Here is a 55,353-nt window from a genome sequence, read left to right as displayed (position 1 = left end):
TGAATTCCTGACACCTCTGAAGCGGCACGGAGATCGACGATGGCTATCAGTGTTTTTGACTTGTTCAAGATTGGAGTCGGCCCCTCCAGTTCCCATACCGTCGGCCCAATGCGTGCGGGGGCTCTGTTTGTCGAGGCCCTGCGCGAACGGAAAATGCTGACACAAGTGAAGCGTATCGAAGTGCGGTTGTATGGTTCGCTATCGGCCACGGGTATCGGCCATGGCACCGATAAAGCGGTGATCATGGGGTTGATGGGGGAATGGCCGGATAAGGTCGACCCGCTGCTGATCGAGCCACGCTTGCTGGAACTGCGCGAGACGCAATACCTGCTATTGGCCGGCGAGCTCCGTGTGCCTTTTATCTGGCAGAGGGACATGCGATTGCTGGAAGAAAACCTGGAATACCATCCCAACGCCATGACGTTGAGCGCATTTGCCGATGACCAACCCCTGTTGTGCGAAACCTACTACTCCATCGGCGGTGGCTTTGTCGTTGATCAACGGCAAGCCGCTACTGGCGAGCTTGACCAGGACAAGAGCGAGCTGCCCTATGATTTCAGCACGGCTGCGCAATTGTTGAACCAGTGTAATGTCCATGGGCTACGGATATCCCAACTGATGCTGGCGAACGAACGGGTGTGGCGCAGCGAAGAAGACATCCGCGAGGGACTGGGCCAGATCTGGCAGGCCATGCGTACTTGCGTGGATGCCGGACTCACGCATGAAGGCGTCTTGCCCGGTGGGTTGAATGTGAAGCGCCGCGCGGCGCGTCTGCACCGCAGCCTGCTGGAAATCGGCAAGCCGAATGTCATCGGTTCGACGTTGAACGCCATGGAGTGGGTGAATCTGTTCGCCTTGGCAGTCAATGAAGAAAACGCGGCCGGCGGGCGCATGGTGACCGCCCCCACGAACGGCGCGGCAGGGATTATTCCGGCGGTATTGCAGTACTACATGAAGTTCTGCCCCGAGGCCAGGGACAGCGATGTCGTGGACTACTTACTCGCCGCTGCCGCGGTGGGCATACTGTGCAAACGCAATGCCTCGATTTCCGGGGCTGAAGTGGGTTGCCAGGGCGAAGTCGGTTCGGCTTGCGCGATGGCCGCTGCCGGCCTGGCAGAAATTCTCGGCGCCAGTCCCGAGCAGGTGGAAAACGCTGCGGAAATTGGTCTGGAACACAACCTTGGGCTGACCTGTGACCCTGTCGGTGGCCTGGTGCAGGTACCCTGCATCGAGCGCAACGCCATCGCAGCGGTGAAAGCGATCAATGCCGCACAGATGGCGTTGCGCGGTGACGGTACGCATTTCATTTCGCTGGACCGGGTCATCCGCACCATGCGCGATACCGGTGCCGACATGCATGACAAATACAAAGAGACCTCCCGTGGCGGATTGGCGGTCAGCGCCATCGAGTGTTGAGTGACCTTGATCGACGGGAGAGCAGGACATGCTGCAATTGACTGAATCCGAACGGCCACGACCGCCGATGCTGCGTATTGGCTTCTGGTTGACGGAAGCCTTTGATATGTACACCTTGGCCAATGCACTGGAGCCACTGCGCCTGGCCAACCAGTTGGCAGGGTACGATGTTTGCCAGTGGCAAATGCTGAGCCTGGACAGACAGCAACTGAACGCCAGTAACGGCATCGCAACCGCCGCCGCTCGACTGGGTCAGTGGCAACCGTTCGATGTGTTGATCCTCTGTGGTGGCGATAACCTGCGTCTTGATCCAGACATGCGCCAGCAGTTGAGCCACTGGGCGGCGCAACCGATCAGCCTCGGGGCATTGGGCGAGGCAGGCTGGCTGCTGGCGCAAATTGGTGCCCTGGAGGGTGTCCGTTGCAGCTTGCCAAAGCCCGCTGCATCACTGGAGTTTGCCGCTTTCAGCAAGTTGACACCGGTGGCTGCGCCGTTCTGCGTCGACCGCCAACGCCTGACGTGTGTCGGCCCGCAGGCTGTTCAAGGGTTGATGCACGAGCTTCTCGCAAGGTACCACGGTCGTGGCTTGATACTACGGATGGCAAAGCATGCAGCACGCCAGGCCCGGCCCCTACTGCCCGTGCAGGATGCCCCGGAAAAACTTCAGGCAACCCTGGCTTTGATGAGCGAGCACTTGAGCCGAACGCTGGGTATCGATGAACTGGCCGAGACCATGGGCATTTCCCGTCGCCATCTGGAGCGGCTGTTCAAGCGTAGCCTGGGTTGTTCGCCATCCCGACACTACTTGGACTTGCGGCTTCAACAGGCGCGGCAGTTGTTGCATGCCGGCGAGCGGTCGCTGTCGGATGTCGCCAGGGCGTGCGGTTTCGTCTCGCTGCAACATTTCTTTCGCTGCTATCGCCAGTACTTCGGTGCGCATCCTCGCGACCATATGGGGGTGAAGGCGCCGAGTCAGCGGGCATCAATGTTGAATGCGCCGGCCTCATCGCGAGCAGTTCCAGTCGTCCTGCCGTCGTTCCCTCACTGACCGCGCTACCCATTTGCCAATGCCCCCGCCAAGCGGCTTTTACCGCGCTTGCCGGGGGCTTTTTTGTGCGCAAAACCCCGAGGGGACGCTTTCGCAAACAGCGGATATGACCAATTACAGGTCGGATTCGCGCAAAAAACCTCACCTTGCATCTGTTCGAATGATCTTCAGCGGCCCGCCAGATTGGCGCCTCCTGTAGCTCAATCAATGACAAGGATAAATGACATGCAAATGCCGAAAACCATCCAGATCAAGAACGGCGAAAAGGTAAGTCCGACGTTCTCGGCCCAAGAATATGCCAACCGCCAAGCCAAATTGCGGGCTTACCTGGCGCAGAACAATATCGACGCGGCCGTCTTCACGTCCTATCACAACATCAACTACTACAGCGATTTCCTGTACTGCTCCTTCGGGCGTCAGTACGCGCTGGTCGTGACCCAGGACAGCGCGGTGACCATCAGCGCCAACATCGACGGCGGTCAGCCATGGCGCCGTACCGTCGGCACTGAAAATATCGTCTACACGGACTGGCAGCGCGATAACTACTTCGTCGCGATCCAGCAGGCCTTGCCCAAGGCCGGGCGCATCGGTATCGAGTTCGACCATCTGAACTTGCTCAATCGCGACAAGCTCGCCAGCCGCTATCCGCAGGCTGAACTGGTGGATATCGCCGCACCGTGCATGCGCATGCGCATGATCAAGTCCGCTGAAGAACACGCGATCATTCGTCATGGTGCACGGATCGCGGACATCGGTGGTGCCGCCGTCGTCGAGGCATTGCGTGACCAGGTTCCGGAATACGAAGTGGCCCTGCACGCTACCCAGGCCATGGTGCGAGAAATTGCCCGCACCTTCCCGGATTCCGAGTTGATGGACACCTGGACCTGGTTCCAGTCCGGCATCAACACCGACGGCGCGCATAACCCGGTGACGTCGCGCAAGGTCAACAAGGGCGACATTCTCAGCCTCAATTGCTTCCCGATGATCGCCGGTTACTACACCGCGCTGGAACGTACATTGTTTCTGGACCATTGCTCCGACGAGCATCTGCGCTTGTGGGAAGTTAACGTCAAAGTGCACGAGGCCGGTCTGAAGCTGATCAAGCCGGGCATGCGCTGCTGCGATATCGCGCTGCAATTGAACGAGATCTTCCTGGAGCACGACCTGCTGCAATACCGCACCTTCGGTTACGGCCACTCCTTCGGCACGCTGAGCCACTATTACGGCCGCGAAGCCGGACTGGAACTGCGCGAAGACATCGACACCGTGCTGGAGCCGGGGATGGTGGTCTCCATTGAGCCGATGATCATGTTGCCCGAGGGCCTTCCAGGTGCCGGCGGGTATCGTGAACACGACATCCTGATCGTCAACGAGCAGGGCGGGGAAAACATCACCAAGTTCCCGTATGGCCCGGAACACAACATCATCAAGAAGTAAGGCCCTGCGCCGCACAGTGAAGCTGTGCGGCGTTTTGCTTTGACGATTGGCGAAAAATCTTCCCGGTGGCTGAGATAAACCGGAAAAAAATGGCGCATGCGTGCCCAAGAACGCGCAGCATCTACCGAGCCTTAACCCTGCCAAGTAAAACAATAGAGGGTTTTGTCATGTCCTACGTCCCGACCTTTCATTTCGATAACCGCACCTCTACCACCGGAGGTGCACAATGAGCACCCAAACCTCAAGCCTGACGCCAACCATGGCAGAAAAACTTGAACAAACGGCCGAACGCAAGGCCCTGCGGCGCGCAGCCAGTGCCAGCTTCATGGGCAACTTCGTCGAGTGGTTCGACTATGCGGCCTACGGCTACCTGGCAACCGTCATCGCCCTGACGTTTTTTCCGCAAACCGACAAGGCGACCGCGCTACTGGCGACTTTTGCAGTGTTCGCGCTGTCGTTCATCGTCCGCCCGCTGGGGGGACTGGTCTGGGGGCATTTCGGTGACAGATACGGGCGGCGCAGTGCGCTGTCCTGGTCGATTCTGATCATGTCTGTCTCGACCTTTTGCATCGGCATCCTGCCGACCTACAACCATATCGGCTTGTGGGCGCCGGCCTTGTTGCTGCTGATTCGCTTGTTCCAGGGCTTTTCAGCTTCAGGTGAGTACGCCGGGGCTTCGGCCTTTCTCGCCGAGTATGCGCCCGAGGGCCAGCGCGGTTTGTACACCAGCATTGTCCCGGCGAGCACGGCGGCGGGTTTGCTGTTTGGTGCGGTGTTTGTCGCCGGCCTGCATGCGTGGATGAGTGTCGAGGACCTGCACAGCTGGGGCTGGCGTCTACCCTTTCTGCTGGCGGCGCCATTCGGGCTGGTGGGGCGCTATATCCGCATGAGTTTGCAAGACACGCCCAAGTTCCTGGAGATGGAAAAACGCCTTGAAGCGAAGGAGTGCGCGACCCATGCTCCGGTTCGCGAATTGCTGACCGTGCACCGACGCAGCGTTATGATCGGGATCGGCGCTACCTGCCTGAATGCCGTGGCGTTTTACCTGTTGCTCAGCTACATGCCAACCTACCTGTCCACCGAAATGGGCATGAGCGAAAGTGATTCGTTCCTGGCGTCGACGGTGTCACTGGCGACCTATATCGGGTTGATTTTCCTGATGGGCAAGCTGTCGGACCGATTCGGCCGCAAGACCATGCTGGTGACCGCTTCGGTATTGTTCCTGGCGCTGACATTTCCGCTGTTCGGGATGTTGGAGAATCAGCCCCTGATTGTAATTCTGATGATCCAGATTGCGTTTGGCGCGATCCTGGCGATGAACGACGGCACCTTGCCGTGCTTTCTCGCCGAGATATTCCCCACTCGCGTACGCTTCAGCGGCTTTGCCTTCAGCTTCAACATCGCCAACGCGGTGTTCGGCGGCACCGCGCCGTTTATCGCGACCTGGCTGATCCAACTGACCGGCAACAAAATGGCCCCTGCCTGGTATCTTCTGGCGGCTGCGGCGGTGGCGTTGATTGCCATGCTGGCGAGTCGGGAGACGGCGCATAAGGCTTTGCAGGACTGATGTCTTGAGTGTTCTTGAGTAAGCCATCGCGAGCAGGCTCGCTCCCACAGTTGACCGAGTTGTCCAGGAGGACGCGGTTCAATGTGGGAGCGAGCCTGCTCGCGAAGGGGCCAGTCCAGCCAACATCAATATTGAATCAGTGCACCGCAGCCACCTGCTTGCGCTCACCAATAGGCGATACACCGAAGAATCGGCTGTAGCATTTGGAGAAATGCGCCGGCGAAACGAAGCCGCAGGCGAGGGCGATGTCACGTACCTGCGATTCGCTGCGCAGCAACAGCTGTCGCGCCCGTGCAAGGCGCAACTCCAGGTAGTACTGACTCGGCGTGCGTTGCAGGTGCTTGTGAAACAAACGTTCCAGCTGGCGCACCGACACCTCGTTCAACCGTGCGAGCTCCTCAAGGCCCACCGGCTCCTCAAGATTGGCTTCCATGATCGCCACTATCTGGCTGAGCTTGGGCTGCGAGGTGCCCAGCTTCTGCCGCAGGGGCACACGCTGTTGTTCCTGCGCCCCCCTGATCCGATCACACAAAAGCAACTCGGCGGTGTGGGCAGCGATGTCCCGACCACCGGGTTCGCGGGCGATCAACTGCAGGGTCATGTCCATGGAAGCCACGCCACCGGAGCAGGTATAGCGATCACGGTCCAGCTCGAACAGCTGGTTGGAAATGATGATCCCCGGGAAGCGTTCCTTCAGTGCTTCGATGTCTTCCCAGTGAATCGTGCAACGATAGCCCTTGAGCAGATCGGCGCGGGCCAACAAGTGGCTGCCGGTGCAAATCCCACCCAGTGGCACCTGATCATGCGCCAGCTTGCGTAGCCAATTGAGCAGTGGTCGGCTGCTGTGATTGGAGACGATCGGGTTTGATCCGACAACGAAAAGCATGTCCAGCTTTGGTGCATCGGTGATGCTGTGGTCGGGCAGGATGCGCATGCCGTTGCTGGCCGCCACCGGGTCCAGGCTGGCGGCGATGATGACTGTACGAAACATCGGTTTGCGCGCGGCCAGGTTGGCCATGCGCAGGGTTTCCACGGCGGCGGCGAAGCCGATGGTTGTGAAGTTGGGGATGACCAGGAAACCCACGGTCTTCACTGGCTGTTGTTCATTCGCCGAGCGTCCTGCGGCGGGTTTCGCCACCTGGAGTTTCGCCATTATTACCGCTCCTCAACTGCATCAGTGACGTGCTCCGCGGCAAGCTGCCGTTACGGGAAACGTCATCTCGTTCTTGTGATTGTAAGCCCTGTCTACAGGTTTCAGGATTTTACACCGAGTGTCCGGTCAACAGGCCGTGACGAAAGAAATATGCACGCAAGATGCCATGAGTCTGGATTGTCTGAAGGGGGCGCGGAAAACGTGGGGAAATAAGGCATGGGTGATCAACAAAAAAAACCGGCCCGCTCCGTGGTGGCGAGCGGCCGGAAAGAGGTGAACGAGGATGAGTGTTGCTATCGGGGATTGCGCTTAAGCATTTTCGGTTTGCGCAATGTCGAGGACCTGCACGGTCTTCTTCCTGGCGTTAAAGATTGCACCCATACAGACGATGGACAGGGTCAGCGCACCCGTCGCAATAACCTCCATGCGGTGCTGCGGCAAGATCAGCATGACCACCAGGATACTCAAGATGCAGGCGATGACCAGGTAGCTGAGCCAGGGGAAAAACCACATCTTGAAGGCGATCGGTTGTCCCGAAGCATTCATCTTTTTACGCAGTACCAGTTGCGAAACGGCAATCACCAGATAGACCAACAGCGCAACAGCCCCGGAGCTGGCCAGGAGGAAGGAGAACACCTCATCGGGTGCAAAGTAATTGAGTGCCGTGGTCAGGAAACCTACCGCCGTACTGGCCAGCACCGCCACAAAGGGCACTCCAGAAGCAGAAGTCTTCTGCAGTACTCGCGGGCCATCACCGCGTTTGCTCAGGGAGTAGACCATGCGTGACGCGGTATAGATGGCTGAGTTGAGGCAGCTGGCTACAGCAATCAGCACGACGATATCGACGATCATTTTCGCGTGTGGAATGTTCATCAACTCGAGCGCCCTCTGGTACGAACCGACTTCCATGAGCATGGGGTCGTTCCAGGGGACAATGGAGATGATGAGGAACACCGAGACGATATAGAAAATACCCATTCGCCAGACGACGGAGTTGGTCGCGCGGGTGATCTGTTTTGAGGGGTTTTGCGATTCGGCAGCGGCAATGGTGACAATTTCCGTGCCCATGAAGCTGAACACCGTGGTGAGCATCGCACCGACGACAGCGGTCATGCCATTGGGCATGAAACCGCCAAACTCATGGCTTAATTGAACGACACCACTGACCGTCGTATCCGGTAATCCGCCCACCAGGGCAAGCGCGCCAAGCGCGATAAACCCCAGCACCGCGATGACTTTGAGCATGGCGAACCAGAACTCGAACTCTCCGTACCGGGCGACACTGAACAGGTTGGTCAACGTCAGCAGGCCGGTGACTGCAATCGCGAACTCCCAGGTCTGAATGGAGGGAAACCAGGCATGCAGGATGGCGGCAGCGGCGATGGCTTCAATCGGAATGACCAGCACCCAGAACCACCAGTACAGCCAGCCGATGGTGAAGCCGGCACTGCGTCCCATCGCCCGCTCGGCGTAGGTCGAAAACGATCCTGTATCGGGCGACGCTACGGCCATCTCGCCGAGCATGCGCATCACGAGCACGACCAAAGTGCCGGAAAAAATATACGCCAGGATGGCGGCGGGCCCCGCCGAGGCGATGGCGTGTCCTGAACCGATGAACAGGCCGGCGCCTATGGCACCGGCAATGGACAGCATGGTGACGTGACGCTGCTTGAGGCCTGGGGCCAAGGTTGAGCTGCTGGACATGAGACTTACCCTTTTTATTGTACTTGGGGAGGGGGAAGCATTAACCGTGGATACTTGGTTCGGCACGTCCGTATGTTCGTCAGGTGTCCAAATCAAAAGCTTCGCGCACAGCGGTGCTGATGCCCGAGACGCAGACTTCGAGAATCAGCTCGCCTTTCTCGCGACTGGAGCCTTTGGGAGATGACAGTGTTCCGCAGGCGGGTGTGCGCTCCGGGATGACGGGGAAGACGTCGTAAGGCGGGAAGGTGGCGGGAGGGTGGTCAACCGCGCGGTTCAAATCGACCTTGTCGGGGTGAAGGGCCAGCATCAGCGACGTTTCGAAAACACCGCCATGTTCGATATCCCAGCCGAGGAATCCATCGGGGTAGAGCTTTTCGATGACGGCCGGATCGTTGACGAAGTCCCAGTAGGACAGTACGACTACCTTGAAGTCACTGATGCCACCGTAGCGCAGTTCTCGCAGGGCAAGGTCTATGCCCTCGACAATGAACATCGAGTTTTCGAAGTGACCGTTCATCATCACCAGTTTGCGGGCACCATGGCGTGCAAGTTCGCGGATGATGTCCTGCACGGTACTGGTCAGCGTGGCGCCATCGAGGCTGGTGGTTCCAGGAAAATGGTTGCCGCCGCCTGATTTCTGCTGGGACTTGTAGCCGTAGGCCAGGGCAGGCAGCACCAGGCCGTTGACCTGTTGCGCGACTGCCTTGCAGATCGCGGTAGGCAGCAGTACATCGACCTCCATGCACATGTGATGTCCATGCTGCTCCAGTGCTCCCACTGGCAGAAAGATAGGGCAGCCAGTGGCGACCTTCTCTGCGTACTCCGGCCAGGTGAGTTCTCCAATTACGACACTGTTGTTCATCTACAGACCCTTGGAAAGTGGTTGATGGCTTGCTGGTTGTTAGCCGCGGGATGGGGTGTTTACCTGCCGTTAAAGCGGCCCTTTGGCTTGCAGGAATCGAAGGCGGTGCATGCAGCAATTCGATCAGAGGGTGGGGGCACCGAATTGTCTAAATCCGACCCGTAAATGACAAAACACCCTATGGTTTGTCATTTATGTCCGATTATCGGATAGGGGTGTGCCGCTTTTGATGGGGATGGAGGTCGGGTCTGACAAAGTCCAGGTCGGGCGCGCACAAAAACGGGTGATGGCGAACTGCTGCAATGCATCCAGCCAGCGAATGACGCGTGTGGTTGGCAGCGACAGCAGGCAGGGGACAATTTCATCACCCAGGGCGAGACAATAATGAAAATTCGCATCGACCATTCACGCCGTACCTTCCTCAAGACCACCGGCATCCTGGCTGGCACCGCAGCGCTGTCCGGCTTGCTGCCCTTGAGAAGCATTGCCGCAGCGGAAAAGGAACTGGTCATCCTTGCATGGGCCGGACACGCCGAGCCGGACATCGTCGCCGATTTCGAGCGCATGTACGGGGTCAAGGTCCGGGCCAAGTACTACACCGGTGGGGACAACATGCTGGGGCTGATCTCGCAATCCCCGCCCGGCACATTCGATCTGATTTTGTCCGACGCCGAATACGTCCAGCAACTCAATGCCGCCGAATACATCGAGCCACTCGACCCCGCTGACTACCCCTTCGATGACTTCTACCCGGAGTTCCAGCATTTCCCTGGCCATTGGCAGGGGGACAAGCTCTACTCGGTGCTGATCCGCTTCGGCTTCCTCGGCATCGCCTACAACACCCAACAGGTTCCCGAAGCCAAGGTGCAGAGCTATGACGTGTTCTGGGACCAGAGCCTCAAGGGCAAGGTCGGCCACTTCGACTGGCACCTGCCTAACCTCGGGCAGATCAGTTTGATGGGCGGTAATGCGCGCCCGTACGATATCGATGTCGCGCACTGGCAAAGCGTCCAGCAGAAGATGATGAGTCTGCGCCCGCAGGTCGGTGGCTTCTTCGATTATGGCGGGACTTTTTCTTCGCTCAAGAACGGGCAGATCCATGCCATGTGTGGCATAGGTGACTGGATCACCGGCGTTTTACAACGCGCCGGCGCACCGGTGAAAACCGTGCTGCCAAAGGAGGGCGGGTTGCAATGGACGGAGTCTTACTGCATCGCCAGGAAAGCACACAGCCCGGATCTGGCGAAGAAGTTCATCCAGTACATCACCTCACCGGAAGGCCAGGTCAAGTCGGCGAAGATGGCCGCCTACCCAGCGCTCATCCCGAGCAAAAAAGGCTGGGAGCTGCTCAACCGCACCGATCCCGACGAAGCCAGGCGCCAAGGCATGGTGCTCGGTCAGCGCAATGTCATGGACGACATCCGCGATGGTCGCATCAAGTACCGCGAACTCCCGGTCCAGCAAAGCCTGGATGAGTGGAACGACTTTTGGTCGCAATACAAGGGTGCTTGACGAGCCGCGCGGAGGTGGTCCCCATGATTTCAGACAAGTTGAAGACTTCGCCGTCGGAGCTCTCCGATAACGCGCGCGCCGAAACGCGCCGCGCCACCAGCAAGAGGGGGTGGCGCTTACCGTGGTTTGGCCTTTGTGTCTCGATGCCGATCCTGATCTGGCAATTGATTTTCTTCGTATTGCCGCTGGTGTTTCTGGTGGCCATCAGCTTTTGGCTGGTACGCAATTTCCGGATGGTGCCGACGTTCGAGTGGCAGAACTGGAGTTACATGCTCAGCCGTGGCTTCTTCTGGGATGCGTACGTCCACACCCTTGCAATGGCGGCGGGTGCCACGGTTCTGGTCAGCCTGGTGGCTTTTCCCTGCGCTTATACAATCGCCTTCAAGTTCCGCGAGTCGGCAAAGCAGTTGCTGGTGTTGCTGCTGGTCACACCGTTCTTCACCAGCTACCTGGTGCGCACCTATTCATGGCAGGTGTTTCTCAGCGACAACGGTATCTTCAACGCCGCGCTTGGCCTGGTCGGCCTGGAGCCCTTTGCCATGCTGAACACGGCGTTCGGCACCTATGTCGGCTATTTCACGCTATGTCTGCCATTGGTGATCTTGCTGCAATTGTTCAGCCTGATGTACGTCGACCGCTCGTTGATCGAGGCCGCGCACAACCTCGGCTGCGGACGATGGCGAACGGTGTTGCTGGTGGTAGTGCCGTCGGCGCGGATCGGTATCGTCGTCGCGGCGCTGTTCTGTTTCATACTGACGTTCGGCGATTTTGTAAGCCCGCTTTATCTGGGCGGTGGTCAGCCGCCAACCCTGAGTACGCTGATCACTGACACCACCAAGTCCGGCCAGCAATGGCCACGGGCGGCGGTGATCGCAACGATGATGATCGCGACGTTGCTCCTCTCGGCTTTTGCCGCGGTTCGCTTCGCTTACCGGAGGCGTGCATGAACGAGCATCGGATGATCAATTTCTTGCTGCGCAGTTTTGTCGTACTGGTGTTCATCTTCATCTTCATGCCCATTGCCGGCAGTTTCGTGTTCTCGTTCAACAACGACCGCTTCCCTTCCTTGCCACTGGGCAGCTTCAGCCTGCACTGGTACGAGACGATCGCCTCCGACCCGGCTGTGTGGCAGGCCTTCAGGAACAGCCTCGCGGTGGGTGTGGTCGTGTCGCTGGTATCGACCGTACTCGGCTTCACTGCGGCTTACACGGACTTTCGTTACGGGTTCTTCGGCAAGTCAATCTACATGGCGCTCGCGCTACTGCCGCCTACCATTCCGGTGGTGATCATGGGGCTGGCGATGTTGGCTTTCCTGTCGCGAATCGGGCTTTCCGGCGAGATTTACGCCGTGATGATCAGCCACATCGTGATGTGTGCCCCCTTCGCAATGGCGGTCATCCGGATGCGTCTGGCGCAGATGGACCCCAACATCGAGGCTGCGGCCTGGAACCTGGGGGCCAATCAGTGGAAGGCCATGCGCTATGTAATCTTGCCGTTCACGGCGCCGAGCATTTTCGCCGCGCTGTTCGTGACCATGGCCGTTTCCTTCGATGAGTTCGCTGTCGCCTGGTTCGTATCGGGACTCAACGAGACGGTACCGGTGCGCATCCTCAACACCTTGCAAGGGCAGGTGAGCCCGACCATCAACGCGATCGGCACGATCGTGTTCATCACGACCATGACCCTGGTGATTCTCGCGCAATTGCTGTTGATGCGTCGGCGCAAGCCCGCGAGTGCCTGATACCACCCTTGAAAAATCATCTGGACACGAAGGATTCAGACATGACTCAACCGCTGGTGGTATTCGACAACGTGGTCAAGCATTTCGGCAGCTACCAGGCTGTCGAGCGCATGAACCTGGAAATCCATAAAGGTGAGTTCGTTGCGATCATGGGATCGAGCGGCTGTGGCAAGACCACGACTCTGCGCATGCTCGCGGGGTTGGATAAGCCCAGTGAAGGGGAAATTCGCCTTAACGGTGAGCGCATAAACGATCTCTACTCCTGGGACCGGGAGACGCCACTGGTCTGGCAAAACCTCGCACTCTTCCCGTTTCTGAACGTGCTGGAGAATGTCGAATTCGGCCTGCGCATGAGAGGAATGGCCAAGGCAGAGCGACGCAAGAAGTCGCTTGAATGGCTTGAGCGACTGGGATTGCAAGAGTTTGCCACGCGCGACATCAGCCTGCTCTCCGGTGGCCAGCGTCAACGGGTGGCGCTGGCGCGCTCGCTGGTCACCGAACCGCCAATCCTGCTGCTCGACGAGCCGCTGAGCGCACTCGACGCTCATCTGAGTGTGCGCATGCAAGGCGTGCTGACTGGACTGCAGAAGGACCTGGGTATCACCTTTGTCTACGTCACTCACAGCCAATCCGAAGCCTTCGCAATGGCCGATCGTGTGATGATCATGAGTCGAGGTCGGGTCGAACAGATAGGCACGCCGCAGGAGGTTTTCCTTGAGCCTCACAATCGCTTTGTTGCCGAATTCGTTGGCGGTAAAAACATCCTTGATGCCACTGTCGTTGGCTTCGACGATAGCGGGCTGGTTTGCCTGGATACCGAGCACGGTGGATTCCTGGCGCGGCTACCGGAGGGTAAAACGGTTGTTCCCGCTGAGCGCGTTACGGTCTGCGTAAGCGCCGAGCATATCGACTTGACCGCGCAGCCTACGCGACGTAACCGGTTGAACTGCACCGTCGTCGGTGAAGAGTTCATCGGATCGATGGTCAACATCTATCTCGAAGCCTGCGGCGGGATTGAGTTGCAGGTGCAGAAACGGCATGCCGATTACAACTTGCTTGGCGTGCGCTCCGGGCAAAAAATCTTCGCCGAGTGGGAGGGGGCGCATGCGCTGATTCTGCGCGGGGACTGACTCGTAGGCTTGCAACCAGGCACTCGGGCTAAAACAGCCGGGTGATTTCATTCAAGATCCGATCCTGGGTTTGAGTGCTTGGCCTTTTGCGATAAGCCACTGCAAAAAATGCAACGCCTTCATAGTCGCAGCGAATCGAAAAAGTCATGCCTTCACGCAACCCATAGACTGATCTTTCTCCTGCTTCAACAAAATATCTCGCTTTTGTCAGGGCCGCTCTGGCGCGCTGCAGACAACCAGTTTGGCTAAGTGAGTGTTGTAGCCAACTCGTCGTGATGCGCACAGACGACGTTTCGCTGTCATCGATAGGGGGCCGAGTTATTTCATTGGCGGCTTTCTCATCGCTGGTGCAAGCAGTCAGCCCCATTGAGATAACACCCAGAAGAAAAACAGATCGAGCTCTCGAATGCTTGAGTGGATTTCGCATCGTGGGGCGTACCTGTGACGATTTGCAATGAATGAAGGGCAATCACTAACGTAATAGCGGGTTTATGATCTTTTGCTACCCGGGTTCAGTAATTGCGACGAGAAGCGTCGTTCGGTTTCATTCGAAACGGCCGCGCAGGGCCGCAACCGGCAACGGACAAAAACCATTGCGGGCCGCTATCCTTGGCCCACGCTCATTGAACGGGTTCTGCCATGCTTGAAGTCCAGGATGTCTTCAAAAGCTACGCCACCCCACAAGGCCCGTTGCCGGTGCTGCAAGGTGTCAACCTGACCCTCAAGCCCGGCAGCAGCCTGGCGTTGATGGGTGAGTCGGGCAGCGGCAAGAGCACCTTGTTGCATTTGATCGCCGGGCTGGACAAGGTCGATCGCGGCAGCATCCACAGCGGTGAACATCGCCTGGAGCAGATGAGCGAGGGGCAACTGGCGAGCTGGCGGCGCACTGAGATTGGCCTGGTGTTCCAGCAGTTCAACCTGATCGGCAGTTTGCGGGTGGAGGATAACCTGGCGTTTCAAGCACGCCTGGCCGGGCGCCATGATCCACGCTGGCAGGCGCATCTGGTGCAGCGGTTGGGCTTGAATGATTTGCTGCGGCGTTATCCTGAACAGCTCTCCGGCGGCCAGCAACAACGGGTCGCATTGGGCCGCGCACTGGCGTCGCAACCGAAACTGCTGTTGGCCGACGAACCTACCGGCAGTCTCGATGAAGCCACCAGCGACGAAGTGCTGAAGTTATTGCTGGAGCTGCTCGATGACAGCCCGACGACCCTGCTGATGGTCACGCACAGCCCCAGCGTGGCAGCCCGCATGGCTGAAAAGGTGGTGCTGCATGGCGGTCGTCTGGCGCCTGTGGACGAACGCTGAGATGCGCATTTTTCGTGAAACCCTGCGCGCACTGCTCAGCCATTGGCGGCAGCACCCGGTGCAGTTTTTCAGTGTGCTGACCGGGTTGTGGCTGGCCACCAGCCTGCTCACCGGTGTGCAAGCACTGAACAGTCAGGCGCGGGACAGCTATGCCAGGGCCAGTCAGCTGATCGGCGGCGAACCTCAGGCCAGCCTGAGTGCACCCGGTGGCGGGACCTTTTCCCAGCAGCTGTTTGTTGACCTGCGCCATGCCGGTTGGCCGGTGTCGCCGGTGTTGCAAGGACGGCTGACGCTCAAGGGCCACGAGGATCAGCGCCTGCAACTGATGGGCATCGAGCCCGTGTCGCTGCCGGCCGGCTCCGAGGTGGCGGGGCAGGCACTGGCCATCGAACAGGTCGTGGAGTTTTTCACCCCGCCAGGCAGTACCTGGATCGCGCCGCAGACCCTGCAGGCGTTGGGATTGGCGCCGGGCGAGCGGCCGCAGGCGTTGAACGGCCAGGCATTGCCGCCCCTGCGCGCCGAGGCTGACATGGCGCCGGGTGTGCTGCTGGTGGATATCGGTTTTGCCCAGCAGATACTCGGTTTGCCCGATCAGCTATCGCGCTTGCTGCTGCCCAAGGATTTCACCGCGACACTGCCCGATTCGTTCAAGGGCCAACTTCAGCTTAAGACCAGCGACGAAGAAAATAATCTGGCGCGCCTGACCGAGAGCTTTCACCTGAACCTGGACGCCTTGGGGTTTCTATCGTTCGTGGTCGGCCTGTTCATCGTGCATGCCGCGATCGGGCTGGCGTTGGAACAGCGTCGAGGTTTGCTGCGGACCCTGCGCGCGTGCGGCGTCAGCGCGCGGATGCTGATCGCCTGCCTGGCCGTCGAGCTGGGTGCTCTGGCCTTGATCGGCGGCGTGGCGGGTGTCGTCAGCGGTTACCTGCTGGCCAGCGTGTTGCTGCCGGATGTCGCCGCCAGCCTGCGCGGGTTGTACGGTGCCGAAGTGGCGGGGCAGTTGAGCCTGAGCCCGCCGTGGTGGCTCAGCGGTATCGGCCTGGGCCTGCTCGGCGCCGCGCTCGCGGGAGCCAACAGTTTGTGGCGTGCAGCGCGTTTACCGTTGCTGGCCCTGGCCGACCCCCAGGCCTGGCATCAGGCCCATGCGCGCTGGCTGCGCCGCCAGGGCTGGGTCGCGGCGATGGCCTTGGGCGTCGCGTTGCTGGCGTTGTTGCGCGGTGACAGCCTGGCCAGCGGATTCTTGCTGATGGCCACGCTATTGCTGGGCGCAGCGTTAGCGTTGCCGGTGGTACTCAATGCCGTGCTCAATGGGCTGACGCACCACAGTTCGACGGTACTCGGTCAGTGGTTTGTCGCCGATTGTCGCCAGCAACTGCCGGCCTTGAGCCTGGCGCTGATGGCGTTGTTACTGGCCCTGGCAGCCAACATCGGTGCCGGCAGCATGACCGCCGGTTTCCGCCACACCTTCAGCGACTGGCTGGAACAGCGGCTGACCGCCGAGCTTTACCTCAATCCACAAAACCCGGCCCAGGCCCGGGAGATGTACGGCTGGCTCCAGCAACAACCGCAACTGACGGCGGTGTTGCCCAACTGGCAGGTGTCGATTCAATTGCAGGGCTGGCCGGCGGATGTGTTTGGCGTGATCGATCATCCGACCTATCGCCAGCATTGGCCGTTGCTTGAGGCCGTGGGCGACAAGCCTTGGGACAGCCTGGCGGCGGACGACGCGATAATGCTCAGCGAGCAACTGGCGCGGCGCTTGAAGGTCAGGCTCGGCGATCAGGTGACGATTGCCACGCCCAACGGTTCCTGGTCACCACGTATCGTCGGGATCTACGCCGACTACGGCAATCCCAAGGGGCACCTGCTGGTCAACGTCAACCACTTGCTGCGCGGCTGGCCACAACTGGCGCCGAACCGCTTCAACCTGCGCATCGAGCCGGCATTGATCACGCCGTTCGTGACCGCGCTGCAAGCGCGTTTTGCCCTGGAGGACAGTCGCATCGTCGACCAGGCCCGGCTCAAGAACTGGTCGACGCAGGTGTTCGAGCGCACCTTCGCCGCCACCGCCGCGCTCAATAGCCTGACCCTTTGCGTGGCGGGCGTGGCGTTGTTCATCAGCCTGTTGACGCAAAGCCAGAGCCGTCTCGGGCAGTTGGCGCCGTTGTGGGCGCTGGGCGTGACGCGCCGCCAACTGATGCTGCTCAACCTCGGGCAAACCTGGCTGCTGGCGGTGCTGACGTTGGTACTGGCGTTGCCGCTGGGCATTGCGTTGGCCTGGTGCCTGGACTCCGTGATCAACGTCCAGGCGTTTGGCTGGCGTCTGCCGCTGCGGGTATTTCCCTTGCAATTGCTGCAGCTGATGGGGCTGGCGTTGTTGGCGACCTTGCTGGCGTCGGCGTGGCCGCTTTATTCGCTGTATCGCACACAACCGGCGGACCTGCTGAGGACCTTTGCCCATGAGGATTAAGCGTTGGGCGTGGCTGGTCATTGCGTTGCTCGCTGGTTGCGATCAGCCGGCGCCGGTCGAGAAGGGTTTTGCCGGCCTCGGCAATCAAGCGACCGCCTTTACGCCGGTGGTACCCGGTAGAGTGTTCAGCTTCCCGGCGGATCACGGCCCCCATGACGGCTTTCGCATCGAATGGTGGTACGTCACCGCCAACCTCAAGGATGAGCAGGGGCGCGAATTCGGCGTGCAGTGGACGCTGTTTCGCAGTGCCTTGAAAGCGACACCCGAGGCGACTGGCTGGGCGAGCCAGACGATCTGGCTGGGCCACGCGGCGGTGACCTCGGCCTCGGTGCATCACGCCGCCGAGCGTTATGCCCGCGGCGGCGTAGGGCAGGCCGGCGTGAGCCTTGCGCCCTTCAATGCGTGGATCGACGACTGGCGTTTCAGCAGTCAGGCAACGGGGCCCGACCCGTTGGCCGATCTGCAACTCAGTGCCCGTGACAAGGCGTTCAGCTATCAACTGCGACTGACCTCGAATGGACCGCTGGTGCTGCAAGGGGACAAGGGATTCAGTCAGAAATCCGAACAGGGCCAGGCTTCCTATTACTACAGCCAGCCGTTTTTCCAGGCCAGCGGCCTGCTTGAGATCGACGGCGAGCGTTTCCAGGTCCGTGGCCCCGCGTGGCTCGACCGGGAATGGAGCAGCCAGCCCCTGACCGCCAACCAGAGTGGCTGGGACTGGTTTTCCCTGCACCTGGACAGCGGCGACCAGGTGATGCTCTATCGCATGCGGCAAAAAAGCGGCGAACCTTACCTGACCGGAACCTGGATCGACGCCCAGGGCCAGGCGCAAATGCTTAGCGCCGACGACATCCTTCTCACTCCACAGGACACCGCCAAGGTAGCCGGGCGCACGATGCCGGTGCGCTGGTCGATCCGGATCCCCGGCAAACACCTTGATATCGTCATCAGCGCCCTGAATCCCAAAGCCTGGATGGATCTGCGCATTCCCTATTGGGAGGGGCCGGTGCGGTTGAGCGGCAGCCATGGTGGGCAGGGGTATCTGGAAATGACCGGTTATTAGCGTCTAAAGATCGCAGCCTGCGCCAGCTCCCATGGGAAATCGCATTGCGTGCAATCAACCGGAACTCCGCCCGGCGTCCACCTCTCTACCGTACGAACACCCCCGCAGGAGTCCGACATGCGCGAAGACCTCACACCGCCCGACCTTGACGCGTGGCAGCGCCTGTTTGAAGACGAGGCTTATTGGCAGCAGTCTCCTGACTCCTATTACATGGACTTGCAGCGCCTGGCTGACGATTTGCTGGGGCAGGGCGCCATAGATCTCGAACAATGGCAGGCGCTCAAGGCCCGGGCGGAGCAATCCCACAAGGACTCACCGGCGATCAACGTAACCCGGGAGCTGGATGATCCTGACGCATGACCGCCAGCGGCAAATCGACCGTACAAGAAACTGCGAACACTCCCGTATCAGCGTCTATGCTCATCCCACACACGGCGTTTGATCTTGTTTCGGCGCCGTTTGTCGTCATTCATCACAGGGAATGTTCTGCCTATGAAACTTCATGCACTGACCAAAGCTGTCACCCTTGCTACCTTGTTGTCCGCTGCCAGCCTCAGCGCCGTTGCCGCAGATATCCCGTTGTCTGCCGTCGTGGAGGCTGATCAAGTCAGCACCAAAGTCGTGTCGGTCGATGCCGCCAAACATCAAGTGGTGCTTGAAGGGCCGGAAGGTCGTCAGGTCCACGTGCAACTGACCGAGAAGGCAAAAAACCTCGGCCAGCTGAAACCCGGCGATCAGGTCGATATCAAGGTCACCCGCTCCGTCGCGGCCTACCTCGACACCGATGTCGACAAGGGTTTGCCGGGCAGCTCGGAGCGTGCCGGCGAAGCCCGCAATGCACCCGGTAGCGTGCCAGGCGGCGAAGCTTATCGTCAGGTACAAGTCCAGTTGCAAATCACCGACATCGACCTGAAGAAAAACCAGGTGTCCTTTAAAAACCCGGCGGGGCAGACCAAAACCATCACTGTCGAAAAACCGGAAGTTCAAGCCAAGTTGAAGGACCTGAAAGTCGGGCAAAGCGTTTATGTGACTTACACCGACATCCTGCAGGTGACCAGCAAGTCCGGAAGTTGAGTGATTGTTCACTGATTGTTCCTGTACAACTTTTTGTATAGGAACAATCAAGTTTGGCCGAACTGGTGGGTTTAAATTGTTGGTTTTAATGGAATTTAAATCGACATCCAATCGAATATGTATCGGCAAATTTCATGTTTAAAGCACGGACATATCCATAAACATCTATTAAAATACACCCCGTTCGCCCAGTGTCAGGGTTCTTTACCAGTGCATGGATTGCCGAGGCCATAGCGCTGGGCGAACACTTTTTCAAAGTACGACTGCACTTTCAATCGAATGAGGGGCGCGGGCTTAAACTTGTAACTAAGTGTTATATGTTGTGCTTGCAGTTCCGAGATGGAGTGACGACGACATGAAAATCCTGATGGTTCTAACGTCCCACGATCAGTTGGGTAACACCGGCAAGAAAACCGGCTTCTGGCTGGAAGAATTCGCTGCACCCTATTACGTTTTCAAGGACGCCGGCGCGCAACTGACCCTGGCCTCGCCCAAGGGCGGCCAGCCCCCGCTGGACCCCAAAAGCGACGAGCCGGATGCGCAAACCGATGCCACCCGACGGTTTCGCCAGGACCCGGCGGCTCAATCCGCATTGGCCTCGACCGTCATGCTGGGCACGGTGAAGGCCGGGGACTACGACGCAATTTTCTATCCAGGCGGCCATGGACCGCTCTGGGACCTGGCGGAAGACCGTGATTCGATCGCCCTCATCGAAGCGTTCTACAACGCCGGCAAGCCGGTCGCGGCCGTCTGTCATGCGCCCGGTGTATTGCGCCATGCCAAGGACGCCGACGGCCAGCCTCTGGTCAAGGGCAAGAAAGTGACAGGGTTTACCAATAGCGAAGAAGAAGCCGTGCAACTGACCAAGGTCGTGCCGTTCCTGGTGGAGGACGAACTGAAGGCCAAGGGCGGGATTTTTTCGAAGGGGCCTGATTGGGCGAGCTACGTGCTGACCGATGGCCTGCTGCTGACGGGGCAAAATCCAGCGTCTTCACAGGCCGCGGCCGAGGCTTTGCTATCAAAATTGAAATGAACATCCTGTAGGAGCCCGGCTTGCCGGCGAAGGCGCCCGATAGGCCAACGCCATGCTTAAGGACGCCTTCGCCGGCAAGCCGGCTCCTACAAGGGTCGTCAGGTTAGTTTAGTGACCCAGGGCGGCTAGGCACTGCTCGATCGAGCGCTGTTGCGTTTGTGCATACAACTGCAGTTCATCAATCGTCGAACGCCCCAGGGCTTTTTCGAACGCCTGCTGGTTGGAGTGCACGCCGTAGTGGGTTTGCGCCGCATCGCCCAGGTTTGACTGAAAGATCCCGGCCGCGCTTACCGGCAGGAAATCCTCGTAGACCAGCGGTTCAACGCGCAGATACCCGCCGCTGACCAGATCTTCGAGCGTCATGGTTTTCAGTTCAGCCGCAGCCAGGCCTTTTTCCGTCACAAAGTAGCGAAAGAACGCCAGTTCCTGTTGGCGCATGCCCTCATAGGTGTCGGGAAACTCGCTGAAGTGTTGCGCCATCAAATCGTTGTAGCGGGCGGCATTGGCTTCGTTGGGGAAGTCCTTGAGTTCGTCCCGGGCGGCATTGAGCAAACGGTCGTACAGCGCCCGGCCCTTGGGCGTCAGTGCGGCACCGCGTTGTTCGATTTCACCGAACCGGGCGCTGTGGCTGCCGCGAGTGTCGGATTGATCGGTGAAGGCAACGGGCTCGTCAAGCGCCTTGAAACTGGTCTGGCGCAGCAGGATTGGGAACTGGCGGCGGGGCGGGCCTTCGATCACCGCTTTGGGGGTGATGCCGTGCACTGGCATCTGCGCCTGCACGATGTCGATGTCCAGGGTGCGTGGCGTCAGGTGATTGATGTGCGGTCCCTTGAACGCCACCACGTCGGCAATCAGGCGATGCTGGGCGCTGAGTTTCTGATACTGCTCGGCGGTAACGGTGGCGCTGTGGTGCCAGCGGAAAGTTTCCAGGGCCTGGTCGACGAACTCATCGGCCTCTTTTTCGCTAAGGCCGCCTTGGGATTCGGCGCGTTCGATCAGCGTAAGGGCGGCGGCGGTGAAGATCGAACGCTGATCCAGCACCGACTGGGCAAAGGCCCGCAGCTCCAGGTCTTCGATCAATTCCAGGCGTAGCAGCGAGGTGAACACCCGGAACGGGCTGACCTGCAAAGACGCTTCATGCACCGCGCGAAACGCCGTGGAATGCACTGGCACCCCGGCCGGAGTCAGGTCGTAATAACCCACCGGCTGCATGCCCATGACCGCGAACAGGCGGGCGAGGGTGGCCAGTTCTGCGGCGGTGCCAACGCGGATTGCACCATGACGCTCCAGGTCCAGGCGCTCGATTTCGCCGGTGCTGTTCAACTGCTGGGCCACTTGCGGGTCGTTGTCCAGCACGTGACGGTTGGTCTGTTCCACCAGTTCCATCAGCGCGCCGTACAGCGGCACTTCTTCGCGGTACATGTCGGACATCGCTTTGGAGAAGCGTTGGCGGATCAGGTCGGGGCTGATGAAGCTTGGCTGGCTCATGAACAAAATTCCTGGCGCGTTGACGAGAAGGATGGGCGAAAAGATCGCAGCCTTCGTCGACGCCGGCAAACGAAGTTTCTGACGGACTTCATTCTGCAAAGGACTGCCAGTTCAGTGCAGTCGTTGATCCTGAGGGCTTTCCGAGCGCAGCGATGCCAAAAACTCCCGATACAGGCGTGCCGAACCGGCGGGTGCTTCGAGCATCGGCATGTGCCCGATGCCTTCCCATATTTCCACCCGCAGGTCCGCCAGGCCCTTGCTCCAGATCGCCACGCTGCTGACATCGATCAAGCGATCCTTGCGCCCCCAGAGCAACAGTGCCGGCGCCTTGATCGCTGGCAGCCTGGGTTCCATTGGCGGGCTGGCGCGAAAGTCGCGGAAGATTTCTTCCAGTTCGTCACGCGACTGTTGGTAGCGATGGGCGACGGCATCCAGCACCACGCGCGGCACCCAAGGTGGTTCGGCCATGGTCATGCCATAGAAGTATTTGAATTCTTCCCGTGAGTGGATCAGGAACGGGTTGTGGCCCCTGGCCAAATGCCGCTCCAGGTCACTGGGTTCTGGCGCGGTCACCCCGGCAGGGTCGAACAGGGCGAGCGAGGCAATGCGCTCCGGATAGTTGGCCGCCAGCCAGGCTGCGATGTAGCCGCCCATCGAGTTGCCGATGACATGGACCTTATCGACCCCGCAGACATCGAGCAGCTGGATCATGCGTTTGGCTTGCAAGGGAATGTCATAGCCGCCACCCGCCTTGAAGCCGGTTTCGCCATGGCCGGCGATGTCGGGGATGATCACCCGGTAGTTGCCGACAAAGTGCCGGGCAAAACGCAGCCACAGGTTCTTGTCGGCACTGAAGCCGTGGAGCATCAACACGTTGCTGGACGCCTCATACGGCCCGCCTTGCCAGGTCGAGACGGTCATTTCGGCGATGGGCACGACGATCTTGTGCAATTTGTACAACTTGGCTTCGACGGCCACGCTCAAGTCGTACAGCCAGTACCCGATGGCCGGGTAGCTCAACCAGCTCCAGGCGGCAAATACCGCGATAGCGACAACCAGTAAAAGCATCAGCGTCTTCCTTCTATCTGATCAGGACACGATGTGGTCCGCCGGTTTCAGGGTTCGGGTCAAGCGATGAAAGCTGAAACTGAACCCGGGAAACATGGCAATCACATGACCGCTCTTGCTTTGATACCAACTGTGGCAGCCTCCTGACTTCCACACTGTGCGTTTCATCTCTCTATGGATCATTTCAGTGTAGGTACGTTCTGCCTCGGGGCGTACTTCGATGCTGCGCAAACCGCGTGCTTTTATCGTGCGGATGCAATCGAGGATGTAGTTCATTTGCGATTCGATGATGAACAGTGCTGATGTGTGGCCGATTCCAGTGTTCGGCCCGGTGACGATAAACAGGTTGGGGAAGGCCGGCAGGCTGGTGCCGAGATAGGCGCGCGGATATTGCGACCAGACGTCCTTGAGGCAGATGCCGTTTTTTCCCGTGACGGGGTAGGAAATCACCCCGTCGGTAGCGTCGTAACCGGTGGACCAGACGATCAGGTCAAGGTCGATGTGCTGGCCGTCCTGCATGAGGATGCCGGTTTCATCGATGGCCTTGATGCCCTGTTCGCGGCTGTGCAATGTCACGTTGGTGCGACACAGCGCGGGGTAGAGCGTGCTCGACAGAATTACCCGCTTGCAGCCGATCGTATAGTCGGGCGTCAGTTTACGCCGCAGTTCGGCGTCCGGCACTTGGCGTTTGAGAAAGCGCAGTGCCTGATGCTGCACCATGCCGATTGCCGGCTTCGAGTATTTGAAGGCAATCACCCGGGTTTCGAATTGCCAGTAGATCATCCAGCGCAGCAGCTTGTAGGCCGGTTTGAGGCCGAGCAACCAGCGCTGGAAGCGGCCAAAGGTGCGGTCGGCCCTTGGCAGTACCCAATGCGGCGTGCGCTGGAACACATGCAGGTGCTCGACATCCGGGGCTATCGCCGGAATCACTTGGGCTGCGCTGGCGCCACTGCCGACGATGGCCACACGCTTTTGCCGGTAGTCGTAGGAATGATCCCAATTGTTGGTATGAAAAGATTTGCCGCTAAAGCGTTCCTGACCTTCGAAGTGTGGGATCACCGGTTGGCTCAAGGGACCGGTGGCATTGATCAGGAACTGTGCATAAAAAGCGCCCTTGGTGGTGTGAACCGTCCAGCGTTTATGTTCTTCGTCCCATTCGACACGCTCGACATTGGCCTGCAGCTCCACCTTGTCCCGCAGGCCGAAGTGCTCCACCACGTAGCGGGTGTAGCAGTGCAGTTCAGCCTGTTCGGCGAACATCTGCGTCCAGCGGTAGGGCGCGAACGACAGCGAATAGAGTGGCGAGGGCACGTCGACTGCGGCGCCCGGGTAGGTATTCTGGCACCAGGTGCCGCCGAAGAAATTCCGTCGTTCCAGCAGGCGAAAATCGTCGATGCCGGCCTTGAGCAAATTGATCGCCGCGCACTGGCCGCCAAAACCGCTGCCGATGATCAGCACTTCGAAGGTGTGCATGGGCCTCCTGTTCAACGTTGTGATTCAGTCCTTCACTTCATGTATAGCCGTTTCTGCAGATTCAACGATTTGCAGGCGACGGGAGTTCGTCCCGCCAGCCGGTGATGGCTATTTGCCGTTGCCCTGTTAGACTTCGGGCACACCCTGCAATCGCGGTGTGAACAGGTTCGTTCTGTGGTGCAGAGGTCCCAATGGGAAAGACGGGAGGAAAAGGACTTTCACTGGCCAAGAGGCTCTACACGTCGCGCATCCTTGGCCTGGTGTTAGGTTTGATCTGCGTGAGTGTGGCGATGTATCCCCTGGACCCGGCTCCCTGGGTATGGGGGGTGATGCTGTTCAACGGCTTGCTTTGGCCTCACCTGGCCTATCTGTGGGCGCGACGTGCCAAGGCCGCTTATCACGCCGAACACCGCAACTTGTTGATCGATGCCTTTATGGGCGGCTTCTGGGTCGCCGCCATGCAATTTAATCCGCTGCCCAGTGCCACCACCTTGTCAATGATGGCCATGAACAACGTCGCCATCGGCGGTTTGCGTTTTCTCCTGGTGGGCAGTGTGGCGCAGCTACTCGGCGTGTGCGTCGGCTGGTTGATCTTCACCCCGGCCTTCATTCCAGAAACCAGTCAGCTGCAGCTTTACGCCTGCTTGCCCTTGATGTGTTTTTATCCCATCGCACTGGGCTGGATCTGCTATCGCCAGGCCTATACCCTCGGCAGGAAAAAGCGTGAACTGCTGGCCCTGAGCCGCACCGACAGCCTGACCGGCCTGCTCAATCACGGCGCCTGGAAGGATCAGTTGGAGATTGAATTCCAGCGCTGCCAACGCCAGCAGCAGGGCGGGGCCATTGCCCTGATCGACATCGACCACTTCAAAAGCATCAATGACACCTACGGCCACGTTGCCGGTGACATCGTGCTGCGGCAACTGAGCAAGATGCTCAAGCAGAACCTGCGGGTGAGCGATGTGGCCGGGCGTTATGGCGGCGACGAGTTCTGCGTGATTCTTCCCGACCTGCCCCTGGGCAGTGCAGCTGCGGCCATGGACGCCTTGCGCGACCGCTTCGCGACCCTGGGCTACGAGCAAAACCCGTCACTGAAAGTCAGCTTGAGCATCGGCCTGGCAGCCTTCGACGTACGCCACGCTGACGCGACCCTGTGGCTCAACGACGCTGACCAGGCGCTCTATGAGGCCAAGACCACGGGGCGTAATCGTGTTATCTGTAGCAGTAATGACCGGCCTCACCACGAGTTGCTTGACTCGGTCTGACCTTCTGCGCCGCCCCCTGTAGGAGCTGGCTTGCCAGCGATGACGACCTGAGAACCGAGCAATCTCTCGTGGCTATACTTGATCTATTGTGGGAGCTGGCCTGTCGGGCCGCCGCATCGCAGCGAAGGCGGCCTGAGAGCGGACCTGTGTTTTGTTGACTGTGTACATATCCATTGCTGCGGTAACGACGGCTTATGGTTTCGCCCTTACGGCGAGTCCCTTTTGTCTAACGCCCTCCGGTTGGCTTCGCTGCACCTACATGCAGCGTGTTCGACTGCGTCGAACGGCGCTGCGCGCCACTCCCCGGATGAACACCGGAACGAGGCCTCCCGATATAGGGCGGGTGGATCAAGAGCAAGAGCAAGAGCAAGAGCAAGAGCAAGAGCCGGCCAGAGCCAACCCTTCAGCCCTTACTCTTTAACATGCATGAACTCCTCCGCCCAACGGATGTATTCCTCTGGCTGGGTGTAGGTATGCGTCAGTTCGGTAGCGCTGAGATCTGCCGCCTGGGTAAATATCTGGCGCTGTTCGCGCAGGCTGTCGTACGTCGCCTTGATGGCGGCGAAGTAGGCGCCGTGGCCGTCGATGACGACTCGCACGCCCAGTTCGGCGAGGCGTTTGTCGTCACGCAACAACGGATTGCCGTAGGTCACCAGCATCAGGGGCACGCTCAGGTGTTCGGCGATCTGCTCCAGGTGGTCGAAATCCTTTACCCCCACCATGCAGATGCCGTCCGCGCCGGCGGCTTGGTATTGCTTGGTGCGGCTGATGATTTCCTGGACCGGCAGGATGCCTGCATGGGTGCGGGCGATGATTGCCATTTCCGAGTCGCACCGGGCTTCCAGTGCCGCGCGAATCTTGCCGACTCCTTCGGCGACCGTGATCAGGTCCGTGGATTTTCGACCAAATTGTGCTGGCAGCAAGGTGTCTTCGATGGTCAGCGCGGCCACGCCGGCACGTTCGAGCTCAACGATGGTGCGCATGACATTGAGCGCGTTGCCGTAACCGTGGTCGGCGTCGGCAATCACCGGCAATTGGGCGACGCGGCCGATACGGGTGGCCTGTTCGGCGAATTCGCTGAGGCTGATCAACGCAAAGTCCGGGGCGCCCAGGACCTGCAAAGACGCGACCGACCCACCAAGGATCCCCACCTCGAACCCGAGGTCAGCAGCAATGCGTGCCGACATCGGGTCGAAGACCGACGCGGTGTGATAGCAAGTGTTGGAGGCGAACAGTTGGCGAAAATTGCGGCGCAAATCTTGATGAGAAAGCCTGGACATATGAGTTCCACCAATGGAAATGGAAAGGCTTGAGCAAAGGTGTCAACGCCGAAGAAGTGGAAGGCTATCACGTGGGCCGGTCTGAAATGATGACGAATTTGCAGGTTTTCCGGCCAAGACGATCTGTCTTACGGCACAATTGTGCAATGACTGACGGCCAGGCACTGATTTTCCTATTTATCCCATAGAGTGATTTTTTTCGTGCAGGCAACCCGTTTGACCTTGATCTGCCACGCTCGAACCCAGGCACAGAAACTGGCGCGCTTTCCTTTGGACGAACCCCTGGAGATGGATTGGCAATCGGCGCGTGGCTCTCGGGGCGCTCGATTCTCGCAGGCATCGCGCCTGCTGTGTGCTCCAGAGTTACGTACACGACAGACCGCCGAGCTGTTCGGTACGCCCGTGGAAATCGTCGACGCCCTGCGCGATTGCGACTTTGGTCATTGGCGCGGCAAGCGAATCAGCGACCTGCAAAAAAACCAGGACGAACGACTTCAGGCCTGGCTTGCCGACCCACGTTCGGCACCCCACGGTGGCGAGTCGGTGGCGCAAGTCGGCAAACGCGTCGCCACCTGGTTGAAAACCCTGGAAGCGCAGCCCGGCCATGTACTTGCCGTGACCCATCCATTCGTCATGCGTGCCGCATTGATGCACGTGCTGCAGGGTTCAGCCTTCAACCTGATCGATGTCGAGCCGCTGTCGACGATAGACCTGCAGTTCCATGGTTGCTGGCGGCTCCGGCTGTCGTGCAACGATAACGAGAGAATGCCTTGATGAAAAAACTGCTGGTCATCGGCATCGGCGCCGGCAACCCTGACTACATCACCCTGCAGGCCGTGAAGGCGCTGAATCGGGTGGATGTTTTTTTTATCATGGACAAGGGCCAGAGCAAGGATAAGCTGATCGACCTGCGCCGCGAGCTGTGCGAGCGCCATATCACCGATCCGCACTACCGTTTTGTCGAAGCCTCGAGCCCGGAGCGCGAGCGTGGCGACGTCGACTACAGAACCAGCGTCGATGCGCTGAACCTGGCCAAGCAGCGAACCTTCGAGCGGCTGATCAATGAAGAACTGGCCGATGACCAGTGCGGCGGTTTTCTGGTGTGGGGCGACCCGGCGTTGTACGACAGCACCATTCGCATCCTGCAGGCGATCCTGGTTTCAGGCACCTGTGCCTTCGAGTTCGAGGTAATTCCCGGCATCACCAGCGTCCAGGCGCTGGCCGCGCAGCACAAGGTGGCGCTTAATCAAATAGGCCGCTCGGTTGAAATTACCACCGGCCGGCGCTTGGCCGCGGGGCAGGTGAGTGATGCCGACAGTCTGGTGGTGATGCTCGACGCCCAGGATGCTTATCAGCATGTTGAGGATCGGCAGACAGAGATTTACTGGGGCGCCTACCTCGGGACGCCGGATGAAATCCTCATCAGCGGCAAGCTCGAGGAGGTAGCGCAGCAGATCGAGCGGGTGCGCAAGGCGGCCCGGCAGGCCAATGGCTGGATCATGGACACCTATCTATTGCGCAAGCCCTGAAGCACGCCTCAGGAGATGCGCTTGTCCGTTTGCCCAAACCGTTCTCGATACACTGACGGCGGCAGGCCGACCACATTGCGAAATGCCACGCGAAAGCTTTCCACTGAACGATAACCACACAGCTGGGCGATTTGCTCGGTGTGCTGGTCGGTGCTTTCCAGCAATTCCCGGGCACGCCCCAGGCGCTCATGTTGCAACCAGGTCTTGGGCGACTGACCGCTGGCTTCGGTGAAACGGCGCAGGAACGTGCGCTCGCTCATGGCGGCTTCGCTGGCCAGGTCGCGAACCTCCAGCGGTTCGTGCAAACGCTCGCGTGCCCACTGCATGACGCGCGAAAGATCGCTACGCGGCGTAGGACTGACCGGCGTCGGAATGAACTGTGCCTGGCCCCCGGTGCGTTGCGGTGACATCACCAGGCGCCGCGCCACCGAGTTGGCGACCTGGGTACCGAAGTCCCGCGCCACCAGATGCAGGCAGGCGTCGATACCGGCTGCGCTGCCGGCCGAGGTGATCAACTGACCCGAGTCGACATAGAGCACGCCTGGGTCCACCAGGATGTTCGGGAAGCGCTCAGCCAGTTCCGCGGTGTAGCGCCAGTGAGTGGTGGCGCCGCGACCGTCGAGCAAACCGGTAGCGGCCAGTACGAACACCCCCGAGCAGATCGACAGTAACCGCGCGCCCCGCGCATGGGCCTGGCGCAGGGCCATCAGCAATGCCTCAGGCACGGCTGCATGACGATCGCGCCAGCCGGGAATGATCACGGTCCGGGCTTGTTCCAGCAGCTCCAGGCCGCCATCGGCCAGTATCCGGATGCCGCCCATGGCGCGCATTGGGCCTTGATCGACGGCCGCGATCTGATGGCTGTACCAAGGGAAATCGAACTCTGGCCGCGCCAGCCCGAAGATCTCCACGGCGATGCCGAATTCGAAGGTACACAGGCCGTCGTAGGCCAGGATCGCGACCAGCCCTGGAGAAGCATGCATTTGGCGGAAAATTCCCGGTGAGTGTCTTGTGCGCCACTTTAGACCCTGGCGCCGCGTAGATAAAGTCTGTTCACACCCACTGACCTTCCGGAGCCCTGCCCATGACCAGCCTCGTGCGCGAAATACCAGCCGCCCCTTCAGCCATTGCCTTGATGCATTTCAGCAACCGCCTGACATTCGAAACCGACTGTTCCGACGTCTACGCCAGCCAACAGGCCGGTGAAGTCGATTTTGTCCTGGTGGATGTGCGGGGGCCGCTGGCGTTCGACCGGGGGCATGTACCCGGCGCGATCAACATTCCCGGGCGCCTGCTCACCGTCGATGGTTTGCGCGACTACCCGAAAACCAGCCTGTTCGTGGTCTATTGCGCCGGCCCCCACTGCAACGGCGCGAACAAGGCAGCGGTGAAACTGGCGGCGCTGGGTTACCCGGTCAAGGAAATGATCGGCGGCGTGACCGGGTGGCTGGACGAAGGGTTCGCGTTGAGTGCGGCGAGTGCCGCTGTCGGCTGTGCGTGCTGACCCCCTGTAGGAGCGAGCATGCTCGCGATGCACCTGAGAACGCCGCGGGGTGTCAGGTACCCCGCGTCATCGTTGACGACCATCGCGAGCATGCTCGCTCCTACGTGTCGGTGGCGACCACGGATCGACGTCTCGGCAAACCTCGTCCTTTGTAGGAGCGAGGTGGTTTTCTATCGGACGTTGCACCGCTTTAGCGCATGCTGGATTCGCTTGCGCGTCGCTGACCACTTTCCGTAAATATTTGTCGCCTCCAAATAATTTACCCTGTGAAGGCCGCTCTAGACTGCCGGCCACTTCGGTTTCCCGGCCACAAGCTACCGACCGAAAGCTATCAATAAAAGTCTCCGCACACAGGAGTTATAAATGAAAAAGCTAGTGATGTTCGGTGCCCTGGCACTGTCGATGTTGTCCCTGACCGCCGTGGCCGCGGATACCAAGCCCATCCGCATCGGTATCGAGGCCGGTTACCCGCCGTTCTCGATGAAAACCCCTGACGGCAAACTCACCGGTTTCGACGTGGACATCGGCGACGCACTGTGCGAGCAGATGAACGTCAAGTGCACTTGGGTCGAGCAAGAGTTCGACGGCCTGATTCCTGCGCTGAAGGTCAAGAAAATCGACGCCATCCTCTCGTCCATGACCATCACCGACGATCGCAAGAAAAATGTCGACTTCACCATCAAGTACTACCACACCCCGGCGCGTTTCGTGATGAAGGAAGGTTCCGACGTCAAAGATCCGTTGACCGAGCTCAAGGGCAAGAAAGTCGGTGTCCTGCGTGCCAGTACCCATGACCGTTTTGCCACCGAAGTGCTGCAACCGGCAGGGATTATCCTGGTGCGCTACGGTTCCCAGCAGGAAGCGAACCTGGACATGGTGTCCGGTCGCGTCGACGCACTGCTGGCCGATTCGGTCAACCTCGACGACGGTTTCCTGAAGACCGACGCCGGTAAAGGTTTCGCTTTCGTGGGGCCTGAGTACAACGACCCGAAATACTTCGGCGGTGGCGCCGGGATTGCCGTGCGCAAGGGCGATACCGCCTTGGCCGAGCAGTTCAACAAAGCCATTACCGAGATCCGCGCAAACGGCAAGTACAAGCAAGTTCAGGACAAGTACTTCAAGTTTGACGTTTACGGCGAGTAATCGAGCCGTTCAAAAAAATGGCCCCGTTGACGCGGTGGCCATTTTTTTATGCTCATGATTTATCCTCCCTATCACATTGCTCACTGTAGGAGCTGCCGCAGGCTGCGATCTTTTGATCTTGCTTTTAAAAAATCAAAATCAAAAGATCGCAGCCCGCGGCAGCTCCTACAGAGAATCGGAGTCTTCCCATGCAACGCATCGACCATTCACTGCCCTGGAGCCACCTGGGGACCGAGCGCACCCTCAGCGTGTTTCGATATGGCGCAGGCACCCGCAAAGTCTATATCCAGGCCAGCCTGCACGCTGATGAACTGCCAGGCATGCGCACGGCCTGGGAGCTCAAGCAGCGCCTGGCGGAACTGGAAAGCCAGGGTCAACTGCAAGGCCTGATCGAACTGGTGCCGGTGGCCAACCCCATCGGTCTCGATCAGCACCTGCAAGGCAGCCACATGGGGCGCTTCGAACTGGGCAGCGGCAAGAACTTCAACCGCTCGTTCGTCGAACTCAGCGCACCGGTAGCGCAGCGGGTGGGCGATCGTCTGGGCAGCGATGCCGAGGCTAACATCGCCTTGATTCGCCAGGCCATGGGCCAAGTACTCGACGACCTGCCGGCCCCGGCGTCGCAACTCGAAGCGATGCACCGCCTGTTGCTGCGCCACGCCTGCGACGCCGACATCACCCTCGATCTGCATTGCGACTTCGACGCGGCGATCCACCTCTACGCCTTGCCGCAACACTGGCCGCAGTGGCAATCGCTGGCGGCGCGCCTGAAAGCCGGGGTGGCGTTGCTGTGCGAAGATTCCGGCGGCAGTTCCTTCGACGAATCCTGCTCTTCGCCCTGGTTACGCCTGGCCAGGGCTTTCCCCGAAGCCGCCATCCCACCGGCCAACCTGGCAACCACGCTGGAGCTTGGCAGCATGGGCGATACCCGGGTCGATCAGGCCCGGGCCAATTGCGAGGCGATCCTGGGCTTTCTCGCCGAGCAGGGTTTCATCAAGGGCACCTGGCCCGTGGCACCGAGCGAGTGCTGTGAGGGCATGCCGTTTGAAGGCACTCAATACCTGTTCGCACCGCATCACGGCGTGGTCAGCTTCCTGCGCGATGCCGGTGAATGGGTGGAGCAGGGCGATGCACTGTTTGAAGTGGTCGACCCGCTGAACGACAAGCTCACTACCGTGCGCGCGGGCACCAGTGGCGTGTTGTTCGCGATCGATCGTGGTCGCTATACGCAACCGGGCACCTGGCAGGCGAAAGTGGCCGGGCGCGAGCCGATTCGGGTTGGGAAGTTGATTAACGATTGAGGGGAGATTCATTGCACGCCTCGTGATCGGTGGATGCCCAAGGTGATGAGGTAGCGTTCTTCAGTGGAGTGCTTGACGTCCTTGAAACGGCCAACCACCAGCATCAGTTGGTACTTGTCACCTGCTCGCCAGTAAGCTTTTTCGACGTTTTTTACACCTTGCAATTGGGCACGCCATTGCGGGGTGTCGGCGAATGAGGGGAAGTCCTTGACCCGGATGGGTACCCAGCCAGCGTTGCGCCATTGCTCCTGCAGATCCAGCACAACCTTGAGGGTGTCGTCGAGTAATAGCGGCTCGACTTGCGGAGACATGCGGACACCGTCAATCCGTTCATCGCGTCCAAAACCTACCGTGAAGAAACGGGCCAGCGGAGTCACAAAGCCAAACTCAGGATCTGCGAAGCGCAGACGGGCATCAGACTTGGGAACATTGAACCAGGAGTGCCCTGGTATGACTGGGTCGATTCTTGCGCTGGAGCGCTGGCGCATGGCCTCGTACGGCTCGCCAATCACGAGAGCGATTTCCGGCTCATCCGAAAGTTTTTGAATCGCCGCCAGCGTCAGGAGGGCGGCGACCGCCATTACCAACGCACCACGTCGCGAGCCCACGCGTTGCAACAGGCTCATCGCACGCCACCACCCAGGGCAATATCCCGAATCGACCGCTCAATCTGCTCGCTCTGGTCGCTGTGCAGCAGATCATCAAACTGCTTCGCTGCCCTCAGTACGAAGGCCATGCGCTGATTGATATCGGCCAGGTTGGCAAAGGGGGTGTTGCTGAAACCAATGGTGCGTCCATCATCGATGCGGCGGCACTGACTGGCCAACGTCAATTCGATGGCTTCGGCGGCACCGGACGGAAAACCGACCAGGTAGGAAAGATGATTACTGTACAGCAATGAATTGAATCGCCAGTCGCTGTACATCGCTGGTTGCAGAATATTGACCTGTTCGTGTTTGGCCAGATGCTCAACACTTTCGGCGATGTTACCCGCCTCAATCGCCTCGAAGGCCAGGAGAATTTCTTCATGGTCAATCCCGAACTCTAGAGTTTTCTGCCCGACCGGCCACAGCACGGGATGTTGGCCATGCCCATAAATGTTGCTACGTGAACCCAGACAATCCTTCATCGCCTCCAGCCCCCGCTCCCGGTAGAACACATGCAGCGGATATACATCCAGAAACAGCGTGGTATTCCCCATGGCCAGCATTTCGTACACAAACCGGTACATCCGTTGCGAGTAGGACAAGGGAAGGTCGGCCCCCCAATGGGTGAAGCCCCACACCGGGTTGTCCCGGTTGGCCTCTTCATACTCGCGTTGGCGCTGCTCAAACGCGCGAATGGTCGCGCGCTTTTCCCGCTCACTGGGGCTGAGCAAACCTCTCAATCCTTGTCTGGCGCTGTCCTTCAGTTGCTATATCGTTTCCTCTTCCGCCTGAACTTTCTCGATCGTGTCGGCCGCGTGCAGCAATCCACAACCCACCTGTTTCGAGGCGAAGGCCGCCAGCCCGGCCCGGGAAACGCGGGTCGTGGCGCCACAGCTGGGCATAGGCGGCATTGATCGCCTTGTTGCGCGCCTTCGGGTCGGCGATCAGCTTGCCGTTCGGTGCCACGACGTTTTCGACCCGCTGCTGGTAGCCGCGCCAATGGTTTTCGCAGGCCGTTCCTGGCCGTTCGCTGAGCGTCGGTGAGGGTGCCCGCGCCGAAGTGAAACTGGATTGTCGCGGCGTCACCGGGTTGCTGGGGGCCACTGGCGTGGCCTCCTGTTGAGGGGCACTTCTCGCGGCTGGTGGCGCAGCACCCTGTCGGGACTCATAGGTGGCGGTGGTAAACGAGGGGACGAGCCCAGCCTTGCAGGGACAGCCGCTGCGGCTGTCCAGCGAGCCCGCCACCAGGCCCCCGTGACTGCCAAAGAACGCGATGCCACCCTCGATTTCGTAGGTTTCATCATTTTTGCCACAGGACACCGGATCCCCTGCGCGAGCATGGGCGAAGCCAAACATCATGACGCGGGTATCGGCGTCCAGCACCTCGCCACCACAGGTGGTCTTGTCACCCTTGCGAATGAAATATCCCTTTGCCATTGCTTGAACTCCTTGTCTGATGACGATCAAATTGCTCCTGCTCCCGATGGGACGGAGGAGTGGCAAAGTGCCGCGCACAGGGTTCACTACGAGGCTGTCGTGCGTAAATCAGACGTTTCCTTGTCTGCTGTAGTCCGATTCCGCAATCGTACCAATGTTGGGAGTCGCTCCAACGAAGGTGCTAGGCTCTGTCCTGAATCCTGCGCACGGTGAAGGAAGGTTTATGCTGAAGTTTCTCGCTCTGTTCACGCTGCTGGCATCCGCCACTGTCCACGCTCAACCCGCCCTGCAAACCGATCTGCCGCTCAAGTACATGGAACAGGTCAACCGCGATTCCAGCGGGCAGCCGCTGGTGATTTTTCTCCACGGCTATGGCAGTAACGAGCAGGATCTGTTCGGCATCAAGGATGACTTACCCAGCGAATACAACTACCTGTCGGTGCGGGCGCCGATGGTGATGCAAGAGGGAAGTTACCAGTGGTTTCGCAAGAAAGGCGAAGGTGCCTACAACGGCGAGACAGATGACCTGAAGTCCAGCGGCCAGTTGCTGCTGGAGTTCATCACACAGGCGACGAAAAAATATCACACACAACCGCATAAGGTGTTCCTGGTGGGGTTCAGCCAGGGCGCGATCATGTCCTACGAAGTCGCCCTGCGGCGTCCCGAAGCGGTGGGCGGGATTGCCGCGTTGAGCGGGCGGATCCTGCCGGTGCTGCGGTCCGAGCTCAAACCGGATGAAAAGCGCGAGTCGCTGGCGATTTTCATCGGCCATGGCACGGCGGACCAGCGCCTTCCCTTGAGCGATGGCACCGAAGCCAACAGCCTGTTGCAAAGCGTATCACTGGAGCCCGAGTTCCACGCTTACCAAGGTGTTGGCCACAGCATCAGTGCCGAAGAACTGCAGGACTTGAGCGCCTGGCTGCAGCGCCTCAATCCCTGAGGCTTATTTGCCGCTGACGATCTGCTTGATCAGGGTTTCGTGAGCCGCCATGTCGCCGGGGCGGGAGATGACCTGAATCACGGTCATGTGGTTGCCCGATGCCGCCATCAACGTGGTGTTGAGGGTCGTGCCGCCGCCCTGGGTGGCGGTGCTGTCGACCTGGCGCACGCCCAGGCCTGTTGCCTTCAGGGTCAGGCTTTTTTCGCTGAGTTTGTTGTAGTCCGGCAGGGCTTGGTGTTGCGCCGAGTCGAAATCGGCCGCGGTGTCGTCGAGAAACTCGCCGTCGTTGTCCTTGACCTTGACCCCCTCGGGCAGGCTGTTTTGCGCAGCGATCACCACGGTCTTGGTGGTTTCATTGGCGTACATGGTGCCGCTTGCGCCCGTGGGGCTGGCTGGCAACGGGTTGGCGATGAACCCCTTGGGCAGGGTGAAGGTGAACTTGCCGTCGAGCATCGAGACCTTCTGCCCCTGCACCGTCTCTTTGGCGGGGGCCTTGGCCGCCTGCACATTCAAAGCCCCCAGGCTGGCAGCTGTTGCCAGCAACAGGACAACGGCTTTTTTACTCAACAGTGACATTCGAAAACTCCAGGGATGGTCGCGCGGTGGGGGCGCGATCATCCCATGGAGGTCGTGACGCATTCCAGTGCGGGCTAACGGACGGTCACTCACTCCAAAGAGCAGGCGCCCGCCGTGATCACTCATTTTCATCACCTTCGAATGTCGTGAACGTCTTACCGGGCCTGGTTCTGCGGGAACAGGTTACGGCGAGTTTCTTCGTCGAATTCGGCCTTTAGCACCAGCTTCTCTTTCAGGCCCAGGGCTCGCTGGGCCGCCGGGCGGGCGCTGATTTCGTCAAACAGGCGCTTGACGTTGGGGTAGGCCGCCAAGCCGTTTTCGCCAAGGATGTACGGCGCATAGTTGGCCCAGCCCCAGAGTGCCATGTCGGCGATGCTGTAGCTGTCGCCAGCCAGGTACTGATGGTCGGCCAGACGCTGGTCGAGTACGCGATAGTGGCGTTCGATTTCCTTGAGATAGCGATTTTTCGCGTAGGGCAGGTCCTCTGGGGCGTGATGCAGGAAGTGCACGGCCTGGCCGGAGAACGGCGACAGGCCGGTGGCAATGAACATCAACCACGACAGCAGCTCGGCGTTGCCGGCAGCGCTGCTGGGCAGGAAACGCTCATGCTTTTGCGCCAGGTGCAGCAGGATGGCCTGGGAGTCGAAAACCGTCGCGTCGCCATCAACCAGGGCCGGAACCTTGGCGTTCGGGTTGATCGCGAGGAAGGCTGGCAAATGCTGCTCGCCCTTGAAGGTGTCGACGCCGATCAACTCATAGGGCGTTTGCAGTTCTTCGAGCAGCAGGGCGACTTTCATCGGGTTAGGCGAAGGATGGAAAAAGAATTTCATGGTGTAGGCCTCAGTCGGGATTGGTTTGGAACTGAGGCTGATGGTGGAGCAAACCTGTTCGATTGACGTACGAGGATGTTGCGCTACTCGTTCGAAATGGTTGAACGTGTTGCCTGGGGAGCGGGTTTCGCCAGCAACCGCCTGGTGACGCCGAGCATGGCTACCGAGACGGCCACGCCAACACCAAAACCCATCATGCCCATGCTGGGCAAGGTCAGCGTCACGACCAGGCAAAAAGCGGAAAATGAATACATACCGGTGGCCGTTGCCCGCAGTAACGCGGCGGTAAACGCCGGGCCTCGGGTTTGCTGGGAGAACACCGCCATCACACTGCCCAGCACCGGGAACACGGCGAGCAGGCCGCTCCAGCGGTCGCCAACGGTACTCGCGAGCCAGGTGACAGCCAGGGTCAGCAAGGCGCCGGCAATCATGCGCAGCAGCAATTTATCGGACTTTGGCGCCGGTCCTGAAACGATTGGCTGCACGGCCGGGAATAAGTGCGGCGCGGCCAGCAGTGCAGTGGCGGCGGCAATCACCGAGAGGGGGAGTGACGGTGGGAGCAACGACAGGACCACGGCAACCAAGGCCCATACCAGGAGCGAGATCGTCAATGCCAGCGGCCATTTTGCGCGTTGCGCGACCTGCGCATAGGTCACGCAGAAGGCAATCATCGCGAACATCGCCGACAGTGCGGCCATGGCCGACTGGGCGGCGAATGCCTGGCCTTGCTCAATGGCAAGGAACAACAGGATAGGTCCGACCACCACCGGCAACCCCGACAACCAACCCGCCACGCTTGGCCCCCAGCGTTTGCCCGCCAGGGAGATCAGTAGCAAAAAGCCAGGAATGACCAGCAATTTGAGCATCAACACGCGCACGTCTCCGACCTGTGTATGGGCGGCAACGTTAGCATCTGGCGGGGTGATTTGCTCTAGTGTTGAACAATTTTTGTATACAAAATGGAGTGCCCGCTGGCTCCTACAAGGAGGACGAGCCGTTCAGCCAATAAAGAAACCCGGTACGACGTGAATCGCACCGGGTGTTTTGCCAGGCGGCGGCGGATCTTCGTGGGTCCCCGCGCCGTCTGTTAAACGCTGTCGTCTTAAGCCCGTTCGAGCGCCAAGGCCACGCCCTGACCACCACCGATGCACAGGGTGGCGAGGCCTTTCTTGGCGTCTCGCTTGATCATTTCATGCAGCAGGGTCACCAGGACGCGGCAGCCCGAGGCACCGATCGGGTGGCCGAGGGCGATAGCACCGCCGTTGACGTTGACCTTGTTCAAGTCCCATTCCAGGTCCTTGGCCACGGCCAGCGATTGTGCGGCGAAGGCTTCGTTGGCTTCGATCAGCTCAAGCTGGTCGATAGACCAGCCAGCCTTGTCCAGGCAGCGGCGAGTGGCCGACACCGGGCCGATGCCCATGATTGCCGGGTCCACGCCAGCGTTGGCGTAAGCAGCAATTTTTGCCAGTACCGGCAAGCCCAGGGCCTTGGCTTTTTCGGCACTCATCAGGATCACGGCCGCGGCGCCGTCGTTGAGCGACGAAGCGTTGCCAGCGGTCACCGAACCGTCCTTCTTGAAGGCAGGCTTGAGCTTGCCCAGGGACTCGGCGGTGGTGCCGGCCCGTGGCTGCTCGTCGGTGGCGAAGGACAGCGGATCGCCCTTGCGCTGTGGGATCAGGATCGGGGTGATTTCATCGACGAAACGCCCGGCTTCGATGGCGGCCACGGCTTTCTGCTGGGAAGCGGCAGCGAAGGCATCCTGCTGCTCGCGGCTGATGTCGTACTTCTGCACCAGATTCTCAGCGGTGATGCCCATGTGGTAATCGTTGAACGCATCCCACAGGCCATCGCTGATCATAGTGTCGACGATTTGTGCGTTACCCATGCGCAGGCCGGTGCGGGCACCGGGCATGACGTAGTTGGCCAGGCTCATGTTTTCCTGGCCGCCAGCGATGATCACCTCGGCGTCGCCGCAGCGGATCGCCTGGGCGCCCAGGTGCAGGGCCTTGAGGCCCGAGCCACAGACCTTGTTCAGGGTCATGGCCGGCACGGCAAACGGCAGGCCTGCCTTGATGGACGCCTGTCGCGCGGGGTTTTGCCCGGCACCGGCGGTCAACACCTGACCCATGATCACTTCATCGACTTCGGCCGGGTCCAGACCAGTTTGTGCCAGCAATTGACGGATCACCGCCGCGCCCAGGTCAACGGCGGAAACATTGGCCAGGGAACCCTGGAAACTGCCGATCGCGGTGCGCGTGGCGGCAACAATGACGACTTCTTGCATGGAATGGTTCCTCACTGGTCAGCGAACTGCATTTCCGGAACGTGGTCCGGGACGATCAGTTTACCAGCGGTTTTGGCGACGATTTCTTCAACGCTGACGCCAGGTGCGCGTTCCTTGAGGACAAATGCGCCATTCTCGATTTCCAGGTAAGCCAGGTCGGTCAGAACGCGCTTGATGCAACCGGCGCCTGTCAGCGGCAGGCTGCATTGGGACAGCAGCTTGGACTCACCGTCCTTGGACGCGTGGGTCATGATGACGATGATGTTGTCTGCGCCAGCCACCAGGTCCATGGCACCGCCCATGCCCTTGACCAGCTTGCCGGGGATCATCCACGAGGCGATGTTGCCTTGCACGTCGACCTCAAAGGCGCCCAGCACGGTCAGGTCAACGTGGCCACCGCGGATCATCGCGAAGGACTCGGCCGAGGAAAAGATCGAGGCGCCGATCCGGGCGGTCACGGTTTGCTTGCCGGCGTTGATCATGTCGGCATCGATGGTTTCTTCAGTTGGAAAAGGACCCATGCCCAGCAGGCCGTTTTCCGACTGCAGCATGACTTCCATGCCTTCGGGGATGTAGTTGGCGACCAGGGTCGGAATGCCGATGCCCAGGTTCACGTAGAAGCCGTCCTGCATTTCGCGGGCGACGCGTTGAGCCATTTGTTCGCGGGAAAGTGCCATTGTTGTTATTCCTTCATTCGGTCCGGGGGCAGGGGATCACTTACGTACGGTGCGCTGTTCGATGCGCTTCTCGAACGTGCCGCAGATGATCCGGTCGACGTAGATGCCAGGGGTGTGGATCTGCGACGGCTCCAGCTCGCCGGGTTCGACGATCTCTTCGACTTCAACCACGGTGATCTTGCCGGCGGTGGCAGCCAGCGGGTTGAAGTTCTGTGCGGTGTGGCGATAGATCACGTTACCGAAATGGTCGGCTTTCCAGCCTTTGACGATGGCGAAGTCACCGGTGATGGATTCTTCCATCAGGTACTTGCGGCCATGGAATTCGCGCACTTCCTTGCCGTCGGCGACTGGAGTGCCGACGCCGGTGGCGGTGAAGAAGGCCGGGATGCCGGCACCGCCTGCGCGCATTTTTTCAGCGAGGGTGCCTTGCGGGGTCAGGATGACTTCGATTTCGCCCTTGAGCAGTTGCTCCTCGAACAGCTTGTTTTCGCCGACGTAGGAGGCCACCACTTTGCTGATCTGGCGGTCGGTCAGCAGCACGCCGAGGCCGAAACCGTCGACGCCGCAGTTGTTGGAAACGACGGTGAGGTCGCGAGTGCCTTTGCGCTTGATCTCGTTGATCAGGTTCTCCGGGATCCCGCACAGGCCGAAGCCGCCGGCGATCACGGTCATACCGTCTTCAAGACCGGCCAGGGCTTCCTCGTAGGAACTCACGCGCTTGTCGAAACCTGCCATATGCACCTCTTTTATTCTTTGTGGGCGGCTGGCTAGCCGAATGGGATTGAGTGTCGCGCGACAAGATTCATTTGTTAAGTTGATTTTTAATGTTGATTAATGGATAAAACTCAACAATCTAACGCGTTGGAGACAGTGACCATGACAGTCAAGCAGATCCGCGCCTTCCTGGCTGTGGCCCAAAGCCTCAGTTTTGCCGTGGCCTGCGAGCGCCTGCACCTGTCGCAATCGGCCTTGAGCCTGACCATCAAGGCACTGGAGGAGGGCCTGGGCGGGCGATTGTTCACCCGCAACACACGCAATGTGGCGTTGACCGCCGAAGGCGAAACCCTGGTGCCGCTGGCGCGCCGCCTGATCGCCGATTGGGACAATGCCGAGGATGAGTTGCGCCAGCGCTTCACCTTGCAGCGTGGTCGAGTGACCCTGGCGGCCATGCCCTCGTTTGCCGGCAACCTGCTGCCGCCGATCCTCAAGACATTCCGCGTCCGCTATCCGAAAGTCAACGTCACGGTCAACGACGTGATCAACGAGCAGGTGCTGGAAATGGTTCGCGACCGCCAGGTGGAGCTCGGTGTGGCGTTCGAGCCGACCATGAGCTCATCGCTGCAATTCACGCCACTTTACATGGATCGCTTCGTGGCAGTGGTGCCTCAAGACTCACCGCTGGTCGAGCTCGAGGAAATCGACTGGCAGACCTTGCTCGAGGAACCGTTCATTACCTTGCAGCGCCCGTCGACGGTGCGGGTGATGCTGGAAGAGCATTTGCAGGCCCGGGGCATGAAGCTGCCGGTGGAGTTTGAAAGCCATCAACTGGCGACGGTCGGGCGGATGGTTGCCAGTGGGTTGGGCGTGAGCGTGGTTCCGGCCTTGTGTGTGGGTCAGATGCGTGAACTCGGAGCGCATTGCATTACCTTGCGTGACCCGGTGTTGGAGCGGGCCATTGGCGTGCTGACCTTGCAGGGAGGGGAGTTGTCGGCGGCGGCGCAGGCATTGTTTGATGTGCTCAAGGAAGAAAATCTCGGCCAACAACTTTCCCCTGGGCTGAACAAACCCCTGTAGGAGCTGCCGCAGGCTGCGATCTTTTGATCTTGTTTTCTGGCGGTGCTGAAATTGCTGAGGATCAAGATCAAAAGATCGCAGCCTGCGGCAGCTCCTACAAGGGGGAGGTGTTTTGTCAGGCGGAGAGGCGCTGTGCCAGTAACGGCAGCAACTGCTCGCAGGACATTTCTATTTTCAGGTCCAGCATGTCATCCGCCCGTGTCTTGCCCAGGTTGATCGCCAGCAGCGGCTTGCCCTGATCCACCACCGCCCGGCACAGGCGAAACGCCGAGTACGCCATCAGCGACGAGCCAACCACCAGCAACCCGGCGGCCTTTTCCACCGTGGCCAGCGCTTTCGCCGCCGTGTGCTGTGCAACGTTCTCACCGAAAAAAACCACGTCCGGTTTCAACCGTTCGCCACTGCAATGCGGGCAGAGCGGAACCTGGAAGCGTGCCTCGAAGGCCGGGTCGAGCAAGGTGTCGCCGTCCGGGGCCTGCACTGCGTCCACGCCTGCGAGGTAGGGGTTTTGGGTTTCCATCAGCTGCTGGATCGAATCGCGCTCGCTGCGTCTTGCGCAGTCCAGGCACAGTACCCGGTGCAGGCTGCCGTGAAGTTCGATCACATCATGGCTGCCGGCCTGGTCGTGCAGGGTATCGACGTTCTGCGTGATCAAGCCGCCGATCCGTCCCGTGCTTTGCAAGCGGGCCAGGGTGTCGTGGGCCACGTTCGGTTGCGCCTGGCGCACCCGCGGCCAGCCAAGCATCGCCCGCGCCCAATAGCGCCGCCGGGATTCGGGTGCCGAGAGAAACTCCTGATACATCATGGGCTGGCGGCCACGGCGCACGCCCTGATTGTCACGGTAGTCCGGAATGCCCGACGGGGTACTGATACCGGCACCGGTCAGGACCGCGAACGGCTCGTCGGCGATGAGCTGTTGGAGCTGGTCGAGTTGTTCGTGGATAAGGCTATCGAGCATCTCAATACCCCGCAAACCTGTAGGAGCGAGCACGCTCGCGATGGACGTCAACGATAACACTGGCGGTCTGACGCCCCGCGGTGTTTCGTCTTCAATCGTCGGAGCGCCGCCCGGAACATGCTCGCTCCTACAGGGGGGGCGTGTTACTTACGTGCCTCCAGAATCAGGTTGAACGGTGTCTCCGTGGCCCGTCGGAATGTGCTGAATCCCGCCTCACTGAACACCTTGCGCAACCGTGCTTCACCTGCTTGTGCGCCAAGGCCCAGGCCGACTTCCTGGGACAGCGAATTGGGCGTGCAGATGAAGGTGGAGGCGGCATAGAACAGCCGGCCGACCGGGGTGATGTTGTCGTCCAGCGAGTCGTTGGCGAACGGCTCCACGAGCAATACCGTGCCATCCGGCTTCAAGGACTCGTACGCGTGCTTGGCCGCGCCCACCGGGTCGCCCATGTCGTGCAGGCAGTCGAAGTAGCAGACCAGGTCATAGTCGTTGCCGGGATAGCTCTTGGCCGTACCCTGGAAGAACCGTGCCCGGCCGGACACGCCACCTTCTTCGGCGCGCTGGGTGGCGACGGTGACGGACGGAGCGTGGTAATCGAAACCAACGAACCGCGAGTTCGGGTACGCCTGGGCCATGATCACCGTCGACGCGCCGTGACCGCAGCCAATGTCGGCGACCTTGGCGCCTTCCTCCAGTTTGGCTACCACACCGTCCAGGGCCGGTAACCACTCGGCGATCAGGTGCGCCTTGTAGCCGGGCCGGAAGAAACGTTCGGTGCCGCTGAACATGCACGGGTGGTGATCGCCCCACGCCAGGGCGCCATCGCCACGCATGGCCTTGACCAGTTTGTCCTTGTCATGAAAAAACGATGCAACTACGCCGATGCCACCCGCCACATAGACCGGCGAGTCTTCGACGGCCAGTGCCAGGGCTTGTTCTTCGGGCAGGCGGAATTGACCGTCGCTGTGTTCCATATAGCCAGAAGCTGCGTGGGCGCTGAGCCATTCGCGCACCAGGCGAGGGTTGCAGCCGGTCTTCTCGGCGAGAGCTTCGGGCTTGACTGGCTGGCTGTCTGCCATGGCCCGGTACAGGCCGAGCTCTTCACCAAGGATGACGTTAGCCAGCATCGCCGCGCCGCCCATGTCGCCTACCAGTTTGCCCATGAAATCGTTGAGTTTGGCCTCGTCCATCACGTGTGCTCCTTTTGCAGGATCAGAGTCCAGTGGCGGTGTTTATCGAGGCGTTCGCCCCTGGGCGGTGGTCGTGGAATGGACAGGACGATCAACTCGTCCTGTGTGGATTAAGTTTAGTTCTCAGGGGCTGTGGCGCCGTCCCAAGCGACGAAAGCCAATGTCCCTGATTGACGCAGCCCCCTGTGGGAGCGAGCAGGCTCGCTCCCACAGGGAGGGTGTTTGGCAGTCCCTATGCATGTATCCCAATGTATCCAGACTGTTTCTCGATACAGTCCCCGCCAATTCAAGGCCACCCCCGAACACAGACCAGATACAAACCTGCGCTGAACTGTGAGGACCATTCGCTCCTGACTCCGATGGGGATCATCATGACAACGCTTGTGCCTCAACCCACTCTCAACGCCGCGCCGGTCGATCGCCTGCGGGTCGATCGCTACACCAATGGCATCATTGGTCCGAGCCAGCCGATGCTCGGCCCGCTGGCCGATGGCGGCACCCTGGTCACCGGAACACCGCCAGGTTGCTGGGGGCCGATGATCACGCCCGCTTTCGAGGGGGGCCATGAAGTGACGCAACCGGTGGCCATCGCCGGGGCGCAAATCGGCGATGCCGTGGCGATCAAGATCAACAGCATGCGCGTCACGTCGCTGGCCACTTCCTCCGGGGTCATGAGCTTTGTCGAGGGGCGCTACAACGGCGATCCGTTCGTCTCCAAGTTCTGCTCCAAATGTGGCACCGAGCATCCGGCCAGCCATGTCGAAGGCATTGGCGAGGACGCGATTCGCTGCAACCACTGTGACGCCGAGGTCAGCGCATTTCGCTTCAGCCACGGCTATGTGATCGTCTTTGACGCGCAGAATCAGGTCAGCCTGACGGTCAACCAGGACATCGCCAACCGACTGGCCGGCAATGCCTCTGAGATGTCGGCGCTGCCGGAATTCGCCGCGCAGCATTCAATCCTGTCCCTGGCCCGCGCCGATATCCCCGGGGTTGCCGCGCCTATGCGGCCGTTCCTTGGAAACATCGGCACCTTGCCGTCCCGAGACATTCCCGACTCGCACAACTGTGCCGACTTCGGCCAGTACCTGATCAATGCGCCGCACCGTTTCGGCATGACCCGCGAAGAGTTGCACGCGGCCAAGACCGACGGCCACATGGACACCAATTCGGTCCGCGAGGGCTGTGTGTTGATCTGCCCGGTGAAAGTGCCGGGGGCCGGCGTTTACATGGGCGACATGCATGCGCAACAGGGCAACGGCGAGATCGCAGGCCACGCAACCGACTGTTCCGGGGAAACCGAGGTGGTGGTGCAAGTGGTGAAAAACCTGACGCTGGAAGGGCCGATCCTTCTGCAAAACCTTGATGATCTGCCACCGATGGCGCGCCCGATGGATGCCGGGCAGCGCGCGAAAGTCCGGGAGCTGGGAGAGCGTTGGGGCCAGCACGAGATCGAACAGAGTGGCCCGATCACCTTCATCGGCAGCGGCGAGAACCTCAATCTGGCGGTGGAAAACGGCTTGACCCGCGCCGCCACCGTCACCGGCCTGCCTTATGACGAAGTGCTCAATCGCGCCACCATCAGCGGCTCCATCGACATCAGTCGCCTGCCAGGCACTGTGCGCGTGACCTTCCTGTGCCCGATGGATGTGCTCGATCGCATGGGCATCGGTCATCTGGTGCGCGAGAAGTACGACCTGGCGTAATGCCCGGATGCGGGTTTGTACCAGAGTGTGTACAGACCCGCTGGCGATACAAGCGTTGCTGTTTTCCGTCGACCCGCCACACAGGCCCGATACATCCCTTCGATTAACTGTGATGACATTCTGACAACCCTTGGGATCGACATCATGCAAACCTCTGTCACATCAGCACAGGCCAGCGTCGGGCTCGGCCTGCGTCGCGGTTTGATCAAAGACCTGCTGGCCGCCCCGGCCGGCCATTTCGACTTTCTTGAAGTCGCGCCGGAAAACTGGATCGGCATCGGCGGCGCCCATGGCCTGGCGTTTCGAACCCTGGCCGAGCGCTACCCGTTATCCTGCCACGGCTTGTCCCTGTCCCTGGGCGGGCCATCGCCGCTGGATGTCGAATTCCTGAAAGAGGTGCGGGTCTTCCTCGATCACCACGACGTGCCGCTGTACAGCGAGCACTTGAGCTACTGCAGCGACGACGGTCACCTGTATGACCTGTTGCCGTTGCCCTTTACCGAAGAGGCGGTGCATCACGTCGCCGCGCGCATCCGTCAGGCCCAGGACATTCTCGGCCGCCGCCTGGCGGTGGAAAACGTCTCCTACTATGCCGCACCGCAGCAGGACATGGACGAGGTGACGTTCACCAACGCCGTGCTGCGTGAAGCCGATTGCGACCTGTTGCTGGACGTCAACAATGTGTACGTCAACTCGATCAACCATGGTTTCGACCCGCGTACGTTCCTGGCCGGGATCGATGCGAATCGTGTCGTGGCCATGCACATCGCCGGGCATTTCGATGAGTCCGACACCTTGAAAATCGACACCCACGGCGCTTCGGTGAAACCGGCGGTGTGGTCGTTGCTGGCCCAGGCCTATTCCCGATTTGGCGCGCAACCGACTTTGCTCGAGCGCGATTTCAACTTTCCGGTGTTTTGCGAACTGGTCGCCGAGTTGCAGACCATTCGCCGGTTGCAAACCGAGGGGGTCAACCGTGGTTAAGCGCACCCTGCACGAGCAGCAAAACAGTCTGGGGCGCTACGTGCGCGACCCCGAGCGTTACGCGCCACCGCCGGAAATGGACCCGGCGCGGGCCCAGGTATATCGCGACCTGGTGTTCGCCAACTTGTCGTCATTGATCGGCGGCACCTTTCCGGTATTGGTGAAGATTCTCGGCGACACGCAATGGCGGGCGCTGGTACGGATTTTCCTGCGCGACTACCGAGCCCACACGCCGAAATTCGGCGAAATCGCCCAGGAGTTTGTCGAGTTTCTGGCCTCAGAGCCTGCGGCGCTGGCTGCTGGCCCCTGGCCGCCGTTCATGGTCGAACTGGCGCACTACGAATGGGTGGAAATGGTCCTGCAACAATCCGAAGCCGAGCCGTTGCCCGGCGGCGATGTCGATGGGTTGCTGGATTGTCCGTTGCAGGTTTCGCCATTGGCCTGGCCCCTGGCGTATGCCTGGCCAGTGCAGTTGGTCGGGCCGCATCATCAGCCTGATGCGCCGCCGGATCAGCCGACATTGCTGCTGGTGCGTCGGGACCCGGATTTCAGCGTGAAGTTTTCTGAATTGAGCCCGTTGGCGTTTCGGTTGTTGCAGCGTATCGAGGAATTTCCCGGGCAGACCGGACGTGCGCAGTTGCAGGGATTGGCGGCGGAGGCGGGGATGACGGAATCGACGGTGTTTATGGACAGCGGCCTGGGGTTGTTGCGGCAGATGCACGGGGAGGGCGTCGTAGGCGTCGTTGCTTGATGATCGTTCCCACGCTCTGCGTGGGAATGCATCCCGTGACGCTCCGCGTCACCATTGCGCAGGACACAAGCCTTGTGTTGTTAGCGGAACGCGGAGCGTCCCTGGCGGCGTTCCCACGCAGAGCGTGGGAACGATCGTTTAGCCACGCAACTTGAGCTCTGCACATAACCCACCACCCTCGCGATTGCTCAAGGTCAACGATCCCCCGATCGCCAACGCCAGCTGTTGCGCGATGGCCAACCCCAACCCGGTACCGCCAGTGCTGCGGTTGCGCGAATTTTCTACGCGGTAGAACGGCTGCATGACCTGGGCCAGTTCCGCTTCGGCGATGCCCGGGCCGCGGTCCATGACCTTCACCGACACGCTGCCATCGGCTTTCTTCTCAACCAGCAGTTCCGCAGCGCCGGCGAATTTGAGCGCGTTGTCCGTCAGGTTCACCAGCACTCGCCGCAGGGCGTGGGGGCGGGTGTCGATGACGCTGGCGCTTTTGCCGCTCAGTTGCACCTGCTTGCCCATGTCCTGGTAATCGAACACCAGGCTGTCGAGGAACGAGTCCAGGTCGGTGCGTCGACTTTCTTCGGTGGCGCCGTGGACGCTGCGGGCGTACGCCACGCCTTCTCGCACCAGATGTTCCATCTCGCCCAGGTCGTTCCACAGCTTGTCTTTCTCCACCGAGTCGTCCATGAACTCGGCGCGCAGTTTCATCCGGGTGATCGGTGTCTGCAGGTCGTGGGAAATCGCCGCCAACAGTTGCATGCGTTCCTTGAGGTAGGCGGCGATGCGTGCCTGCATGGCATTGAAGGCCTTGGCGGCGTGGGCCACTTCGGTCGGGCCTTTTTCGTCCAGCAGCACCGGGTGGGTGTTGGGGTCGAGGGTGTCCACGGCTTCGGCGAGGCGGGTGAGGGGGCGGATGGCGATCCTCACGGCCAGCCAGGTGCAGGCAATCATCAGCGCCAATTGCCCGAGCAGCACCATGGGCAGCCAGGGCGACAGCGGCACCATCGAGGGCCGCACATCGATGGTCAATGGGCTGCCGTCGGACAGCTTGAGGTGCACCTGGAAGTGCTTCGCAGGCCCGGGAATATCGCTGAAGGTCATCGGGTAGTCCTTGCCGATGGAATTCTTGATCGATGTCATGGCAATCGGTGCCTCGGGCATGTCCGTGTCCATGGCTGTGCCGGGTGAACCTTCATTGAGCAGATAGCGGTAATTGCGCCGATCCAGTTGCTGCAGCCAACTCGCACGCTCTGGCGCCGGCAGGCGGTCGAGGATGGCGATGGAGGTCGAGACGTCGGTTTCCAGGTTGCCGAGCATGGTGTTTTTCGAGCTTTCATAGCGCTCGTAGTACTGCGCACCGAAGGACAGCGCCTGGGCGAGGATCAGGCCGATCAGGAAGATCAGCGACAGTCGCGAAGCCAGGGTGCGGGGCCAGCGCAGCGACAGGTTCATGCTGGCGCCCCGACGATTTCCACCGGCAGGGAAAACACGTAGCCCTCGCTGCGTACGGTCTTGATGTAGGCCGGCTCGCGGGCGTCGTCCAACAGGCGCTGGCGCAGGCGACTGACCAGCAGGTCGATGGAACGATCGAACAGGTCGGCGTCGCGGCCCTGGGTCAGGTTGAGCAATTGGTCGCGATTGAGCACCCGTTGCGGATGATCGAGGAACACCCGCAGCAACCGATATTCGGCACCGCTGAGGGCGACCATGGTGCCGTCGCCATCGAGCAGGTGCCGGGCGGACGTGTCCAGGCGCCAGCGACCGAAGGCCAGCAAGCGGCTGGATTCGGTCACCACCAGGTTCGGTGGCAACATGCGCGTGCGGCGCAATACGGCGTTGATCCGCGCCAGCAGTTCACGGGCGGCGAAGGGCTTGACCAGGTAGTCGTCAGCGCCCATTTCCAGGCCGATGATGCGGTCGGTTTCGTCGTTGCGCGCGGTGAGCATCAACACCGGCGTGGCCTTGTGTTTGCCGGCGCGCAACTCGCGGCAGAGCATCAGGCCGTCGTCGCCCGGCATCATGATGTCCAGCACGATCAGGTCCACCGGCGTGGATTCAAGGAAGCTGCGCATCTGCCTTCCATCGGCCACGACCGTGGTGCGCAGGCCGTTTTTCTTCAGGTAGTTGCCCACCAGCTCGCGTATCTCGCGGTCATCGTCAACGATGAGAATGTGATCGACGTGCTCCATGGGGACTTGCCTCTGTCAGTGGGGGATATCGCACAGTCTATCGAGCCTTGGCCCGCTCGCCCGCCGTCCTTTGTATTGCAGTGTATCTGGCCTGTCAGCGGATACATACCGAGGCAAAAACGGCCATTTCCAGGGGTTTTGTATCCCTCTGTATCGCGCAGCGGTCCAGATACTTACCGATTTACACGCGCCGGTTCCCGACACATACGGGATACCTCGCAGGCTTCTAATAGGTTCCATCGAGGCAAACCCAAGCGCCTCTACCCACAAACGATGAACCTTGAGGAAACCGCCATGAACACCAAAGCCATCTACGCCGCTTGCCTGTTTGCCGCCCTGAACATATGCACCTTGTCGGCCCGCGCCGAAGCTGATGTTACCCCGATGAGCTACAGCTATGGCTCGCACCTGGACATCAAGAAAGTGCTGTCGCTGAAACAGGACTCTGCGCCTTCCTGCGGTGTGGTGAATGCCCAGTTGACCTACCTGGATTCCCAGAGCAAGACCCAGGTCCTGGACTACCGCAAATTGGCTGACAACTGCAATTCGGACAACTGAGTCCGGCGAACACCCATTGCCCTTTGAAGACAGGAACACAGCCATGAACACCATCAGCCGATTCTTGACCGCCATTGCCTTTTCCGTCGCCGGTGCCGCGGCCCATGCCAACGCCGCAGTAGAGCAAAACGCTTGCGGCAGCAGCACCTGCTTTCAACTGACGCCGGTGGCGCAGAAGGGCGCTGACGCCTTCCTCGCCGAGGACGGCTACAACCGCACGCCTCAGGGGCAAGTGGTGGCAGAAAACGGCGCCAGTCACACGTCTCAGGGCAAGTGGCTGGAAGAACACAACGCGTGAATCCAGAACACCACCGATCCATGTGGGAGTGAGCCTGCTAGCGAAGGCTGAGGGTCAGTCGGCAGCGATTTTGAATGTGCTGACCTCTTCGCGAGCAGGCTCGCTCCCACAGGGGACGGGTGTGAATTGCCCCCCTCTATTTGCAAGGTGATCTCCATGTTACTCATCGCTTTCCTGGGCGGCATATTGACCGTCCTCAGCCCGTGCATCCTGCCGGTCGTTCCCTTCCTGTTCGCCGGGGCCGACCGTACGCGCTCCTCGATCCTGCTGACCCTGGGCGGCATGGCCCTGACGTTTGCCCTGATCTCCAGCCTGGCGGTGGTCAGCAGTGAATGGGTGATCCAGGCCAGCAACACCGGCCGTCATGTGGCACTGATCGTGATGGTGGTGTTCGCCCTGTCGCTGATTTCCGCACGGGTCGGCGACTGGTTGGCGCGTCCATTCGTGGCGCTGGGCAATCGCATCGGCCCCAACAGCCGCACAATGTCCGGCCCGCTGAGTTCGATCATGATTGGTGTCGCTACCGGCCTGCTCTGGGCACCCTGCGCCGGGCCGATCCTCGGGGTGATTCTCACCAGCGCAATGCTGCAGGGCGCGAACGCCGGGACCAGTCTGTTGCTGGTGGCCTACGGCCTGGGTAGCGCGTTGTCGTTGGGCACCTTGATCTTCGCCGGTCGTGGCCTGGTCAATCGCTTGAAACCGTCGATCCCGGTCACTGGCTGGTTGCGTCGCGGTGCCGGTGTGGCGGTGTTGGCCGGCGCAGCGGTGATTGCCACCGGAGCAAATGATGTGCTGCTGGCCAACACCTCGTCGCAAGGTATCAGCAGCGTCGAAAAAGGCTTGTTGGAAACCGTGCCGAAAGTCGTCGATTACTTCGTCAGCAAGGTCAAGGCCGAGTCCATGGACAACGCCCAAGGCGCGATGCCGTCGCTGGCCGGTGCGGTGGAGTGGATCAACTCGCCAGCGCTGACCAACGAATCGCTCAAGGGCAAAGTGGTGCTGGTGGACTTCTGGACCTTCGACTGCATCAACTGCAAGCACACCCTGCCGTACGTCAAGGACTGGGCGAAGAAGTATGAGAAAGACGGCCTGGTGGTGATCGGTGTGCACACCCCGGAGTACGGGTTCGAACGCATCATCGACAACGTCCGGGACAAGGTGAAGGAATACGGCATCACCTACCCGGTAGCGATCGACAACAACTATGCGATCTGGCGCAACTTCGACAACCAGTACTGGCCTGCCCACTACCTGATCGATGCGAAGGGCCAGGTGCGGTACACGCACTTTGGTGAAGGTAGTTATGACACTCAGGAGAAGATGATCCAGCAATTGCTTGAAGAGGCGAAGACCGCTGTTCCAGCGGCTTGAAGTCAAAAGATCGCAGCCTGCGGCAGCTCCTACAGAGTATGCGTTCACTGTAGGAGCTGCCGCAGGCTGCGATCTTTTTGCGATATCAATGGCTCACCTCACCGTGAGCCATTGATCGATTGCCCTGACTACGCCGCCACGCCGCCGGCGGCGCGCCATACTCACGGCGAAACGCGCGACTGAATGCCGTGTCGGTCTGGTACCCCACCTCTTCGGCGATGCGCATCAACGAGCTGTTACTGCTGCGTAACAGGTTGGCCGCCAGCAACATCCGCCATTGCGTCAGGTATTGCATCGGCGTGACCCCCACCAGTTGCGCAAAGCGTTCTGCCAGGACCGATCTAGAGGTGCCGGCGGTGCGCGCCAGCTCATCCAGCGTCCAGGCGTGGCAGGGTTTCTTGTGCAAGGCGTTGAGGGCCGCGCCGACGATCCGGTCGCTTACACCGGCCAGCCACCCGGTCCGCCCCTCGCCATGTTCGTGCATGTACAGGCGCAGTACTTCGATGAAGAGCACCTCGGCCAGTTTCGCCAGCACGCCTTCGCCGCCGGGCCTTGGCGATCGCGCTTCGGCCAGGGCATAACGGACCGAAGATTCCAGCCAGATGCCGGCGTTCGAACCGCGCACATTGACCCTGACCACCGGCGGCAGGCCTGCCAGCAACATGCCGGCCAAACGCGTGTCGCAGGCCAGGTAGCCGCACACCAGGCGCGTCACTGCACCACCACCGCCATAACTCAACTGCCGCGGGCGCCGCGCCAGCACCTCGTCGAGCCGCGCACCGCTGGCGGGCGTCAAACCCGGTCTGGAACTCATGCGATGGGCATGGCCCTGGGGGAATATCACCACGTCGCCGGGGTTGAGCAGCAGCGGAGGATCATCGCCCAGTTCGACGTAGCACTCGCCTTCGGTGATCAAGTGGAAGATCACCACCCGTTCGGCGCCGGGTTCCAGGAACGGTGCCGCCGTGTCGGCGCTCGGCGACTGATAGCACCAGGGGGCGGTGAACCTGGCGTTGATGAAAATCGCGCCGACCAGGCGGACGACGCGCAGGGTCTGTGACAGGGCGTCCATGGGCGTTTTCCCGTGCGGGAGTTTCTGATTGTGAGCGCGTCACGGCCCAAGGTGAATTCTCCGGACGATCGGGCAGTGTTGGCCGACGATCGGACAGGACGCCGATCAGCGACGGAGAGATAGTTTGCACACAGGGCCACCTGGCTCTGTCATCAATAAGAAAAAGTGAGGTTGCCATGCCCAAGTTCGTCATTGAACGCGAGATTCCAGGCGCCGGAGCACTGTCAGAAAGGGATTTGAAAGCTGTCTCGCAAAAGTCCTGCAGGGTGTTGCGCGAGTTGCCAGACGTGCAATGGCTGCAGAGTTATGTCACAGGCGACAAACTGTATTGCGTGTACATCGCGCCAAACGAGGAACTCATCAGGGAGCATGCCCGGCAGGGCGGTTTCCCGGCTAATCGCATTTCCCAGGTCATGAACATCATCGACCCCACCACGGCTGAGTGAGCGTGTGCCCGATCCTGTTCCAAACCAGAGATTGCCTCCATGAGTACACCCATTGATCTTACTGCCTTGAAAACCCGCCAAATGGCCGCGTGGGCCAGTGGCGACTATGCCGTGATCGGCACTACCTTGCAGATCGTCGGTGAGCAACTGGCCGAGGCCTGCGACCTGTTGTGTGATGAACAGGTGCTGGACGTTGCCGCCGGCAATGGCAATGCGACCCTTGCCGCCGCGCGTCGCGGTTGCCGGGTGGTGTCCACCGACTATGTGGCTGCATTGCTCGAGCGTGGCGAAGACCGTGCCCGTGCGGAACGCCTGAACGTGACCTTCCAGGTGGCTGACGCCGAAGCGTTGCCTTTCGCCGATGCCAGTTTTGACGCCGTGCTCTCAACCTTCGGTGTGATGTTTGCACCCGATCAGGTCAAGGCCGCCGCAGAGCTGGCGCGAGTGTGTCGCCCCGGCGGCCGGATCGGCCTGGCCAACTGGACGCCGGAAGGTTTCGTCGGCCAGATGTTCAAGACCCTCGGCCGGCACATGCCACCACCGCCCGGTGCGCAACCGCCCTCGCAGTGGGGCACTGAAGCCTGGCTGCACAAGCACTTTGACGAGCGCGACTTCCTGGTGCAGGTGACGCGCCGGACCTTCAACTTCCGCTATCGCTCGGCCGAGCATTTCATCGATACCTTCCGCAGCTGGTACGGTCCGATCCACAAGGCCTTCGCGGCGCTGCCCCCTGATGGCGCCAAGGCCCTGGAAGACGACCTGACCGAACTGCTCAACCGCCTGAACCGGGCGGGCGACAGGTCGATGGTGGTGCCCAGTGAATACCTGGAGGTGGTCATCACCAGGCGTTGAAGCTGCAGGAGCCGGCTTGCCCGGCTCCTACGGGGCGATACACCGGGCGGTCATTCATCCAGCCGCTCGGTGTACACCACCCACACACTGCAGGGCATTTTGTATAGCAGATGCTCCACCGTGCTGCCGATCAGGCGCCCCATGCCGCGATGGCCGAGACGGCCCATGACGATTACGTCGACATTGAACGCATCGGCAAAGCGGGTCAAAACCTTGGCCGGGTTGCCCATGATCATGTGCCGTTGCGCTTCGGCGATGCCATTGCGTTGGGCCAGTTCGTTGAAGGCTTCCAGCTGCGCGTCATACAGAGTCTTGTGCTTGGTCGAGGAAAAAAACGCCGAGCCGTTGTCAAAGCCGAACTCGTCCGAACTGATGGACGAGAGGTCGTAGGCGTAGACCACATCAAGTTCGGCGTTGCACGCAGTCGCCAGTTTCGTGGCTTCGTGCAGGATGCGGTCGTTGAAAGTCTTGTAGTGATCATCACGATGGAAGGGGTCGATGGCTGCGACCACTTTGCGCGGTAGCGCGTTGATCGCGTGGCTGACGAAGTGTAACGGCACCGGACACTCACGCAGCAAATGCACATCCAGCGGGGTGAAGATCAGCCGCGATAGCAACGACTGGTGCTCCAGCGCCTTGATCAGCACGTCCATCGGCTGTTCCTTGAGGTGAATCAGGATTTCCTCCAGCGGGTTTTGCACCCACGTTACTTCCGTTGTGACGGTTACGCCGATTTTGCGCAGGGGCCGGGCCTGGTCTTCCAGCCACTGACGGTGGCGATCGACGTAACCCAGGCGCATCTGTTCCAGCGCCTTCTCATTGACCATGCCAGCCGTGGCCAGGCCTTCCAGATAGTCGAAGGCCACGATGTGCAACGCCGCGCCCTCCGCCTTGGCCAGCGCGGCCGCCCGGTCGAAAGCAGGGCTGTGTTCCATCAGCGGCGAAGTCACCAGCATGAAGCGAGATTGACCCGACATGACAAACCTCCCGTTGGATAGAGACGACGGTTGTTTGGCTTGGCTTCAATCCTTGAGTATTGACCATGATGGGTGGGGGTGTAGTGGATCAAGTTAACAGACCTCTTGATCTTCTTGCGTCCTTACGCCCTGAGTTTGTCCGTCAACGCCTGTGGGAGATTGTTGTCTGTGTACATATCCATTGCTGCGGTAACGGCGGCTTATGGTTTCGCTTTTACAGCGACTCCCTTTTTCAAACGCCAAAAAG

Annotated in this window: 55 protein-coding genes; 30 read left to right on the top strand and 25 right to left on the bottom strand. The window is 60.2% G+C overall.

Features of this window, described 5'->3' with window-relative positions:
• Positions 1–39 precede the first annotated feature (39 nt).
• The 4 genes from AC3WWR_RS19065 (at position 40) to AC3WWR_RS19050 (ending at position 5,468) form a co-directional block, all read left to right on the top strand.
• Positions 40–1,416, top strand: coding sequence for an L-serine ammonia-lyase (locus AC3WWR_RS19065; RefSeq protein ID WP_083348805.1), 1,377 nt, complete (start codon positions 40–42; stop codon positions 1,414–1,416).
• Between the two features lie 28 nt (positions 1,417–1,444).
• Entirely contained in the window at positions 1,445–2,464 is a 1,020-nt protein-coding gene (locus AC3WWR_RS19060; RefSeq protein WP_083348806.1) for a GlxA family transcriptional regulator, read from the top strand.
• A gap of 225 nt (positions 2,465–2,689) precedes the next feature.
• Positions 2,690–3,901, top strand: a complete 1,212-nt coding sequence (gene creA, locus AC3WWR_RS19055; RefSeq protein ID WP_020796246.1) for a creatinase — start codon at positions 2,690–2,692, stop codon at positions 3,899–3,901.
• A gap of 226 nt (positions 3,902–4,127) precedes the next feature.
• Positions 4,128–5,468 carry an MFS transporter gene (locus AC3WWR_RS19050; RefSeq protein WP_492598951.1) on the top strand — a complete coding sequence of 447 codons (1,341 nt, stop codon included), beginning with the start codon at positions 4,128–4,130 and terminating at the stop codon, positions 5,466–5,468.
• Between the two features lie 136 nt (positions 5,469–5,604).
• Here AC3WWR_RS19050 and cahR read toward each other — a convergent pair whose 3' ends face one another.
• From cahR to AC3WWR_RS19030, 4 genes are all read right to left on the bottom strand, one after another.
• Positions 5,605–6,621 (bottom strand): transcriptional regulator CahA, encoded by a 1,017-nt coding sequence (gene cahR, locus AC3WWR_RS19045; protein WP_020796248.1) that lies wholly within the window; start codon positions 6,619–6,621, stop codon positions 5,605–5,607.
• Positions 6,622–6,930: 309 nt separating this feature from the next.
• Positions 6,931–8,325, bottom strand: coding sequence for a GABA permease (gene gabP, locus AC3WWR_RS19040; protein WP_020796249.1), 1,395 nt, complete (start codon positions 8,323–8,325; stop codon positions 6,931–6,933).
• Between the two features lie 79 nt (positions 8,326–8,404).
• Positions 8,405–9,187, bottom strand: a complete 783-nt coding sequence (locus AC3WWR_RS19035) for a creatininase (protein ID WP_020796250.1) — start codon at positions 9,185–9,187, stop codon at positions 8,405–8,407.
• A 192-nt stretch (positions 9,188–9,379) separates the two neighbouring features.
• Positions 9,380–9,592, bottom strand: a complete 213-nt coding sequence (locus AC3WWR_RS19030; RefSeq protein ID WP_020796252.1) for a hypothetical protein — start codon at positions 9,590–9,592, stop codon at positions 9,380–9,382.
• On the opposite strand from AC3WWR_RS19030, the gene AC3WWR_RS19025 reads away from it, so the two are divergent.
• The 4 genes from AC3WWR_RS19025 to AC3WWR_RS19010 are packed head-to-tail and all read left to right on the top strand — an operon-like array spanning position 9,572 to position 13,570.
• Positions 9,572–10,699: an extracellular solute-binding protein gene (locus AC3WWR_RS19025; RefSeq protein WP_020796251.1), complete on the top strand. Its 1,128-nt coding sequence runs from the start codon at positions 9,572–9,574 to the stop codon at positions 10,697–10,699. The genes AC3WWR_RS19030 and AC3WWR_RS19025 overlap by 21 nt on opposite strands.
• A 23-nt stretch (positions 10,700–10,722) precedes the next feature.
• The gene (locus tag AC3WWR_RS19020) at positions 10,723–11,646 is read left to right on the top strand and encodes an ABC transporter permease (RefSeq protein ID WP_042955250.1); all 924 of its coding nucleotides are present in this window, start codon (positions 10,723–10,725) and stop codon (positions 11,644–11,646) included.
• Positions 11,643–12,440, top strand: coding sequence for an ABC transporter permease (locus tag AC3WWR_RS19015; RefSeq protein ID WP_083348807.1), 798 nt, complete (start codon positions 11,643–11,645; stop codon positions 12,438–12,440). The genes AC3WWR_RS19020 and AC3WWR_RS19015 overlap by 4 nt, the downstream gene beginning before the upstream one ends.
• A 41-nt stretch (positions 12,441–12,481) precedes the next feature.
• Entirely contained in the window at positions 12,482–13,570 is a 1,089-nt protein-coding gene (locus tag AC3WWR_RS19010) for an ABC transporter ATP-binding protein (RefSeq protein WP_020796255.1), read from the top strand.
• Between the two features lie 28 nt (positions 13,571–13,598).
• On the opposite strand, the gene AC3WWR_RS19005 is transcribed toward AC3WWR_RS19010, so the two are convergent.
• Entirely contained in the window at positions 13,599–13,997 is a 399-nt protein-coding gene (locus AC3WWR_RS19005; protein WP_141195463.1) for a hypothetical protein, read from the bottom strand.
• 212 nt (positions 13,998–14,209) lie between these two features.
• On the opposite strand from AC3WWR_RS19005, the gene AC3WWR_RS19000 reads away from it, so the two are divergent.
• The 6 genes from AC3WWR_RS19000 to AC3WWR_RS18975 all read left to right on the top strand — a co-directional run bounded on the left by AC3WWR_RS19000 (position 14,210) and on the right by AC3WWR_RS18975 (position 20,521).
• Complete coding sequence (locus tag AC3WWR_RS19000) at positions 14,210–14,878, top strand: ABC transporter ATP-binding protein (RefSeq protein WP_492598950.1); 669 nt, start codon at positions 14,210–14,212, stop codon at positions 14,876–14,878.
• Between the two features lies 1 nt (position 14,879).
• Entirely contained in the window at positions 14,880–17,351 is a 2,472-nt protein-coding gene (locus tag AC3WWR_RS18995; protein WP_492598954.1) for an ABC transporter permease, read from the top strand.
• A complete protein-coding gene (locus tag AC3WWR_RS18990) occupies positions 17,341–18,414 on the top strand; it encodes a lipocalin-like domain-containing protein (RefSeq protein WP_492598949.1) in 1,074 nt (357 codons plus the stop codon). The genes AC3WWR_RS18995 and AC3WWR_RS18990 overlap by 11 nt, the downstream gene beginning before the upstream one ends.
• Before the next feature lie 117 nt (positions 18,415–18,531).
• Positions 18,532–18,774: a hypothetical protein gene (locus AC3WWR_RS18985; RefSeq protein ID WP_020796260.1), complete on the top strand. Its 243-nt coding sequence runs from the start codon at positions 18,532–18,534 to the stop codon at positions 18,772–18,774.
• Positions 18,775–18,906: 132 nt separating this feature from the next.
• Positions 18,907–19,488, top strand: a complete 582-nt coding sequence (locus tag AC3WWR_RS18980; RefSeq protein WP_033044852.1) for a hypothetical protein — start codon at positions 18,907–18,909, stop codon at positions 19,486–19,488.
• 355 nt (positions 19,489–19,843) lie between these two features.
• On the top strand, positions 19,844–20,521 hold the full coding sequence (locus AC3WWR_RS18975; RefSeq protein WP_033044854.1) for a type 1 glutamine amidotransferase domain-containing protein: 678 nt from the start codon (positions 19,844–19,846) through the stop codon (positions 20,519–20,521).
• Between the two features lie 108 nt (positions 20,522–20,629).
• On the opposite strand, the gene hglS is transcribed toward AC3WWR_RS18975, so the two are convergent.
• From hglS to AC3WWR_RS18960, 3 genes are all read right to left on the bottom strand, one after another.
• On the bottom strand, positions 20,630–22,009 hold the full coding sequence (hglS, locus tag AC3WWR_RS18970) for a 2-oxoadipate dioxygenase/decarboxylase HglS (protein ID WP_083348810.1): 1,380 nt from the start codon (positions 22,007–22,009) through the stop codon (positions 20,630–20,632).
• A 111-nt stretch (positions 22,010–22,120) separates the two neighbouring features.
• A complete protein-coding gene (locus AC3WWR_RS18965) occupies positions 22,121–23,077 on the bottom strand; it encodes an alpha/beta fold hydrolase (RefSeq protein WP_020796264.1) in 957 nt (318 codons plus the stop codon).
• A 21-nt stretch (positions 23,078–23,098) separates the two neighbouring features.
• Entirely contained in the window at positions 23,099–24,550 is a 1,452-nt protein-coding gene (locus AC3WWR_RS18960) for a flavin-containing monooxygenase (RefSeq protein WP_492598948.1), read from the bottom strand.
• 191 nt (positions 24,551–24,741) lie between these two features.
• Between AC3WWR_RS18960 and AC3WWR_RS18955 the strand changes: the two genes are divergently transcribed.
• Positions 24,742–25,815, top strand: a complete 1,074-nt coding sequence (locus AC3WWR_RS18955) for a diguanylate cyclase (RefSeq protein WP_020796266.1) — start codon at positions 24,742–24,744, stop codon at positions 25,813–25,815.
• A 410-nt stretch (positions 25,816–26,225) separates the two neighbouring features.
• Here AC3WWR_RS18955 and AC3WWR_RS18950 read toward each other — a convergent pair whose 3' ends face one another.
• A complete protein-coding gene (locus AC3WWR_RS18950) occupies positions 26,226–27,095 on the bottom strand; it encodes an isocitrate lyase/PEP mutase family protein (RefSeq protein ID WP_110753048.1) in 870 nt (289 codons plus the stop codon).
• 201 nt (positions 27,096–27,296) lie between these two features.
• On the opposite strand from AC3WWR_RS18950, the gene AC3WWR_RS18945 reads away from it, so the two are divergent.
• Both AC3WWR_RS18945 and cobF read left to right on the top strand, forming a co-directional pair.
• Positions 27,297–27,869: a histidine phosphatase family protein gene (locus AC3WWR_RS18945; protein WP_151141834.1), complete on the top strand. Its 573-nt coding sequence runs from the start codon at positions 27,297–27,299 to the stop codon at positions 27,867–27,869.
• Entirely contained in the window at positions 27,869–28,624 is a 756-nt protein-coding gene (cobF, locus tag AC3WWR_RS18940; protein ID WP_020800002.1) for a precorrin-6A synthase (deacetylating), read from the top strand. The genes AC3WWR_RS18945 and cobF overlap by 1 nt, the downstream gene beginning before the upstream one ends.
• An 8-nt stretch (positions 28,625–28,632) precedes the next feature.
• Here cobF and ftrA read toward each other — a convergent pair whose 3' ends face one another.
• Positions 28,633–29,607 carry a transcriptional regulator FtrA gene (gene ftrA / locus AC3WWR_RS18935; RefSeq protein ID WP_151141836.1) on the bottom strand — a complete coding sequence of 325 codons (975 nt, stop codon included), beginning with the start codon at positions 29,605–29,607 and terminating at the stop codon, positions 28,633–28,635.
• 101 nt (positions 29,608–29,708) lie between these two features.
• Here ftrA and AC3WWR_RS18930 point away from each other — a divergent pair, with 101 nt between their 5' ends.
• The 3 genes from AC3WWR_RS18930 (at position 29,709) to AC3WWR_RS18920 (ending at position 32,572) form a co-directional block, all read left to right on the top strand.
• Positions 29,709–30,128: a rhodanese-like domain-containing protein gene (locus tag AC3WWR_RS18930; protein WP_020800004.1), complete on the top strand. Its 420-nt coding sequence runs from the start codon at positions 29,709–29,711 to the stop codon at positions 30,126–30,128.
• A 363-nt stretch (positions 30,129–30,491) separates the two neighbouring features.
• Positions 30,492–31,271 carry an ABC transporter substrate-binding protein gene (locus AC3WWR_RS18925; protein WP_020800005.1) on the top strand — a complete coding sequence of 260 codons (780 nt, stop codon included), beginning with the start codon at positions 30,492–30,494 and terminating at the stop codon, positions 31,269–31,271.
• Positions 31,272–31,459: 188 nt separating this feature from the next.
• Complete coding sequence (locus AC3WWR_RS18920) at positions 31,460–32,572, top strand: succinylglutamate desuccinylase/aspartoacylase family protein (RefSeq protein WP_188263508.1); 1,113 nt, start codon at positions 31,460–31,462, stop codon at positions 32,570–32,572.
• An 8-nt stretch (positions 32,573–32,580) separates the two neighbouring features.
• Here AC3WWR_RS18920 and AC3WWR_RS18915 read toward each other — a convergent pair whose 3' ends face one another.
• From AC3WWR_RS18915 to AC3WWR_RS18905, 3 genes are read right to left on the bottom strand one after another with little or no spacing between them, the layout of a single operon-like run.
• Positions 32,581–33,198, bottom strand: coding sequence for a hypothetical protein (locus AC3WWR_RS18915; RefSeq protein WP_151141840.1), 618 nt, complete (start codon positions 33,196–33,198; stop codon positions 32,581–32,583).
• Complete coding sequence (locus tag AC3WWR_RS18910) at positions 33,195–33,950, bottom strand: DUF2515 family protein (protein ID WP_455710425.1); 756 nt, start codon at positions 33,948–33,950, stop codon at positions 33,195–33,197. Before AC3WWR_RS18910 ends, AC3WWR_RS18915 begins: the two co-directional genes overlap by 4 nt.
• Positions 33,934–34,686: a PAAR domain-containing protein gene (locus AC3WWR_RS18905; protein WP_455710426.1), complete on the bottom strand. Its 753-nt coding sequence runs from the start codon at positions 34,684–34,686 to the stop codon at positions 33,934–33,936. Before AC3WWR_RS18905 ends, AC3WWR_RS18910 begins: the two co-directional genes overlap by 17 nt.
• Positions 34,687–34,879: 193 nt before the next feature.
• On the opposite strand from AC3WWR_RS18905, the gene AC3WWR_RS18900 reads away from it, so the two are divergent.
• Positions 34,880–35,596: an alpha/beta hydrolase gene (locus tag AC3WWR_RS18900; protein ID WP_151141842.1), complete on the top strand. Its 717-nt coding sequence runs from the start codon at positions 34,880–34,882 to the stop codon at positions 35,594–35,596.
• A 3-nt stretch (positions 35,597–35,599) separates the two neighbouring features.
• Here AC3WWR_RS18900 and AC3WWR_RS18895 read toward each other — a convergent pair whose 3' ends face one another.
• The 6 genes from AC3WWR_RS18895 to AC3WWR_RS18870 all read right to left on the bottom strand — a co-directional run bounded on the left by AC3WWR_RS18895 (position 35,600) and on the right by AC3WWR_RS18870 (position 40,698).
• The gene (locus tag AC3WWR_RS18895) at positions 35,600–36,172 is read right to left on the bottom strand and encodes a DcrB/PsbP domain-containing protein (RefSeq protein ID WP_492598947.1); all 573 of its coding nucleotides are present in this window, start codon (positions 36,170–36,172) and stop codon (positions 35,600–35,602) included.
• A 155-nt stretch (positions 36,173–36,327) separates the two neighbouring features.
• Positions 36,328–37,002, bottom strand: a complete 675-nt coding sequence (locus AC3WWR_RS18890) for a glutathione S-transferase family protein (RefSeq protein WP_151141846.1) — start codon at positions 37,000–37,002, stop codon at positions 36,328–36,330.
• A gap of 83 nt (positions 37,003–37,085) precedes the next feature.
• Positions 37,086–37,874: a hypothetical protein gene (locus tag AC3WWR_RS18885; protein ID WP_020800010.1), complete on the bottom strand. Its 789-nt coding sequence runs from the start codon at positions 37,872–37,874 to the stop codon at positions 37,086–37,088.
• 230 nt (positions 37,875–38,104) lie between these two features.
• Positions 38,105–39,286 carry an acetyl-CoA C-acetyltransferase gene (locus AC3WWR_RS18880; RefSeq protein WP_033042172.1) on the bottom strand — a complete coding sequence of 394 codons (1,182 nt, stop codon included), beginning with the start codon at positions 39,284–39,286 and terminating at the stop codon, positions 38,105–38,107.
• Between the two features lie 11 nt (positions 39,287–39,297).
• Positions 39,298–39,963 carry a CoA transferase subunit B gene (locus AC3WWR_RS18875; protein ID WP_033042175.1) on the bottom strand — a complete coding sequence of 222 codons (666 nt, stop codon included), beginning with the start codon at positions 39,961–39,963 and terminating at the stop codon, positions 39,298–39,300.
• 36 nt (positions 39,964–39,999) lie between these two features.
• A complete protein-coding gene (locus AC3WWR_RS18870) occupies positions 40,000–40,698 on the bottom strand; it encodes a CoA transferase subunit A (RefSeq protein WP_020800013.1) in 699 nt (232 codons plus the stop codon).
• A gap of 141 nt (positions 40,699–40,839) precedes the next feature.
• Between AC3WWR_RS18870 and AC3WWR_RS18865 the strand changes: the two genes are divergently transcribed.
• Complete coding sequence (locus AC3WWR_RS18865) at positions 40,840–41,757, top strand: LysR family transcriptional regulator (protein ID WP_020800014.1); 918 nt, start codon at positions 40,840–40,842, stop codon at positions 41,755–41,757.
• 115 nt (positions 41,758–41,872) lie between these two features.
• Here AC3WWR_RS18865 and AC3WWR_RS18860 read toward each other — a convergent pair whose 3' ends face one another.
• Positions 41,873–42,715: an NAD-dependent protein deacetylase gene (locus AC3WWR_RS18860; RefSeq protein WP_033042192.1), complete on the bottom strand. Its 843-nt coding sequence runs from the start codon at positions 42,713–42,715 to the stop codon at positions 41,873–41,875.
• Between the two features lie 143 nt (positions 42,716–42,858).
• The gene (locus tag AC3WWR_RS18855; protein ID WP_033042194.1) at positions 42,859–43,905 is read right to left on the bottom strand and encodes a class I SAM-dependent methyltransferase; all 1,047 of its coding nucleotides are present in this window, start codon (positions 43,903–43,905) and stop codon (positions 42,859–42,861) included.
• A gap of 371 nt (positions 43,906–44,276) precedes the next feature.
• Here AC3WWR_RS18855 and AC3WWR_RS18850 point away from each other — a divergent pair, with 371 nt between their 5' ends.
• The 3 genes from AC3WWR_RS18850 to AC3WWR_RS18840 all read left to right on the top strand — a co-directional run bounded on the left by AC3WWR_RS18850 (position 44,277) and on the right by AC3WWR_RS18840 (position 47,346).
• Positions 44,277–45,611 carry an acetamidase/formamidase family protein gene (locus AC3WWR_RS18850; RefSeq protein WP_050511652.1) on the top strand — a complete coding sequence of 445 codons (1,335 nt, stop codon included), beginning with the start codon at positions 44,277–44,279 and terminating at the stop codon, positions 45,609–45,611.
• A gap of 144 nt (positions 45,612–45,755) precedes the next feature.
• On the top strand, positions 45,756–46,595 hold the full coding sequence (locus AC3WWR_RS18845) for an HvfB family MNIO-type RiPP peptide maturase (protein WP_033045034.1): 840 nt from the start codon (positions 45,756–45,758) through the stop codon (positions 46,593–46,595).
• Positions 46,588–47,346, top strand: a complete 759-nt coding sequence (locus AC3WWR_RS18840; RefSeq protein WP_033045035.1) for an HvfC family RiPP maturation protein — start codon at positions 46,588–46,590, stop codon at positions 47,344–47,346. Before AC3WWR_RS18845 ends, AC3WWR_RS18840 begins: the two co-directional genes overlap by 8 nt.
• Before the next feature lie 138 nt (positions 47,347–47,484).
• Here the strand turns inward: AC3WWR_RS18840 and AC3WWR_RS18835 are convergent, their stop codons facing one another.
• Together AC3WWR_RS18835 and AC3WWR_RS18830 are read right to left on the bottom strand one after the other, a co-directional pair.
• Complete coding sequence (locus AC3WWR_RS18835; protein ID WP_020801346.1) at positions 47,485–48,795, bottom strand: ATP-binding protein; 1,311 nt, start codon at positions 48,793–48,795, stop codon at positions 47,485–47,487.
• Complete coding sequence (locus tag AC3WWR_RS18830; RefSeq protein ID WP_008063067.1) at positions 48,792–49,532, bottom strand: response regulator; 741 nt, start codon at positions 49,530–49,532, stop codon at positions 48,792–48,794. The genes AC3WWR_RS18835 and AC3WWR_RS18830 overlap by 4 nt, the downstream gene beginning before the upstream one ends.
• Before the next feature lie 294 nt (positions 49,533–49,826).
• Here AC3WWR_RS18830 and AC3WWR_RS18825 point away from each other — a divergent pair, with 294 nt between their 5' ends.
• The 3 genes from AC3WWR_RS18825 to AC3WWR_RS18815 all read left to right on the top strand — a co-directional run bounded on the left by AC3WWR_RS18825 (position 49,827) and on the right by AC3WWR_RS18815 (position 51,759).
• On the top strand, positions 49,827–50,090 hold the full coding sequence (locus AC3WWR_RS18825; RefSeq protein WP_033045036.1) for a DUF2790 domain-containing protein: 264 nt from the start codon (positions 49,827–49,829) through the stop codon (positions 50,088–50,090).
• Between the two features lie 43 nt (positions 50,091–50,133).
• Entirely contained in the window at positions 50,134–50,388 is a 255-nt protein-coding gene (locus AC3WWR_RS18820; RefSeq protein ID WP_020801344.1) for a hypothetical protein, read from the top strand.
• Between the two features lie 156 nt (positions 50,389–50,544).
• Positions 50,545–51,759, top strand: coding sequence for a cytochrome c biogenesis protein DipZ (locus tag AC3WWR_RS18815; RefSeq protein WP_492598946.1), 1,215 nt, complete (start codon positions 50,545–50,547; stop codon positions 51,757–51,759).
• An 85-nt stretch (positions 51,760–51,844) separates the two neighbouring features.
• Here the strand turns inward: AC3WWR_RS18815 and AC3WWR_RS18810 are convergent, their stop codons facing one another.
• The gene (locus AC3WWR_RS18810) at positions 51,845–52,831 is read right to left on the bottom strand and encodes an AraC family transcriptional regulator (protein WP_020801342.1); all 987 of its coding nucleotides are present in this window, start codon (positions 52,829–52,831) and stop codon (positions 51,845–51,847) included.
• 176 nt (positions 52,832–53,007) lie between these two features.
• Between AC3WWR_RS18810 and AC3WWR_RS18805 the strand changes: the two genes are divergently transcribed.
• Positions 53,008–53,277, top strand: a complete 270-nt coding sequence (locus AC3WWR_RS18805) for a DUF4242 domain-containing protein (protein WP_151141854.1) — start codon at positions 53,008–53,010, stop codon at positions 53,275–53,277.
• Between the two features lie 39 nt (positions 53,278–53,316).
• Positions 53,317–54,129 carry a class I SAM-dependent methyltransferase gene (locus AC3WWR_RS18800; protein WP_020801340.1) on the top strand — a complete coding sequence of 271 codons (813 nt, stop codon included), beginning with the start codon at positions 53,317–53,319 and terminating at the stop codon, positions 54,127–54,129.
• Between the two features lie 50 nt (positions 54,130–54,179).
• Here AC3WWR_RS18800 and AC3WWR_RS18795 read toward each other — a convergent pair whose 3' ends face one another.
• The gene (locus tag AC3WWR_RS18795) at positions 54,180–55,106 is read right to left on the bottom strand and encodes a universal stress protein (RefSeq protein WP_033045039.1); all 927 of its coding nucleotides are present in this window, start codon (positions 55,104–55,106) and stop codon (positions 54,180–54,182) included.
• Positions 55,107–55,353: the final 247 nt, after the last annotated feature.

The sequence above is a fragment of the Pseudomonas sp. EB271-G4-1 genome, from assembly GCF_058791355.1.
This window is presented reverse-complemented; position numbering and strand designations above follow the sequence as displayed.

Excerpts from the sequence above, each read along its gene's own strand:
- AC3WWR_RS18920 (WP_188263508.1), top strand. The coding sequence starts at position 31,460 with ATGCAACGCATCGACCATTCACTGCCCTGGAGCCACCTGGGGACCGAG.
- AC3WWR_RS18930 (WP_020800004.1), top strand. The coding sequence starts at position 29,709 with ATGACCAGCCTCGTGCGCGAAATACCAGCCGCCCCTTCAGCCATTGCC.
- AC3WWR_RS18825 (WP_033045036.1), top strand. The coding sequence starts at position 49,827 with ATGAACACCAAAGCCATCTACGCCGCTTGCCTGTTTGCCGCCCTGAAC.
- AC3WWR_RS18990 (WP_492598949.1), top strand. The coding sequence starts at position 17,341 with ATGAGGATTAAGCGTTGGGCGTGGCTGGTCATTGCGTTGCTCGCTGGT.
- gabP (WP_020796249.1), bottom strand. The coding sequence starts at position 8,325 with ATGTCCAGCAGCTCAACCTTGGCCCCAGGCCTCAAGCAGCGTCACGTC.
- AC3WWR_RS18845 (WP_033045034.1), top strand. The coding sequence starts at position 45,756 with ATGCAAACCTCTGTCACATCAGCACAGGCCAGCGTCGGGCTCGGCCTG.
- AC3WWR_RS19030 (WP_020796252.1), bottom strand. The coding sequence starts at position 9,592 with ATGGTCGATGCGAATTTTCATTATTGTCTCGCCCTGGGTGATGAAATT.
- cobF (WP_020800002.1), top strand. The coding sequence starts at position 27,869 with ATGAAAAAACTGCTGGTCATCGGCATCGGCGCCGGCAACCCTGACTAC.
- AC3WWR_RS18985 (WP_020796260.1), top strand. The coding sequence starts at position 18,532 with ATGCGCGAAGACCTCACACCGCCCGACCTTGACGCGTGGCAGCGCCTG.
- AC3WWR_RS18915 (WP_151141840.1), bottom strand. The coding sequence starts at position 33,198 with ATGAGCCTGTTGCAACGCGTGGGCTCGCGACGTGGTGCGTTGGTAATG.
- AC3WWR_RS18855 (WP_033042194.1), bottom strand. The coding sequence starts at position 43,905 with ATGGACGAGGCCAAACTCAACGATTTCATGGGCAAACTGGTAGGCGAC.
- AC3WWR_RS19060 (WP_083348806.1), top strand. The coding sequence starts at position 1,445 with ATGCTGCAATTGACTGAATCCGAACGGCCACGACCGCCGATGCTGCGT.
- AC3WWR_RS18955 (WP_020796266.1), top strand. The coding sequence starts at position 24,742 with ATGGGAAAGACGGGAGGAAAAGGACTTTCACTGGCCAAGAGGCTCTAC.
- AC3WWR_RS18960 (WP_492598948.1), bottom strand. The coding sequence starts at position 24,550 with ATGCACACCTTCGAAGTGCTGATCATCGGCAGCGGTTTTGGCGGCCAG.
- AC3WWR_RS18950 (WP_110753048.1), bottom strand. The coding sequence starts at position 27,095 with ATGTCCAGGCTTTCTCATCAAGATTTGCGCCGCAATTTTCGCCAACTG.
- AC3WWR_RS18875 (WP_033042175.1), bottom strand. The coding sequence starts at position 39,963 with ATGGCACTTTCCCGCGAACAAATGGCTCAACGCGTCGCCCGCGAAATG.
- AC3WWR_RS19065 (WP_083348805.1), top strand. The coding sequence starts at position 40 with ATGGCTATCAGTGTTTTTGACTTGTTCAAGATTGGAGTCGGCCCCTCC.
- AC3WWR_RS18975 (WP_033044854.1), top strand. The coding sequence starts at position 19,844 with ATGAAAATCCTGATGGTTCTAACGTCCCACGATCAGTTGGGTAACACC.
- AC3WWR_RS19015 (WP_083348807.1), top strand. The coding sequence starts at position 11,643 with ATGAACGAGCATCGGATGATCAATTTCTTGCTGCGCAGTTTTGTCGTA.
- AC3WWR_RS18800 (WP_020801340.1), top strand. The coding sequence starts at position 53,317 with ATGAGTACACCCATTGATCTTACTGCCTTGAAAACCCGCCAAATGGCC.
- ftrA (WP_151141836.1), bottom strand. The coding sequence starts at position 29,607 with ATGCATGCTTCTCCAGGGCTGGTCGCGATCCTGGCCTACGACGGCCTG.
- AC3WWR_RS18900 (WP_151141842.1), top strand. The coding sequence starts at position 34,880 with ATGCTGAAGTTTCTCGCTCTGTTCACGCTGCTGGCATCCGCCACTGTC.
- AC3WWR_RS18895 (WP_492598947.1), bottom strand. The coding sequence starts at position 36,172 with ATGTCACTGTTGAGTAAAAAAGCCGTTGTCCTGTTGCTGGCAACAGCT.
- AC3WWR_RS18865 (WP_020800014.1), top strand. The coding sequence starts at position 40,840 with ATGACAGTCAAGCAGATCCGCGCCTTCCTGGCTGTGGCCCAAAGCCTC.
- AC3WWR_RS18980 (WP_033044852.1), top strand. The coding sequence starts at position 18,907 with ATGAAACTTCATGCACTGACCAAAGCTGTCACCCTTGCTACCTTGTTG.
- AC3WWR_RS18810 (WP_020801342.1), bottom strand. The coding sequence starts at position 52,831 with ATGGACGCCCTGTCACAGACCCTGCGCGTCGTCCGCCTGGTCGGCGCG.
- AC3WWR_RS18880 (WP_033042172.1), bottom strand. The coding sequence starts at position 39,286 with ATGCAAGAAGTCGTCATTGTTGCCGCCACGCGCACCGCGATCGGCAGT.
- AC3WWR_RS18995 (WP_492598954.1), top strand. The coding sequence starts at position 14,880 with ATGCGCATTTTTCGTGAAACCCTGCGCGCACTGCTCAGCCATTGGCGG.
- AC3WWR_RS19010 (WP_020796255.1), top strand. The coding sequence starts at position 12,482 with ATGACTCAACCGCTGGTGGTATTCGACAACGTGGTCAAGCATTTCGGC.
- AC3WWR_RS19020 (WP_042955250.1), top strand. The coding sequence starts at position 10,723 with ATGATTTCAGACAAGTTGAAGACTTCGCCGTCGGAGCTCTCCGATAAC.
- AC3WWR_RS19005 (WP_141195463.1), bottom strand. The coding sequence starts at position 13,997 with ATGCGAAATCCACTCAAGCATTCGAGAGCTCGATCTGTTTTTCTTCTG.
- AC3WWR_RS19000 (WP_492598950.1), top strand. The coding sequence starts at position 14,210 with ATGCTTGAAGTCCAGGATGTCTTCAAAAGCTACGCCACCCCACAAGGC.
- AC3WWR_RS18965 (WP_020796264.1), bottom strand. The coding sequence starts at position 23,077 with ATGCTTTTACTGGTTGTCGCTATCGCGGTATTTGCCGCCTGGAGCTGG.
- AC3WWR_RS18860 (WP_033042192.1), bottom strand. The coding sequence starts at position 42,715 with ATGCTCGATAGCCTTATCCACGAACAACTCGACCAGCTCCAACAGCTC.
- AC3WWR_RS18830 (WP_008063067.1), bottom strand. The coding sequence starts at position 49,532 with ATGGAGCACGTCGATCACATTCTCATCGTTGACGATGACCGCGAGATA.
- AC3WWR_RS18925 (WP_020800005.1), top strand. The coding sequence starts at position 30,492 with ATGAAAAAGCTAGTGATGTTCGGTGCCCTGGCACTGTCGATGTTGTCC.
- AC3WWR_RS19035 (WP_020796250.1), bottom strand. The coding sequence starts at position 9,187 with ATGAACAACAGTGTCGTAATTGGAGAACTCACCTGGCCGGAGTACGCA.
- AC3WWR_RS18870 (WP_020800013.1), bottom strand. The coding sequence starts at position 40,698 with ATGGCAGGTTTCGACAAGCGCGTGAGTTCCTACGAGGAAGCCCTGGCC.
- AC3WWR_RS18795 (WP_033045039.1), bottom strand. The coding sequence starts at position 55,106 with ATGTCGGGTCAATCTCGCTTCATGCTGGTGACTTCGCCGCTGATGGAA.
- creA (WP_020796246.1), top strand. The coding sequence starts at position 2,690 with ATGCAAATGCCGAAAACCATCCAGATCAAGAACGGCGAAAAGGTAAGT.
- AC3WWR_RS18890 (WP_151141846.1), bottom strand. The coding sequence starts at position 37,002 with ATGAAATTCTTTTTCCATCCTTCGCCTAACCCGATGAAAGTCGCCCTG.
- AC3WWR_RS18850 (WP_050511652.1), top strand. The coding sequence starts at position 44,277 with ATGACAACGCTTGTGCCTCAACCCACTCTCAACGCCGCGCCGGTCGAT.
- AC3WWR_RS18820 (WP_020801344.1), top strand. The coding sequence starts at position 50,134 with ATGAACACCATCAGCCGATTCTTGACCGCCATTGCCTTTTCCGTCGCC.
- AC3WWR_RS19025 (WP_020796251.1), top strand. The coding sequence starts at position 9,572 with ATGAAAATTCGCATCGACCATTCACGCCGTACCTTCCTCAAGACCACC.
- hglS (WP_083348810.1), bottom strand. The coding sequence starts at position 22,009 with ATGAGCCAGCCAAGCTTCATCAGCCCCGACCTGATCCGCCAACGCTTC.
- AC3WWR_RS18815 (WP_492598946.1), top strand. The coding sequence starts at position 50,545 with ATGTTACTCATCGCTTTCCTGGGCGGCATATTGACCGTCCTCAGCCCG.
- AC3WWR_RS18805 (WP_151141854.1), top strand. The coding sequence starts at position 53,008 with ATGCCCAAGTTCGTCATTGAACGCGAGATTCCAGGCGCCGGAGCACTG.
- cahR (WP_020796248.1), bottom strand. The coding sequence starts at position 6,621 with ATGGCGAAACTCCAGGTGGCGAAACCCGCCGCAGGACGCTCGGCGAAT.
- AC3WWR_RS19050 (WP_492598951.1), top strand. The coding sequence starts at position 4,128 with ATGAGCACCCAAACCTCAAGCCTGACGCCAACCATGGCAGAAAAACTT.
- AC3WWR_RS18835 (WP_020801346.1), bottom strand. The coding sequence starts at position 48,795 with ATGAACCTGTCGCTGCGCTGGCCCCGCACCCTGGCTTCGCGACTGTCG.